This window comes from Bacillus jepli (assembly GCF_047238305.1).
Classification (GTDB): domain Bacteria; phylum Bacillota; class Bacilli; order Bacillales; family Bacillaceae_L; genus Ferdinandcohnia.
The window spans coordinates 1,730,144-1,787,814 of the sequence record NZ_JBDFMO010000001.1 but is presented as its reverse complement, the minus strand read 5'-3'; the positions used below and the strand labels follow the sequence as shown (position 1 = coordinate 1,787,814).

The window sequence follows — 57,671 nt, the reverse complement described above, 5'->3', positions numbered from 1 at the left end:
TGTTATTCCAGCATTTATTGTAACTTGGCTGGCGGGTTCTAAAGGAACTGGCGAATTATTATTATGGAGTCAAGTGGTCTTAAGCTTAGCACTCCCATTTGCCGTGATACCTTTAGTCTTATTTACAAGCGATAAAAAGAAAATGGGTGAGTTTGCGAACAAATTACCCGTAAAAATAGTAGCATGGGTATGTACTGGTATAATTGTTATATTGAATCTATTCTTAATTGGATATATTGTTGTTACAGGTCAAGACTTAGGATAAATGCATGAAGTAAGTAACCAATCCAACTGTATGACTTATTGTATTATAAAACTATATAATTTAAACTATTCACCTTCAATCAATATACAAACAAGAAGTAGCAAACCGTTAGAAAAAGATTGATCAAAATAACGGTTTGCTTTTTGTGAAAATATCATTTTTGATAAAGTTATAGCTATTCCATAACCTTCTTACGATAGTAAAATGCACATCCGTTCATTAAGTACATTCTTCACAGATTTGTAAACACCAATTCATTTTATATATAATAATTCGGTAATAATAAAATAAAACTTGTGTTGATTGTAAAATCTACACTTTTATTTCAGGAATATTATTTTGGTATCATTAATTCACATGAGTTATCATAATAATATTTTCTTTCCGACTCTTCCTGAAATACATCAACTTGAAATTTATTCCACCACATTCTTTTTAAATTAATTGAATTGTTAATGGATATATATAGGGTTCATCAGGCTCCGTCGTTTTTTTCCATTCTGTTATTTTGATAATTGGTAATTCCATGCCGTTATAAGTGGTAATATCGATAATACCCTTAACTTCAATCCACGTATCAATATCAATTGACGAACTTTCAGGCAACTCCGTTAAGAATCCGATAATACTTGCATCGGCTACACAGTGGGTGATTAGAAATCTTGAAATAACGAATTGTTCTTGTGTAAAACCCTCTTCTTTGTATACAAAACCTTTTAATTCAATCGTTCTTCCCTGATATTTTCTAAAATCCTTATGGATCTCTTCATAATAAGCATTAAATACATGATCATCCATTTTTACGGTTTGACTTTTTTCTAGGAGTTGGATGAGGTTATCGTATTCCTCCGTTTTCATGGGGGTGTGAATATCAAACTCAGGTATACTTACAATTTCCTCACCTGCATTCCCACTCCCCTCCTCTTGAACATTAGGTTTTTCCTTTTTATTTGTCTTCGGGTAGTTTGTTAGAATCTCCATCCCTCCTTTTTTACTTGCAATTGCTGCATCAAGTGTTTTAGGAGATAGGAAAAAACCGGTGAGAAGTGGAAATAAGATAATACTATATGAAACTAGCTTTTTTGCATTAAATTTTGTGTCCCCATGATCATGAGTACATGTGTGATCGCTACAATTATGGTTATGATGGTGATGTTCTTCCTTTGCTGTCCAAATTCGAGTTACCTGAATTAAAAATAAAATAAGAAATATGATAGACGCAAGTTGACTTAAGCCCTCATACTTTGGATTAATATATTTTGTAATTTCACCAGTGAAATGCATATTAAAAAGCATAACCGAAAACGCAAGCAGAATAAAAGCTCTAACAGCCTGTTGAAAATGAAATTTCATGTATTTTCCTCCCTATAAAAAGCTCTGTACCAACAGTAGAGTAACAAATATAACTGATGCTACCATTCCAAGCATGAACATAACAAATTTAAACCGGAACACACTCATCATGATCAACGTATTCTTCAAATCTAGCATCGGTCCAAAAATTAAAAATCCAAGGATGGAATGAGTTGGAAATAAATGACTAAAAGAAGCACCTATGAAAGCGTCAGCTTCTGAACACAAGGACAAAATGTAAGTCAGCCCCATCATAACAAGTAATGATGAAACAACCCCACTTCCTGTTTCTAGTAGTGCTCTAGCAGGCATAAAAGTTTGAACACTAGCTGCTAATAATGCTCCCACTATGAGATATTTTCCCATATCAAAAAACTCATCAATTGAATGTGTAAGGACCGCCCATAATTTATGACTAAAAGACTGTTTAGTAGATTCATCATTTGAAATTACGATACTCCCATTTCTAAATTGAGTACCCTTTACAAATATACTCACTAAAAAAGCAATAACTAAGGCAATGAAAAAACCTAACACCATTCTCAAAATTGCAATCTTAAAATCATTCCCGAATGCCATATAGGTCGATGCGATTACAATCGGATTAATTAAAGGTCCTGTTAGCATAAAGCCCATCGCAGCATATATAGGAACACCCTTTGATATAAGTCTCCGTACAATTGGTACAATGCCACACTCACATCCAGGAAACAATGAACCTATAACGCAACTCATGATCACAGCTAAAACTTTATTTTTGGGTATGCATTTACGAATATGCTCCTCGGTTACCACGATTTGAATAAGTCCTGCTATGAGAACTCCTACTAAAACGAATGGTAGAGCCTCTATTAAAATACTTAAAAATATCGTGTTTAGATTTAATAATGAATCAGGGATTGCAGTCGAAAAGGAGCCCCCTATGTCTGTGGTAAGTAAAAATAACACAAAAAGGATTATAATAACTCCTGTTATTTCAATAATGCTACTTCTAAAAATTCGTAACATGTGAAACCTCCCTTTATTACCTAACTGTTTTTTATTCAATGTAAATTAGAATGATTCCGTTTCATAATAAACAAACCTCCTACTATTGTAAATAATAGTTTGGAAATTTATTTTTTATTCCTATTCATTTTCGCTTGCAAAAATGAATGTTCTATTATATTATCGTTTAAGTAAAACGAAATCGTTACGATTTAAAAAGTGGAGGCTGAAAATGAATAGAATTCCTGTTACAGTTTTAAGTGGATACCTTGGTTCGGGAAAAACTACTTTACTAAACCATGTTTTACAAAACAGACAAGGACTACGTGTCGCTGTCATTGTTAACGACATGAGCGAAATCAACGTTGATGCAGCTTTAATTAAAAGTGGTGGGTTTTCTCGTACAGAAGAAAAATTAGTTGAAATGCAAAATGGTTGCATTTGTTGCACGCTCCGAGAGGATTTGATAATAGAAGTTGAACGCCTAGTAAATCAAGGAAATATTGATTACATACTGATTGAATCTTCCGGTATTAGTGAACCAATCCCAGTAGCTCAAACCTTCACATACTTTGACGAAGAACTCGGTATTGATTTATCAAGTTTTTGCAAATTAGACACAATGGTCACAGTAGTTGATGCAAGTCGTTTCTGGCATGACTTTTCTAGTGGTGAGACGCTCCTTGATCGAAAACAAGCAGTAAATGCTGGAGATAATCGAGATATTGTCGATTTATTAATTGATCAAATTGAATTTGCAAACATCATAATATTGAATAAAACTGACTTAATTAAACAAGAAGAAGTGGTTCAACTTAAAGCAATCATCGCCAAACTAAATCCAGAAGCAGAGGTCATTCTTTCAAGTTTTGGAAATGTCCCCCTTCAGAAGGTATTGAATACAGGACTGTTTGACTTTGAAACAGCCAGTGTGGGAGCTGGATGGATTAAAGAATTAAACGAAGAGCATACTCCTGAAACAGAGGAATATGGTATTTCATCATTTGTTTATAAAAGCAAAATTCCATTTCATCCTGAGAGACTTGCAGCTTGGTTATCGGATTGGCCTGCTGAGGTCGTTCGGGCCAAAGGTTTCATCTGGATTGCCTCAAGAAATAACGAGGCCATTTTATTATCTCAAGCTGGTCCCTCCCTTGCATTTCAATCTGTTGGAAATTGGATTGCATCTCTGCCAACAGTGGAAAGGGAATTTATTTTTGAAGAGGAACCAGAAGTTTTGGAGGATTGGGATCCACTCTTCGGCGACCGGAAAACAGAGTTAGTATTGATTGGAATTGATATGGAAAAAGAACAACTGATTGTGAGCTTGGATAAATGTTTATTATCAGACGAAGAAATGATGATGGACTGGAGTACCTTACCTGACCTATTTTAGCCTACACATAAAAATTGATATTTTTTTGGTTATAAAATCGGAATGATTACGATATATATAAACTATGCCGAATAAATCGGAATGGTTATGAATTGAGAGGAGAAATTATGAAGACAAAATACTTATTCGCATTATTACTTTTATTAACAAGCACTCTTTTATTTGGATGCACAGCCGAGAAGAAAACAAGCACAAACGAGGTCAATGATACGACCACCTCTTCTGAGCGCCTTAAAATTTTCACTACAGTTTTTCCATTACAGGACTTTACAGAAAAAATCGGTGGTGACCACGTAGAGGTTAAAAGTGTATTTCCGCTAGGAGCTGATGCTCATACATTTGAACCTACTGCAAAAACAATGGTAGAGATTGCCGAGGCAGATGCTCTTATTTATATTGGTGCGGGTGTGGAAGGTTTCATTGATGCTGCCAATAGTACATTACAAAAGGAAAAGGTACAACTGGTGAAGGCTACAGAAGGAATGGAGTTATCTAAAGTGCAAGATGAACATGATGAAGGAACTGAATCAGAAGATCATGACCATCATTCTGATTCGGATTCCGAAGGAAGCCACAGCCATGATGAGCATGATGAAGGAACTGAATCAGAAGATCATGACCATCATTCTGATTCAGATTCCGAAGAAAGCCACAGCCATGATGAGCATGATGAAGGAACTGAATCAGAAGATCATGACCATCATTCTGATTCGGATTCCGAAGAAAGCCACAGCCATGATGAGCATGATGAAGGAACTGAATCAGAAGATCATGACCATCATTCTGATTCGGATTCCGAAGAAAGCCACAGCCATGATGAGCATCAGGAAGGTGAGTCAGGTACGGAAGAGCATCACCATCACCATGGCGACGTTGACCCACACGTTTGGTTAGATCCAGTATTAGCAATAGAATTAGCCGAAAACGTACTTCATACACTTGAGGATTTAAAACCAGAGGCTAAGGAAGATTTCGAAAAAAACTTTAAAGAATTACGTGCTAACTTGCTAGAATTAGACCAAGAATTCCAGAATGTTATTGATCAGTCTTCAAAGAAAGAAATTTTAGTTTCGCATGCAGCTTACGGGTACTGGGAATCAAGATATGGCATTAAACAATTTAGTGTTTCCGGTTTATCACCAACAAATGAGCCGACTCAAAAGGCCTTAAAAAACACAATCATCACAGCCCAGGAACATAACATCAAGTTTGTGATATTTGATCAGAATTTAACATCCAAAATAGCGGAAATGGTAAAAAAGGAACTAAATGCGGAAGCCTTAACCCTTCACAACCTTGAATCCATTACAAAAGAAGATAAGAATAATGGTACTGATTACTTTAGTATAATGAGGCAAAATCTTGATACATTGAAAAAAGCTTTAAATTAATCCTAGAGCATAGGTCCTATGGGGCCTATGCTCTTTATATTATCAAAAGATTTAAAGTCTATTGAACGTACTAACTACTATTGCACAGTTAACATAGGAGAGAAATTTACTACTCCTAATACCTGCGTACCAATTAGATATCCAGTGAAGAAGCAACCGTAAAACGAGTTCCTTGCACTCCCTCACGCTTTTCATTTATTTTAATTGAGTTATTCTTCTTGTTTAACCTTGTTTAAATCATAATGCCTACTCCCTTTGCTAATTCATCAAGCCCTGTTGATAAGCATAGCTTGTTAGTTGAACGCGATTATCTAAATGAAGTTTGCTTAAGATGTTTTTTAGGTGACTTTTGACCGTATGTTCCGAGATAAACAGCGTATCTGAAATTTCTCGGTTTGATAATCCTTTGGCCACTAATTGGAGTACTTCTAATTCTCTACTAGACAGAGGGATTTTCTCTTTCGTTATGGCTTTGCTTTGCGGGAACTCTTTTAAAATTTGAAAGGCAATTTCTTTAGACATCGGGACTTCATCTAAGGCAAAAGCTCTTAAATGTTCACACCATGTTTCTGATTGAATGTTTTTTAATAAATAGCCTTGAGCTCCTTTCTTTAACGCATCAAATAAATCTGTGATATCATCTGATACAGTAATCATTACAATTTTCACATAGGGAAATTTGATTTTGATTCTTTTGGTTGCCTCTAGTCCGTCCATTACTGGCATTTGAATATCCATAAGAATAATATCAGGCATTAATTCTTCGGTAAGCTTAATGGCTTCTTCTCCATTCTTCCCTTCTCCGACAATCAGAAAGTCTTCATATTCTTCTAAGATTTCCCGTATTCCCTCTCTTGCATGTGCGTGATCATCAATAATTAGGATTCGAAAGGGTTGCATCTACTTGTCCTCCTTTTTTAACTCTATGATGGTTTCATGATTTATTCTCTTCATTGAAAATTCCCATTCCATATCTTTTGCTCTATCTTTAATAATTTGTAGCCCATAGCCCTTTCTAGACTGAATCGTTTCATTTGTGAATCCTATTCCTTGATCAATAATTTGACAAACCCAACAACTATCTATTTCTTTTGTGTGAATCCTTATTTGATTTGTCCTTGCGTGTTTAATCACATTAATAACAGCTTCTTTGATACAGGCAAATAACTCGTTTTTTTCTTTGGTTGACAAGGTATCCTCTTGAATTCCCCAGTCAAACTGAACATCCAACAAATGCTGATTTTTAAGCTCTGTAACATACTGATAAATCGTGTCTGTCCAACTAAACGGCACTTCATTTGGTATATATTTCAAGTTTGTAATCGCTTGTCGAGTATCTTCGTGAATATGCTGCAATGTTTGCTTGATTTTTTGAAAATCATCATCCTGTTCGAGACGATTCTTTCGTCCAAACTTATTCATTTTAATAGATAAGAGAAATAGCGATTGGGCAATTCCGTCATGGAGTTCTCTTGCTAACTTTTCTCTTTCAATAAGTGCTGCTTGCTTGGTCTTTTCCAATCTAAGTTGTTCTTGCATTCTTTCTAAAATCGAAAATAACCGCCGTAAAAACAATAGCGTCACGATAAACACTAAAATAGGAGAAAGAACATTCCCAAGATCCATTGAGATATAAGGTAAAAGAAACTCATGGCGGATGTATTCCCAAAAGGCAATCGTAAAAGTCGGAAGAATTAATATAAGCCATTTGATTTGTTTATACTTCAAGACTTCACCTTTTTTCTACAGGTATAATGTGTCTATATTTTATCATCTATTGAACGTTTTTAACATTTTTGCTTTCAAATCACTCTTTTGGGCTATTATTTAATAATTTTGTTGTGTTTTATAATGATTTAGAAGACAACTTCATACAATAATCATATTAAAAAAGGTACTAATCAATAGGAGGGTGAGGATACTTAAGTAATGAAAACTTTGAAAAGAGTAATATTTCTCCTCTTATTATCATTTTACATTCCATCTGTATCTGAAGCAGCAAGTACTTTACAGTTTAAAATCGATACAGCTTCAAAGGGAGATACGGTTGAAATAGAGGAAGGAGAATATGAGGAATCTGTGATCATCACCAAGCCTATTACCCTAGAAGGAAAGGATGAAGTGCTTCTTCGCTCTTGTGAAGCAGAGCCTGTTGTGACCCTCAGTGGTGAGGCAGTTACATTGAAAAATATTAAAGTGGAACACTGTGGAGCTGAAAAAGAGGATACTGCTATTTATGTTACTGGTTCCAAACATATTCTCGAGGAACTAGATATTGATACTAGACGCTTTGGTATTAGACTTGATAATGCGAATGGCGTTACTATCCGAGATAGCAAAATTAAAGGCAGCAAGCGTGGAAATGGGATTGATTTATGGAAATCAAACCGAAATCAGTTTGAAAATCTTTTGATAGACAACGTTTCTGACGGAATTTATTTAGAGCAAAGCAATGAGAATACATTATATCGAAACGATATCCAAAATTCCCGTTATGGCATGCATCTAATGTTTTCAAATGACAATGTTCTTAGTAAAAATGTGTCTACATCAAATTCAACGGGCGCGATGGTGATGGAATCAAAGAGGAACTCTGTTAATAATAATGCATTTTACTCAAATAAAAATAGTGTGAATGCACAAGGACTATTACTCTATTTGGCTTTTGACACTAAAGTGACTGGAAATGAATTTATTTCCAATCGGGTAGGTATTTATATCGAAGAAGCTGAAAATAACTGGATCAATTCTAATAAAATTATGGATAATTTTACTGGCGTACAGTTTCAAAAAGCTGCCGGTAATCAAATAGTGAGTAATACATTTGTTGGGAATGTCAATGATGCACAGGCAATAGAAAGCTCAAATAATGAAGTAAATGGTAACTATTGGGATGCTGCGAGCAAGATTGATGTAGATGGAAATGGTGTGAGTGAAATAAACTTTTCGGCTGACCCATATTTCCTTACACTAACAAATAATGTTCCAGAATATCGGTTATTTTTCCAAGCTCCGGGACTTATCTTATTACAAAATATGTTAAAAAGTCCACCTGAACAGCTGTTAACAGATTCAGCTCCTTTAATGGACATGACGATGACAGTCGAGAAAGAAACATCATCAATTTTTAGTTTATGGGTGATGAGTATAGTGATGATTTTAATTAGTTCTAGTCTTTTTATATTAGGGAGGAAAAGAAGTTGAAGAAAAAACTATTTTATTTAATTGGATTTATTGGATTTGTTTTGCTTATTGCAGCATGCGGTAATGACGAGGTTCAGCCAGTTGATATTAATGAAGAAACAGACACTTGTGAGGTCTGTAATATGGCTGTTGTTGACAATCAATATGCTACCCAGATTGTTTTAGAAAATGGTAAATCTATGGTTTTTGACGATGTGGGCTGTATGTACGAATGGATTGGTACCAATCCAAATGAAAAAATTGCTGCTGAATTTGTCCGTGATTACAATGATAAAGAATGGATATTGGTTGATGATGCCACTTATGTTTACAATCAATCAGTTAAAACGCCAATGGCGTATAATGTTATATCCTTTAAAGATAAAGCTTCCGCAGAGGAGTTTGTAACTGAAAATGAAGGAAGTACACTAATGACGACAGACGAGTTATCCGATCATGATTGGGAACAAAACCATGACATGATGCATGGACACGATAATGAGCACCATTCACATTCAGAATCTGAAGAAACTGATCATAGTGAGTCTCATTAATAGTATGAGGGCTAGTTCTATTTTTGGACTGGTCCTCATTTTATTAAACGGTAGATTATGGTTAGAAGTTTTACGCACAAGAATTTTCGAAAAGAGGAATGAAGATGTGGAATATTTGGCGCTCTGAACTGCGCATGACGGTGCGACAACGCTCCTATTATTCTTTTTTAGTCTTATGGGTTGCTGTATTGTCCCTCTTATTTTTATTACAAGCAAGTGCTCCTTCGTTAACCGGTTATACGAATATGACTGGGACGGTAGTTAATATAGCGTTATATATTATTCCTTTATTTATGTTAATCATTGGTTCTTTTTCAATTGCCAATGAAATGGAGAATGGTCAATGGCGGTTGTTAACCACTTATCCTTTGTTTTCACTGTCCTACATAGTAGGGAAAATAGGTGGTCAATTTACTGCTCAGGCAATCGTGTTCACGTTCAGTTATGGAATAAGCATAGTTATCGGTCTTGTGATTGGAAATAGTTTTTCAAGTGAATGGCTTTTGTCTATCTACTTTTTCTCGATTAGCTTGATTTTTTTCTTTCTTGTTCTTGGTATAACCGTAGGGTGTATCGTATCGACAAGGTGGCAAGCATTATCGGTTTCGGTCATTATTTGGTTTTTCCTCATCATGATCTGGCCGACGGCGTTAATTGGTATTTTAGGTTTAGTCCCTTACCCTTGGATCGCGCCTTTGATGAAATTTGGTTTATTTGTTAACCCTGCTGAATTCATTCGGGTGTCCTTTGTTTTATCACTCGATGGTGGTGCCGTTTTTGGACAAGCATATGATTCCCTTATGACCTTTTTAGGTTCTTCTTCAGGAATCTTCATCAATATAATATATTTCATTGGATTTTCGACATTAATGTTATTGTTTTCGATGAGCATGTTGGAATGGAGGAAAAGACGATGACAGGATTAAAAGTAGATGGCGTTTCGAGGCTTTATAAGAAAAAGACTGCGTTATACCCATGTTCTTTTGATGTAAAAGAAGGAACGTGCGTTGTATTATGCGGTGGAAATGGTGCCGGCAAAAGTACATTACTACAAATAATTGCAGGTATTCTCTCTCCATCAAGTGGTACAACTTCTATAAATGAGAGAGGAATTAAATTTGACCGTGAGAACTATTTAAAAGAAATTGGTTTCATGCCAGATGACTTTCATGCTCAGGAAATGATGACTGTTGAAGAATTTCTTCGTTTTTATGGTTCTTTGCGGAAAGTGAAAAGAGAGAGGATAAACGAAGTAATGGATTTAATCGGCCTTTTTGATAAGAAATCTGAATTAGTAAAAAGCTTATCTAAAGGCATGAGACAGCGCCTACTATTCGGTCAATCTATTTTAGCTAATCCAACTGTTTTGTTACTGGATGAACCAACAAATGGGTTGGATCCCTACTGGGTAAACCGGTTCGTTGAAATTCTTAATCAAATTAAAAAAAATGGTACAATCATTGTTTTTTCTACTCACATGATGGATGTAGCAGCCGAAACGGGCGACATCATCCTGTTTATGAAGCAAGGGAAAGTCATTCAAACCATTAAGAATGAATCCAAAATTGAAGAGATCACAATGAAATTGATGAAGCTTCATCGGCAATGAACTGGATGACATATTCCGAGTAGAGTTATCGTTTAAAAGATCAAGGTGGCCCGTTTCCTTATTATGAAGGATGCTATGTTCCTATCGAATATCACACAATTTGTTGTTTTGTTTAAGTTCTTCTAAACATATAGGGCATACTTTAGAATTTTGGCCATCATAGAATTATTAAACAATAAATCATTTAGAGAATCATATTTTTCCTCCGGGAAGTATCTCCTTAGCAAAAGAGAAACGTCATAAGCCGTTTCTCTTTTTAATCCATATTATTTTACTTCACACTTTTCCAGTAAATTATGAAATTCATTTCGAAGAATTATGAAATTCATTCCGATTAATTATGAAAAATTACATTTACACTGCTTTATGCTTCCATCTCTTTCCTTCGTTCACAAAAAGGATGCCAAGTTCATGGTGCTCACCTTCATATAAGGCGCGTTGCACGTATCGGACCTCACCGTTTATATCTAACACATCGAGCTTACATAGGGCTCGATTTTTTTGGAGTGCCGAGTAAAATTCTTGGACGGTTTTTACTTGAATGCCGTTGACCTTTGAAATCGTCTCGCCAATTTTGATTTGCATTTTTTCAGCTGGCGATTGTGGAATAATCCCGAGAACAAGCAAACCTTGGTTTCGTTGTGAAAATATCGATGGTTTCGATTCGTCCATGAAATAGTGCTTTAAATAAATGAGTTCACGTCCGGCTAATGCAAAACACGCTGCAATGATTGCTGCAACCGGAAACCAGATGCTCACAACTGCTAAAGCAGAAACGACAATGCCTAATAGGACAACGCGTTTTCCAACGACCGGAATACTTTGTGTAGGGAGCATGCTTTTTACCTTATGATAAAAACCAATTCCGAATGGTACTAAAATCAATGAGTATGCTTGTCCGGACACGGTGAATACCGGCCACCATTCATAATGTGTGGTGAGAGCTTCTCCTGGCATCAGTAAAAATACAGGTGCTAGCCACAACCTTTGCGAAATGTGAGTGCCGACCGGAAGCCCGCGTTTGCTTTTTAAAAGGTCTGGTGACGTGCCGAAATGACCTTTTTTCAGAATCAGTATGCCCTCCGCTAATAACAGGGCACCTAGTAAAATTGCAATTGATGGTAGACTTGTGTTGCCCATGTCGTCTAGCAATCTCGTAATATATTTATTTTCAACCGATAGATTCGAGAGCAAAATAATTCCGAAAAACGATACTCCTAAAATATATGCAGGAGAGAGTAAGCGTGTGTTGATTGGCAAACTGAGTAATAATGTGACGATTGCGATTAACACGATACTACCGAATGGAATCACAACACCCGCAGCGATGGTTAGGACGGAAATGAGTAATCCCGCAATCCAACCACCTGGAAGGAGTGATCTTAGGTCGTAGAATCCGTCTTCTACTCTTATATGAAATGAGCGCCGTTCACGTTTAACGCGGAAATAGCCTAGGAGCACGCAATATCCGGCAAAATAGTAAAACAATGGGTGCAGAAAGAATCGTCCAATTCCTTTTGCAAATTCAAGTAACCATGCTTCAATCAAACTTTTCACCACCTATGGATTTGACTTTATATGTAAAAATTTTCGTTCGATATACTAACTTTTATTGTACCAAATACTTGACGTAAAGCATACGTTGTTTTTATGGAAAAAGGAAGTTGGGGATTTGGAGTCGGGTATTTGGTTTTGTCCGACATACTGCCAAGTTTGGCCGATATATCAATTTTGCACCCATATCCTAGTTTAGTGCAAATGTTCGAGCGTTGACGCATATCAGCGTGTTCAGACGATATCCGCTAGTTAAGTAGCACATCCTCATAAGTTAGTCGACCTTCCGGATGACCGGAAGAAGGAAGACGTTAACGGGACCACAAGAACCGTCCCCGTGGCTTCAAAAAACACCTCTCCGGCATAGGAGAGGTGTTTTGAGGTTTTATTTTGTTATGACTTCCATTGCTTTTTTGAGTTGTTGGTCGTTCTTTTGGTCACGGATGGATTCGATGACTTTTGCTTCGATAGCGCCTGCTGTTTTTTCGTTGATTGTACCAGTTGCTTCTAGCTTATTTGCTTGTTGGAAGGCTTTTACTGCAATGACGGTTTCTCCACTGAAGTAGCCGTCCTCACGACCTGGGTCGAATCCTAATCCACTCAGCATGATTTGAGCATTCTTGATTTTTTCATTGTTCATGTTTTGTGTAAGCTCTTTTTCAAACTGAATTGGGTTCGCATAGAAGTATTCTGGTTGCTTCACCTCTACAGTTGGTTCGATTCCTTTTTGGTGAATCCAGTTTCCATCCGGTGTTAACCATTTAAACATCGTTAATTTTAGATTACTTCCGTCGCCCATGTCGCGAGCCTGTTGGACGGTTCCTTTACCAAATGTTTTTTCACCGACTAGATCGTAACCACCTGCTTCTTTTAACGCACCTGCTAAAATCTCTGACGCAGAAGCACTACCTCCATTTGTTAATACGACGATTGGGTAGTCCTTAGGTTTTTCAAGAGTCGAGAAGAAGCGCTGCTTTTCGCCGTTTCTATTTTCAATTTGAACATATGGCTTTTCTTTTGTAACAAGCTGTTTTAAAATTTCTTCAACACTTTCGAGGAGTCCACCTGGATTTCCACGAACATCGATTATCAGGCCTTCAATGCCTTTGTCCTCTAATTCATTTAGTCCCATAACAAAATCCTCTGCAGTATCATTTGCGAACGATGTGATTTCAATAAAACCCAGCTTTTTGTTGTTATATTCTTTTAAGTCTGTATATACAGTCTCAATTGGAATGGTGTCACGAGTTACTTTGACGTCCATTAAATCGGTTACACCCGGTCTCATGACTTGCAGGGTAACAACCGTTCCTTTTTCACCACGGATTTTTAAAACAGCCTCGTACAGATCAAGACCCTCGATGCTAGCTCCGTCAATCTTGATGATTTGGTCATTTGGCTTTAGCCCTGCTTTTTCAGCCGGTGAATCCTTGAATGGAGCGACTATTGTGACCTTGCCCTCCATCATGCTTACCTCTGCGCCAATTCCTTCAAATGATGATTCCAGTGATTCATTGAACTGGGCAGCAGTTTCTTCATCCATATATGCAGAATACGGGTCATTCAGCGTACTAACCATTCCCTGAATAGCGCCCTCTATTAATTGTTTTTCGTCAACCTTTTCAACATAGCTTGATAAGATCATGTTGTACGCTTGATCGATTTTAGATAAATTTTTTGTGTCCTCTTTAGAAGTGCCTTCTTTGTTTTGAGTTGGTTGCTGAACGAGTGGTTGTTCGTTTTGGTCAAGCAACTGAACCACTAAAAATGTAGCACTCGCCCCTAATAGTAAGGATAGTACCATATATAATGCGACAACTTTACGACTCACCTGTGTTCCTCCTCATCTCTAAATACAAATGCATACCGTTAATTTTTGTAGCTTTTATGTTCTTATTCATACATTCTCTCACATATGATAGTCAAAATGTCACGATTGGGATGTGCGACGGGTCTTTTTGACTATCTGGATCGAGTTGCAGGAAAAGGCACCACACATGCGTTAGTGCGATGCCTTTGTATAAAAATATGTACTGCTTGTACACTTTATGACAAAAATGAGGCTACGCCTCGATGTGCATGGGTAAAAAATTTCGTTCCTTTCTCATTATAAAAGTTTTTTTAGAGTGAAGTAAAGAAAAATGTAGTAACTGGTGGATATCCGCTGTATGATAGAGAAAATAATTTTGAGGAGTGATGGTGTTGGCGGATGAAATTCGTGAATTACAGACTGTCGATGAGTGGAAAATGGCATTTCCGGTTATGAAGCAATTGCGAACGCATTTGACGCTTGAGGAATTTGTGGCATTGGTTACGGAGATGCAACTTCAGGGGTATCGATTGTTTGCATTATTTGACGAGGAAGAGGTTGTGGCGGTTACTGGCGTCGCACAACAACTCAATCTTTATTACGGCAAGAATATGTATGTGTATGATTTGGTTACAGATGAGGCTGGGCGTTCAAAAGGCTATGGTGAAGCGCTTCTTTCCTATATACATGAGCTTGCTCGCGAATTAGGCTGTGGCAAGGTGGCTTTGACGTCTGGATTACAGCGAGTGGATGCGCATCGTTTTTACGAAGAAAAAATGGAGTATGAGCGGAAAAGTTATGCATTTGTGAAGGAGTTGTAGAAATGAAACGGGGATTTTGACCTCGTTTTTTGCTAAAAACAGTAATTCTGGATTAAAAACAGTGTTTTATAATTAAAACCAGTAATCCTTCAGTTAAAAACAGTATTTTGGGATTAACGACAGTAAATAACGAATCGTTTATGGTCGTTAGTGAGACTTCTATGGCTTTTAGCAAATTTCCATGCTTTTTTAACCCTACACAGCATCGGTCTGGAGTGACGGATGCTGTAATCTGCCTATTTGTTAACGAGTCAGCAGATTCCCCCGTGCCTAAGCCGTCATCTTGTGATCCCCCTCCTTCTATGCTTCCATGATGCCTTTTATCTCCTATAGTTAAATATCAACGTAATTATTTCCAATTGTTCATTTTCCTTTGTAATTGGAGAAAAATAGTAACTTTCGATTCTCTTTTTATTCTCAAATATAACATAAAACAATTCGTAATTGAAAATTAGTAGATTCCACTAAATAAAAATCCATTAGTAAAAAAGCATAATTATCGAACGAAATATCGGTATTACACGCATATTTGTCGTTGTTTTATATTGTGAAATAAATGATCTATTCATCGCACATTATAATAATTATAAAAAAGTATTGATTTTTATTTTATAGATGTTATTATAATATGCATATTCGAAAATACTCCCAAGAGGTGATCTAGCTGACTACTAATAAATTTACAACAAGTTGGGGAGCTCCAGTTGGAGATAACCAAAACTCAATCACAGCTGGTTCAAGAGGACCGGTACTAATCCAAGACGTACACCTTCTAGAAAAATTAGCGCATTTTAATAGAGAAAGTGTACCTGAACGTGTTGTTCACGCGAAAGGTAGTGGAGCACATGGTTATTTTGAAGTAACGAATGATGTATCAACATATACAAAAGCAAAGTTATTTAACGGAGTTGGCAAGCGTACTCCTCTATTTATCCGTTTCTCAACGGTTGCTGGGGAAAACGGCTCTGCTGATACAGCTCGCGACCCACGTGGTTTTGCGGTTAAATTTTATACGGAAGAAGGAAATTACGACATCGTTCACACCGATTTTCTTTATCCGCGATGCGATTAAGTTCCCTGATTTTATTCATACACAAAAGCGCCATCCCCAAACACACTTAAAAAACCCAACAGCAGTATGGGATTTCTGGTCTCATTCTCCTGAATCTTTACACCAAGTGACTTGGTTAATGGGGGATCGTGGAATTCCTGCAACATGGCGTCATATGAATGGATATGGAAGCCATACATTTAAGTGGACAAATGCGGATGGTGAAGGCGTTTGGATTAAGTACCATTTCCGTGCAGAACAAGGTGTGAAGTGCTTAACGAACGAGGTTGCGACAAAACTTGCTGGAGAAAATCCAGATTATCATACAGAGGATTTGTTCAATGCGATTGAAAAAGGGGACTTCCCTGCTTGGAAGCTTTACGTGCAAATCATGCCATTGGAAGATGCGAATACATACCGTTTCGATCCATTCGATGTCACGAAAGTATGGTCACAAAAAGACTATCCACTAATCGAAGTGGGCCGCATGGTATTAAATCGCAACCCTGAAAACTATTTTGCAGAGGTTGAACAAGCGACATTCTCTCCTGGAACTTTAGTACCTGGTGTCGATGTATCACCTGACAAAATGCTTCAAGGTCGTCTGTTTGCATACCACGATGCACATCGTTACCGCGTTGGTGCGAACCATCAATCATTACCAATCAACCGTGCAAGAGTGGACGTGAATAACTATCAACGTGACGGTCAAATGCGATTTGATAACAACGGTGGTAGTTCTGTATATTACGAGCCTAATAGTTTTAGTGGTCCAAAAGAAGCGCCAGAAGCGAAGCAGCACGCTTTCCCTGTTGAAGGTATTGCAGATAGTGTAGCTTACGATCAAGACGATCACTACACACAAGCTGGTAACCTTTACCGCTTAATGAGCGAGGAAGAACGTAGCCGTCTTGTTGATACAATAGTGGCATCTATGAAGCCAGTGGAATTAGAGGAAATCAAGCTTCGTCAGATCAGTCATTTCTACAAGGCTGACCCAGAGTACGGAAATCGTATCTCAGAAGGTTTAGGACTAAAAGTACCAGGTGAAGTTTTAGCAAAATAAGTTTCGTTTCATTTTATTCTCACATAGTATAGGTATCCGCTGCTCGGATACCTATTCTTTTAAAAATCAATAAAAGAGGTTGTTACTCATGCAAGAACTCATACCCTTTTTAAAAGAACGCGGATTACGCATTACGCCTCAACGAACATTAATCTTACAGACGATCCTTTCCTTAAAAGGTCATCCAACTGTGGAGGACATTCATCGTCAAATACCACATATTAGCCTTGCCACCATTTACAACAATGTCAAACTGTTTGTTTCACTACGGATTTTAAAAGAACTGCCATATGGCAACGGATTGAGCAAATATGAACTCGCCAATCAACCAAATCACTACCATATTTTATGTGAAGCATGTGGAGACATTATTGATTTTAATTACCCGACGCTTACTCAAATCGAGGATGTTGCGAACAAGCTAACCAAGTTTAAAATTCATTCACATCAAATGGAAGTGTACGGACTTTGTCAATCGTGTCAGAGAAAAGAAGGTGATTTTTAAGATGCCAAAACAAATCTGTCCAGTATGTAAAACGGAAATCAAAATCCTCAAACATAGCACAAGCTGCAAATGTGGGATGAAACTAAAGAAAACAAAAACCATTCTTGCGAGATAGAATGGATTCAAAGCGAAAAAAAGCACACCCAATATGGTGTGCTTTTGTTTATACTTTTAAGAACTTTCGAACGGACATTAAGCTTCCCCATACACCGATAAATGCACCGATTAGAAGCAGCAGCCCCGTTACTTGGAATGCAAATGGATTAAATGGCAATAGCTCTAAGAATGTTCCACTCAATTGTGGCTGAATCAAATCATATAAGAAATTATAGAATCCAAGAATGATCCCAATTGGAATGATGGAACCAAGAATTCCAAGGAACAAGCCCTCTAGGAAAAATGGCCAGCGAATAAACGCATTTGTTGCTCCAACTAGCTTCATGATCTCAATTTCTCTTTGTCTCGCAAAAATCGTAATTTTAATCGTATTTGAAATTAAGAACATGGCGGTGAAAAGAAGTCCAATGATTAGCCCGACTCCTACGTTACGTGAAACGCCAACGGTACTAAAAATCTTTTCGACCTTTCCTTTACCATAATTCACACTATAGACGTATTCCATTTTCTCAACCTGATCGGCGACCTTCATGATATCTTGTGGTTTCGTTGTTTTCACAATGAACACATCACGAAGTGGGTTACTTTGCTCGTATAAGGCGAAAACTTTTCCATCTTCACCAAAGCTTTCAATCATATCTTCAAGTTCTTGTTCTTTAGATGAAAATGTCACTTCTGCAACTTCAGGTATGTTTGAAATTTGCTCTTTTAAGGCATCCTGTTGTTCCTTCGTTGACGTTAAGTCCGTAAGTACACTGATACGAACGTCTTTTTCAAGTGAAGTCGCCATGCTGTTTAAGTTCATCATGATGACTAAAAATACACCTACAAGGAGTAGTGTGACGGTCACGGCGCTGACAGATGCGAATGTCATCCAGCCATTACGCCCGAGGTTTTTTGAACTTTCTCTAAAGTGACGGCGGAGTGTGTTAAGCTTCATAGCCGTAATCACCCCTTACTTCATCGCGCGCAATTTTTCCACTTTCAATCGCAATTACACGCTTTTTAACAGTATTCACAATTTCACGGTTGTGCGTTGCCATAATGATGGTCGTCCCACGGAAATTGATTTCTTCAAAAATATTCATGATTTCCCATGATGTTTCTGGGTCAAGGTTACCGGTAGGCTCGTCCGCAATGAGCGCACCTGGAGAATTTACAATGGATCGTGCAATCGACACACGTTGCTGTTCCCCACCAGACAATTCATCTGGTAAAAATCGTGCTTTATGCTTAAGACGAACAAGGTCAAGCACATCCATCACACGTTTCTTGATATTCTTTGGGTTTTCTTCAATTACTTCAAGTGCGAATGCTACGTTTTCGTATACAGTTAATCGCGGTAAAAGCTTGAAATCTTGAAACACGACCCCAATATTTCTCCGTAAAAGGGGAACCCTTTTTTCTTTTAATTTAGCAAGGTCGATGCCGTTTATGATGATTGATCCTTTTGTTGGCTTCTCTTCGCGGTACATCATTTTAATAAATGTCGATTTCCCCGCTCCACTCGGACCAACAACATACACGAATTCACCTTGATCGATTTTTACATTAATACCATTAACGGCCATAACGCCGTTCGGATACTTTTTATAGACGTCCTTCATTTCTATCATTACGAATCACCTATCATCGTTTTTTTATCATTCTTATTCTGGCAGTATGGCCCACCACTCATTTTGTTTGCTAGTTAGTAATCTATCAAATGAAAATAGAAGCGCTCATGTCTCTTTGAACATACTTGCGCCCCTTTTAATCTATGCAATTTGAAATTATAAGACAAAATCAACTATATTTCATTACATTTTTCATTATAACATCATTATTCGTCAAAAAACGACTAAAAATATTACATTTTCATTTCATGGTAGTTAAGATTGCGACGAAGATGGGTTCGAGTGGGGGTGTGTAAATATTGGTAGTAGGGGAGGTGGTAGGTTCTGGATGCTGATTTAATATTTTTTCTAAATTAAAAGCCTTCCGGTTCGCCCGGAAGGCCTACATACTAAATTACATTATTTTTTCTCTGCTAGCCATGCAGCAACTGCGTCTTTTTCGTCACCTTTGATGAGACCTTTTGGCATTGCGCCACGGCCATTTTCGATGATGCCCGCAATTTCGTCTTGAGAGTATTTAGCTCCGACTTGTTGAAGACTTGGGAAACTTCCAGCACCTGCTAGATCTTTACCATGGCATGAAGCACAATTGCCTTGGTAGACTTCCTCTGCATTTACGGCAGTAGCTCCGCCATTATCACCTGCTGGCTCGTTAGCTGCATTGTCGTCGTCCCCACCACCACATGCTGCTAGAGCAAATACAAGCGTAGTTCCTAGTAGAAATCCAAATAGCTTACGTTTCACAGAATTTACCCCCTGTAATAAATTTTTCCATTATACAATCCTTATTATACCCCTTTTACGCTCTTTTAAAACCCTCTCCTAATACCTCTGCAGCGTCCATAACGACGACAAATGCAGCTGTATCAATGCTTTGAACCACTTGTTTCAATTTTGTGAACTCTTTCTGGTCAACCACGCACATGAGCATTGGGCGCACATCGTCGGTGTACCCGCCGTATCCAGAGAGCTTCGTTACCCCTCTGTCCAATTTGTCAAAAATCTCCTGTCGTACTTCATCCTGATGGTTCGTAATAATGAGAGCCATTTTCGAATTACCTAGTCCAACCTGTACCAAATCAATCGTTTTACTTGTGACAAAAAGTCCAATCAGTGCATAAAGTCCACTCTCAATATCGAACACAATCGCAGCTGTTACAACAATCAGTCCATCAATAAAAGCGACGCATTTTCCAAGAGAGATACCTGTATACTTATGAACAATTTGAGCAGCAAGGTCTGTCCCACCTGTCGACGCATTGCCCCGGAATGTGATGCCAAGTCCCAAACCTATTCCGATCCCGCCAAATAACGCACCGAGCAATGGGTCAAGTGTTGCTGGTTCCAGATTTCTCGAAAGGTAAACAACAAATGGTAGAAAAAGAGTGCCAATTAATGTACGGGCACCATATACCTTTCCAAGAAAAATGACCCCTGCAATGAATAAAGGGATATTAAAAGCCCATTGAACATAAGCGGCTTCCCAACCTAAGAGGGAGTTCAGGATTGTACTAATCCCACTTACACCGCCAGATGCGACCTGGTTCGGTAACAAAAACAGATTGAAAGAAAGAGCCACCGTGGCTGAACCCAGTAGTATGTATATGTATTCCTTTACCTTTTGAAGTGTTGGATGTACTTCGTGCTGACGTTTTCTTCTATTCATGAAAATACCTCCGATTGCTAGCCTTTGGCAGTATATCATGGGTTCAAAACCAAGTAAACGCCAGCCAAATAACGTGGTAAAGCAACAAAATATACATCTACAGGATTAGTTTGTAACAAGATATGAATAATTATTACAAAAATGAATCTAGAACCGAAAAAAGGGCCGTCTCCAACCCTTTTTTCAGTGTGTGCTATTTACGAAAAGTCCAAATATCTGAAGTTGTACGGCCCGTGTATTTATCCTCGGCTACAGCGTACCATGAATAGGAACGACTTTTTTCTAACCCTTTCCATACTGTCTCCGCGATTTTTCCACTTTTCGCCTTGTCAGTGCCAATTACATGATCGGTGTAGACATTTACTGAAAAATAATCGGTTGCGACTCGTTTTGTTACTGGTGTTAAATCCATATCAATCACAAACTCATCTTTTTCAGGATACGCATCTGAGTTGTAGTAATTATAATCATCAAGATAAGGTGAATACGTATTAACCACAATGCGATTATTGTCTTGATCAAAATGTAACAGTCTCATGTAGCCTTGGCCACCCTCAGGTCCGGCCTGATAATCAGCAAGCATTTGTGTCACAGTACGGTCAGGAACTCCATCTCCGTTATCGTCAATTTCATCAACTAATGTTTGTGCCCCATGGTAATGACCACTCAACACCATCATCACATTTTTATTTGGAACAACGACTTCGTTATAGAGCTTGTCACCTAGCGGATGTCTAGTTCCTGTCGCAAGCAAGTATTCATGAAAATTTAATATCGCCTTGCGATCCGGGTGCGCTGCCAGCACATCATTCACCCACTGAATACCTTCATCCGTAATCCCCCAACCGAGGTACACCATAATATAATCATTACCACCGACTGAAATTAAATCATAATGACCGCGATTGTTTAAGTAGGAATCACCGTAATAAGGTTTATCCTTAAATCGATTTTCCCCAAAATATTTATAAAACTGGGAATAGTCATTACTCACTTGATCGACATCATGGTTTCCTGCCAGAACTCCGTATGGGATGTTGTTGTCATCAAGTACCTTCATCGCTTTATCGGCGTTCTTCCATTGATACTCCTGGTTTGATTTATTCACTAAATCACCTGTATGCAACACATATTTAATTTTGAGCTTTTCCTTCATCTCGGCAATCCATTCAGTTTGTCGATCAAAAATATATGGATAGCTCTCTGCGTAAAATTGCGTGTCTGACATCCAAATGAAGGTATAGTCATATTCATCTGGAGAGCTTGGAATTTCGTCTTGGACAATCACATTTATTTTTGACTCTCGTACAAAGGCACCCACGCCAACTTCACCGGAGAGTTCAAAATCCTCTTTACCCGCTACTTTGTAATCAATTAACGTCCATTTTTCTGTATGGTGGTTCCATGCATACATCGAAACTTTTCTGCCCTCAAGGGAGTTTCCTATCCATAAAAGCTCGACACGATCCTTTTCATCAAGTGACGCATCTACTGTGACGTCAAAGCGATGATAAGGAAATTGAGTATCCGAATCAGATACCAAATACTTGCCGTCTGCTTTTGAAACTAGCGAAGTGTCCTCAGACGTAAACGCCTTCTCCCCTTCAGGTATTATTTCTTTCGGCGGCTCAAAATCCCCTGCATTTTTAAAACCTTTCACACCTGAGTTTACATCGTATTGATACGCCTCATAAAAAGTGACATCTAATTTATCCTTCGTAGGATCCTTTACTTTCACCTGTAAAACAGGTTCGCCATCAACCTGAGCATTTACTTTAGGGGAGACCAGCTCTGGCTTCAATGGATTTTCATCAGCAACTTCAAAATGAAAAACCTCTTCTTTTTGATTCCCTACTTTGTCCGTTGCCACAACCTTAAGTTCATGTTTACCAGGCTCAAGCTTAGAGGACGCTGTTTCATACGGTACCTTAATTTCCTTGCCATCTAAGGTGACCGTTACTTGGTCAACCCCGGTAAGCTTATCCTTCACATCAACATCAATCGTAAAAGCACCCTTGTATTCTTTCTTTTTCAAATTCGTTTTAATATCAGGTGCGGTGTTGTCAACTAAAACCTCTGTGCTGACTTCTTCATCTGCATCCTGAACGAGGACCTTGTGCTTCTTATCTTTAACAGAAGTCGTATCCCACTGATAGGTTAGCGAATGTGCTTCCTCTTCGGTAATTGTAAACGTAAAATCAACGAATGGATTGTTGTCGTTCATTTTCAGGATACGTGTTGGGTCACTGTAGTTTGGGTCCTTGAGCACCCTTCCATCTGCAAGAACTAGACGTACATTTCGCAAATCATAGTCATCACGGTTTTCTGCGGAATCAAGATCAAATGGCGATGCCTTGTTACCGGAACGAACAGTTATCGTTGTGTCACCTACCGGAAGTCGTTCAGGCTCTATTGGAATGCTGAATGTTTTCCACTGTGTGAGCCAATCTTTATCCATGACGTATAAAACTTCTTCGCCCATCGTAACGGCGTTTTGGAAATACGTATTCAGCCCATTTACCTCAAACGCGAAATACGCCGTGTGTTCAAGGGACGGGTAGATGCCTTCCTTTACTTCCTTGCCATCAATCAACAGCTTCATTTTATCTGGCGTGTCTACTGCAGAAGTCGCCTTGATGATTTTTTCCCCACGAAGCATTTCCCCGTTTTTCAGATTGAGTCGTAGGCTTGAGTCATCAAGATCATTTGTAATGGTTACGTGATAGCTCTCACTTTTTACTTCATTTGTTCCATCGGACACGAGGAAGTAATAATCCACATACTTATGTCCAATTAAATCAGGTGAATAAATGGTGTGATGATAAAGGAGATCATCGTAATTCTCTTGTAAAATCGCTTCACTATATTCATCCTGATGGTCAATTTTATAATACAAACGGACAGATTTGACTTCCTTATCGTCAGTTATGTTTGCGACAATATCGATATTATCCTTCTGGTTCACCTCGGTGGTTTTCGTTAGATTGTCAATCGTTGGTGGGACAGTGTCTTCTTCCAATCGTACAGGCTGACTTGGGACTTGGAAGCCTTCAACCTGGCCTGGGGTCGCATCCAGGATGCCCACCTTTTTGGAAAGAGTGGATTTATCAGTTGGATAGAGATAGACGATTCCTTTATTCGTAAAGGTGTCATCTACGTTCGGCTCATCGTTGTAATAAGCGACCGAAATCTCTTTATGAGTGTTTGTTCCAATCACTAGTCCACGCATGCTGCCATTTGCCATACCGTCGCTATAAATACGAACGATATTCTTGTTTTCAACCAAATTGGAGCCATAGTTGGCGTTAAAATCAGAGACCGTTTTCTCACCGTTTTGCGTATTGATGATCCAAAAGACAAGCGTTTCCCCTACTGGAATCACCACATCCTCTGGGACGGACGGCCAGACAACATCGGTACCTGGGTCTGTTCCATATCTGTAGTACATTTTATAATTTTTAAAATCAATGTCTTCACTGCTGTTATTGTAGATTTCGATAAATTCATAGCCATCAGCTGACCCTACATTTGATGAATCGGGGACAAGCTCAGTTACAAGCAAATGAGGGATTTTTGAAAAATCAACTTCTGGCTGCACGACCTGAATTTTGTATTCTGCGGTTTTTTCTGTATTTACCCCATCACTTGCTTCGAGATAATAGATGATATCCTCAAATACATGGAAACTCGGAATTTCTGCTGAATAAGTTTCATTGTTTGGACTCATTGGTAGCGTCGTAAATTCATATGTGTCACCGATTTTGTAATAAAGCGTCACTGATGGGATAGCGATGTTATCTGTTACATTTGCCTCGATCTGAATTGGCGTCAGCGGCTTGCTATTAGTGACTGGTGTATGTGTAATCACAGGTGCTTCTGTGTCCTCAGGAACATCAGGAAGATTAACCGGAGTTTCTGGAACCTGTGCTTGCTGAATTTCACCTGGAGTTGGCTGTGCGAGCACTTGGTGCTTCACCATTTCCGTTCCTGAAGGTGGGTATTTATAGTCGACAACAGCCCCTGTGTTATCCGTTTCCCCTGCTAAATAGCTAGCAGAAATAATTTCAGTTCCTTGGTGATTTTTAATGACGATAGCACGGTTGCCGCCATTTGCAAATCCAGGAAAGACATCCGTAAACTGGACTACTTTTTCCTCTGGTAAATCCGTTCCAAAATTCGCGTTAAAATCAGCTAGAGTTTTATTTCCATTATTAAACCAAAATACGAATGTTTCTTGTGGTTCAATAGTTGTTGCCGGGATTTGAAAGAGCAAGTCTTTCCCTGTGTCGGTATAACGATATGTAAAGGTGAAATTTGTTAATGTTTGCGGTTGATTGGTGTTGTTGTAAAGCTCAAAATACTCGTAATAGTCGGTCCCAGCGCCCTTTGAGTTCGGCGAAATTTCAGTAATAAGAAGATGTGGAAGCTGATCCGTGTTCACTTCGGTTGGTTGAGGTGCTTCACCAGTTGGTGCTGGCGGAGTTTCCTCCTTGATTGTTGTGTTTTCTTGGGTTTGTGGTACTTTTTCAGTTGTTGTTGCGTCTTGAGTTGCTGGTGCCTCTTCGGTCGTTGTGTCTTCTTGGGTTTGTGGTACCTCTTCGGTTGGCGATTCGGTTTCAGGCTGTTCCTGGGTTGCTGGGTCTGTCTGGGTTTCAGGTTCTTCAATTGCCTTAGGTTCAGTCTGGTCGTCGGTCGGTTCTAGTGGAGGCGATTCCTCCCCAAGTTCCTCAGATTGTTGGTTCTGTGCCTCCAGTGCTGAATTAATTGACTGGTTTTCCTCCGCAAATACCATTTTCGGTCCTAATGCAAGACTTACATTGGACAATAAAATGGTAAGGGTGAAAATGACAATCAATCCTTTTTTCAGCTTGTTTCTCACTCGTTTCCCTAAAATCATCTCGCGTTCCTCCCGCAATTTTTGTCCTTCATGTAAATCTTATCTGTACTCTGTTAATAGCTTGTAAACTTAAGGTAAAAATTATAATAAAATTGGAAGGAATAGGAATTAAGGCTCGCATTAAGTTACATTACTAGTTCCTATTTACTAATAAAAAAAGACGACTGTAAAAGTCATCTTTGGTTTGGGGATATGATTTTATACCTCAACCGAAGCAGCCACTGCTCCAACGGCATCTAGCATTTCGTGCCATTCCTCGTATGTATTTAATTTGATGTGGACTGGCTTTTTGGCATCTTCCACGTATTCAACGATCCACATTCCTTGTGTTGAAGGTAAAAAGAAAACAATATTTGCGAGCAGAAAATCTCCCTCTATGTTGGGAATCTCAAAGTGTGAAATATTATAAAGTGACCATTCGTGTTCCTCCAGGTCTTCGATGAAGGAATTGAAGCTCTGTTCTTCTGGTGGTGTGAATTTTGCTTTTTTCCGGACCTTCGCTGTCTTTGACTGATCACTCAACCAATCAAAAGCTTGGTCAGTGAGGAAGAATTCGTGATTTTCTGCTAGTTGATTGCCTGAGTTGTCAAATGCGTAAAAATCCTTTATGACCGTCGGAATTTCCTCATTTGATAATAAGGCGAATTCATGCATGATGTCTTCTGCAATAACATGGGCAAGCCAAATATCTTCTTCAAAATGGTGGATCATTAAAACACTTCGTCCAGAGAGGTTCGAGCAACGAATCATCCATTTGGATTCTACATATTGCTTAATAAAAATTTGCATCTCATCGCTTAAGGGGTGTTCATCTTCCCCAGATTTATCTGGGTCCCAAAGCGATTTGATTACCAACTGGTGGATAGTTGATTCCATGATGGCATCCCACTCCGCAGGTGACTTTTCCCCGTAGGATGCTTCTGCGATTCCTTTCGCCACAGCCGGATAACCGCAAACTGTAACCAATAAAGCTATTTCCTCCGTTGTACATGTTAACGCATGATTCATTTTGGTACCTCCTTTGGTTTTGAAGATGTGGTGTGCTTTTTTCGGAGCCGTTTGTGTTTTCGTACCTTCACTCTTCTGGTTATGTCCGTACGAGGGGACAATTAATGTCTTTGTTTACCCTCATTCCAATGGTTGCTTGACTGTGAGGGTACGATTAACGCTTTTTCATACACTCACTTCTGCAGGGGCTTGACTGTGAGGGTACGATTAACTCCTTTTCATACACTCACTCCTGCGGTTGCTTGAATGCGAGGGTGCGATTAACGCTTTTTCATACACTCGCTCCTGCGGGTGCTTGACTGTGAGGGTACGATTAACGCTTTTTCATACACTCACTCCTGCGGTTGCTTGAATGCGAGGGTACGATTAACGCCTTTTCATACCCTCGCTCCTTCGGTTGCTTGACTGTGAGGGAATGATTACTGTTTTTTCTTACCATCGTTCTTCTGGTTGCCTTCCAGTGAGGGCACGATTAGCACTTTTCACATATTCAACTACAAAAATATCGCATGTAATAACGCCTTGATAATGTAGTAGATAATCATGAATACGATTCCCATGCCTAGTGTGATGACTAGCATGAGTAGTTTCCTAACAATCCATGAGTATTTACTTAGTTTTGTATAAATAAATGGACCTAACCCAAAAATAAATAGAGTGACAAAAGTAAAGAATTTGAGAAATGGATTATTTGTATTTCTAAAAATACCTAATTCTACGTAGTCGACCATAACACTGCCTAGTAAAAGGGTAACTAGGCTGATAGTAAATTGAAGTGCGAACCATGCAGCGAGAACAAGCGTGATTGTGTCAATTATTTCTGTAACATTATTCATATTTTTTCATCCTATCAATATTAAATTAATTAAACCAACTTTTAACTGAGTTGAAAACTGATTTCCCAACGTTTTCGATTGCGCCACCAATTTTTTGACCAACATCTTTAATTTGATCACCAAATTTAGTGCTGGCAACTCCCCCTAAAAGACCGCCAATCGCACCACCGACAACAATGCCTACTGGGCCGCCAAAGCTACCAATCATCGCACCAACCTTAGCACCACCTGCAATTGCAATTACGTCTGTACCAACGCCTGCACTGAATCTACCTATTTTTTCTCCTACCGATAAATTAGCATTTTTCGGATCAACAAACTCTGTGGCATTAGCCCCTACAGAGACAAGTCCTCCTAGAAATGGAATACGTTTCGCGACAGCCGTAAATCCTCGTGTTTTCGCGACGTTTTGTGCCACTTCTTTTGAACCTATCGTAATCCTTTTATGAAAACGCCCCATTAGTGTTGTTCCTTGCATGGCTGCATTCACGTTTTTTGAAAACCCTGCAGCATGCTTTATCAAGGCAGCTGGTCCCCTATAGGAACTTATAAAAGAATGGGCTAACTTTGAAACTGGATTTGTAGGTGTTGACCGTGAAAAGTCGTGAATAAATCTTGCAATCTTTGAGCTATACCCTGTTCGACTCGTCCATGAAGGCTTTGCGGTTACCGTGAATTTATATTGTCCGCGAAATCTTTGCCCTACAGTTGGTTTACCGCCTACATAGTTAATTTTTAAATTTCGCATTAAGAAAGTTGAAGTTGCTACAGACAATACTTGGGAGCCAACTAAGGCGATGTCCCCGGCACTTAGCCCGTCATTAATCGTTTTAAAATAGGACAGTACTTTATGCACAAGTGCTGATGGGTTATTGTTTTTTGATTTTGTCGACTCGGCCTTTTTCCCACCTGTTTCCGGAATTGCCGGCTTCATATTGCGAACAGCTTCCATCGTCATAAATGCTCCATTTAAGTAACGTTCTGTCGACGAATAACGCGTCACTGCTAGATTTAAAAAGGACTCTATTCTTTTTACTTTTGTTTCTAATTGATCGATTGATCGACTTGCTTCAGTTAGTTGCGACCGTGCAGAAGTCCTGGCCAAAATGCGATAATCAATGGAGTTTTGGACAGAAGACACGCCTCCCTTAATCGAGGACAGTTTTGAAGCAATGGACCCTAATTGAGGGCTCATTCCCATTACTTGATTAGGTTTAATCGTGATTCTAGTCAAAACTACACCTCCTTTGATTCTACCAAACTATTTTTTCTAAAACAGGCATCCGCCAAACAGCGAATGCCTACATCTTTGTTACATATCCTTCTCATCTCTTCTGCGGATGATACTGCGGCGGAGGGCGACAGCACCTGCTGCTGCAGCACCGACAATTCCGACCATCGTGCCCGCAAATAACGTTTTATTTTCATAGAACTTGACGAGTACGCTTTTTTCAACGATTTCGAATTCAACGATTTCATTATTCTCGTTTCCTGCGTCGTCAAAAGCTAACACTTCAACTTTGTATTTATTGATATCAGAAAGTGTAACAGTAACCACTTTTGTACCGTTTACCTCTTTTACATCGCCATTGAAGAGTTCTCCATTGATTTTCACAGACTTAAGTGAATCGCTTGGGTTATCAAGGCTAATAGAAAGGGTCACTGGGTCCCGATATGTTTCGTTTTTCTTCACACCCTCGAAATTCACTTTCGGTGGCGTTTTATCAATAATAAACTCCACACTTAGTTGCTGAATATTGCCTGCTTTATCCTTCACCTCGAAGAAGAGCACGTGCTTTCCTTCTTCCTCAATTGGGTCGCCTAAGTTATAAGGCTGACCATTTAAGGTTTGTGAAATGATATCATACGCATTTAAATCCTCGATTAACAACTCCGGAAGCAAGCTTTCCTTGAAATACTTATCTGAAATAGCTTCCTTAAATTTGATGACTGGAGCTGTTTTATCAATTGTAAATACGATTGTTCGAGATGATACATTGTTTGCCAAGTCATAAATCTCAGCTTTTAAAATGTAATCTCCCTCATCACTTAACTGCAGCCCGTTTACAAATGGACGGCCATTTAAGGTAACTCTCGTACGACTTGTGTCTAGATAGCGATCTGAATAAGTAACAGTCGGCATTTGATTCTTGTTGAAGAACCCATCGATTACCCCTGTAATATTCAGTGTCGGCTTTGTCGTATCAAGGATAAAACTAATATCGATCGTTGATTCGTTTCCTGCCTTATCTCGTGCCAGAACACTGAATTTGTACGTCATTTCAAGTGAAGCCGTTGGAATTCGGCCTGTCACATTTGTCCCATTCATCGTTACGGAAACAATAGTGTCGTCAGCTTGGTCAAGCGCAAACTCAGGTGTGAATACTTCATTAATATATTCGCCATCCTTAATCACACGGCTTTGACCTTTAAACTTCGGTGTGATGACTGGTGCTGTTTTATCGATTGTAAAAGCAATCTGGTTGGTGAACTGGTTGCCCGCTTTGTCAATCGCTTCAACGTTGATGACATAGTCACCTTCCTGGCTAAAATTATGGCTGAGTCGTGCTGTCTGATTCGCTACCGCAAATCCACCCGCATTGTAGCCTCTACCATTTCGCGTCACTGTAATCCGATTCACATCAAGGTTCACATCACGAATTGCTACACTAACTGGTTTATCGACATTATAATGTGCTGCATTTTCAACACCGGTAATTTCGATTGTCGGCTTCGTTGTATCAATTGTAAATGTCTTGTTCGCAGCAATTGGACCGTTACCCGCTTTATCCTCTGCGCTAATCGCGACTGTGTACAAGCCATCATCATTAAAATTGTAGCCTAGGCTTGAAAGCTTATTGTTGTTTTGCCATGTTCCGATGTTAAATACCTTGCCATCCTTTGTTACAGAAAGAACAACATAGTTAGTACCAAAATTCAACTCATCAACAGAAACGGTTACCCGCTTGCCAGTTGGGTTAAAGGACTGATGATCGACACCGTCAATTTTTACAACCGGATTGGTTTTGTCGATGATGAACGCAATTTCGTCATGTGTTGTTTTGTTGCCTGATTTGTCAGTTGCATTGAAGTATAGGACATAGCTGCCTTCTTCTTTGAAGGCATGCTTTAAGCTAGCTTTTGTTCTAGACTGTTCTGGTGTGCCAACATTATAAGCCTTGCCGTTCTTTGTCACACGTATTGAAGTTTGATCGATGTTTGCATCGGTTACTTCAAATGAAGCTTGTTTGTCGACATTATAATTCGTCATGTGCTCGACGCCTGTGATTTTTAGAGCAGGAGAGCTTTTGTCAATTGTGATTTTCTTTTCCTGTGGCTCCGCAATGTTTCCTGCAGCATCTTTTGCAGATACCTTAATCACATAGTCGCCGTCGTTGTTGAATGGAATCTCTACACTCGATTCAACACCTTGGTTTTTCCACTCATAAGGTTTATCGTTTACTGTGATTTCAACGTGATTGTTTTTAAAATTCAACTCATTCACCTTAATGGCGGCCGTTTGATTTTTATCGTAATACTTTCCATCTTCTACTTTTTCAATTGAGATTTTCGGTTTTTCGTTATCCACTGTGAATTTGTGTTTTTTCTCAACTGCTTTATTACCAGCAAAGTCTTCAGAGCGAACAATCACTTCATATTCACCATCGTCTGGGAAGCTTTGTTTGAACTGGTAGCCTGCTTTTGTTTTGTTCCACTTCGCATCCTTAACAGGTTTGTCATTTATAAGTACTTCATTTTTCGTTTCGTCAAAATGAAGGTCATTGATGTCAATGATAAGCTCGTTATTTTTTTGGACAAAACCTTCGTTCGGGATGTTACCGCTGATTACAATCTTAGGTTCTTGACGGTCTATCGTAAACCTGAGATCCTCTTTACTAACAGCACCAAAGTAGTCTTTTGCCTCTACTTCAACTGAATAAACGCCTTCGTCATCTAAAGTAATCGTTAATTCTTGTGTAATTAACCATTTGATTTTCTCAACCCAACCATTGGTTGGAACCTCAACCGGTGTTTCTCCGTTTTTCACTGTGATTTCAGGAACAAATGGTGTGTAATCATCAACAGTAACAGTTAGGCTCACTTTATTGTCTTTAAAATACTTTCCATCTTCAATGGAGTACTTAATCGCAGGGCCAGTTTTATCAACTGTGAATTTTCTCGTTTCTGTTTTAACGTTTCCTGCCTTATCCGTTGAAACAACCTGTAGTTCGTAAACACCTTCTTGGGTGAACTTGTGGTTTGTTGTCGCCATTTGCCCGTCAAGAACAAATGGGTCAATTTTATATGATTCACCATTGTACTTCACGGTCGCAGTTGACTCACCCATGTTTATATCTGTTACCGTAATGGTAACATTACGATCATCACTGTATCTTCCATTTTGACCGATGTTCGTAAATTCGATTTCCGGTGGAGTTTGATCAATTGTAAAGCTGACTTGTTTTTCTGCCGCTACATTTCCTGCCTCGTCCGTTGACTTTAGTTTTACTACATAATCACCATTTTTGGTAAAGACGTGCTCTGCCTCCGCGATTCGATTCTTCTGTTTCTTGAATTCGATTCCTTCAGTTGAGTAGTCCGTATTATCCTTTGTAATCGTCAGTTCAATATTGTCTAAGTCAATATTCCAATCCTCAACCCTAAACAATACCGGTTTTTCTTCATCATTGTAAAACTCACCTTCGTTTACACCTTCGATGTAGAGGTCAGGTGCTGTTTTGTCAATTATAAAAGATTTCTGATTGAAGTCAGCTTTATTTCCAGCTTTGTCGAAGTAGTCTACGTTGACAATATATTCTCCTTCTTCTGTAAAACTATGAGGTTGATGTGCGTCTTCCCCTTTGTATGTCATAGTTTTATTATCTTTCGTTACCGTTAACACTGTTTTACTATTGTCTAAATTTTTATCAGTAGCACTAATGGCTAATTCGATAGCTCCATTATACTTTTTACCATCTGTAATGCCTGTTACAGACACTTGTGGTTTAGTTTTGTCGATTGTAAAATTGATAGACTTTGTCTCCGCAATGTTCCCTAACAAATCGGTTGAGTCAAGAGTTACAGTATATGCTCCGTCCTCTGTAAATGTATGACTTGCTCCTCCACCTAACAAGTTTTCAATGAAATCTATCACTTTGCTATATAGGATACCATCCTTGGTTACTTTTAAAATGGTACTCTTAATATCGAAAGTTAAATCTTTGACTGAAAAATCAACCTTTACATCTTTATTATAGTAGGCATTATCGCTCACTCCGCCGATACTTAATTCAGGAATACTTTGGTCAATTTTAAAGTTTTTAGTTTCACTGGCAGTGTTTCCAGCTTTATCTGTATACGTTGCGACTGCTTCATATAATCCTTCTTTATCAAACGAATGCTCATTATTAAGTGCTTCAGAACCTTTGACTTTTAAAACCTCTGTACCGTCCCTTGTCACTCTTAGTTCTGTTTGACTTGGATTAGGATTTGTATCAGATGCAATTATCTTGATTTTTTGAGATCCATCGTAAATTCCGTTATCTTCTACACCATCAATTGAAACTGTAGGATTTTCGGTATCTATCACAAACTGTTGCGGGGTAAATGAATGTTCCCCTTTTCTGTCTACAATATAGACTTTAATACTATGTGAACCCTCATCTGTAATCTCAAGAGAAGCAGTTTTACCTTTATAGCTAAATGGTGTTTGCTGACCATCTCCACGATCAAAGTATGCTTCACGAATTTTGATATCATTATTAATCGTGATTGTAACTTTTTGATTATAAAAGCCAGGAGTAGCTGTTTCTGTAATACTTAATCTTGGGTCTTCTTTATATAATCCAAAGGTTGCTCGATTCTCTGTAGAATTCCCTACATCATCAATTGCCGTAACAGTAATTACGTAATCACCAATGTCCGTTAACTTGACATCGTTTGATATTGCAGCATTTTCTTTATAATCCCATTTCACATCAACCTTTTTCTCTTTACCATCTAATGTAGCTATTACATTTTTCGATTCAATTTCCTCTTCGGAACCTTCTATTTTCCATCTAACAATAGCTTCATTTTCAAAAACGGCGTCTGTTTCGAGTGACTGGTATTTTCCATCCTTTTTCGTCTCAGCTACCACGGTTAACGGAGTTACATCCCTTTCTATCGTAAAATCTGTGTTGGCTTCTGTAGGAATTCCCCATGCGTTACCAGAAAAGTTAATTGTAAGAGCAAGATTTCCATCTACATTGGTAAATTCAGCTGGAATAAGGAAATCCACTAAATACTTTCCTTTTTCTTCTGGTGAACTTTCGGAGTAATTAATACCACCTATTGCTGTTCCATTATAAGTAGCAACTATATTAAAGGGTCTAGTAATTGTTGTTTCCTCAAGCTTATTTTCTTCAGTTAATTTTTTTATATAATCCGCATAATCTTCCTTTAAATCCAAAGTAAACTCGATATTACTAGAGTTCGTTTTCCAGGTTGGTTTACTCACTTGGTCCGCTATATTCCATGTTTTGCTTTCAAAAGTTACGATTCGCTCCGGTGGTGCGTCCGAAGAAAAAACTGTTAAATTCAAAAATAACACCGACAGCACCAACACAATCGCAATCGGGATCCAGAAGACCGATTTGTTTTTTCGGTAGCTTTTTGAGATCATTGCTATCACTTTACTACGCTCCTTTTTTATCAAATGCGCCTTGGCGTATTTGCGCCCAGATTTTTTTGAGCTTGCTCGAAAAGTTTCCTTTGAAAATCTGAGGCATCCGCCGGAGGCTTAACTTTATTCAGTCGGATTTTGAACCCCGAATGAATTGTATACCCTTTTTTGCATTCATCCTCTTGGAGAAGTAGAAGACTTCTGCTGAATAAAGTTAATGACTTTATTTGTATGAATAATCATCACGTCCACTTCAATTGCGAAATCGGATTCTTCCTCTGGTTCTGTGAGGATGGCTGTTTCGCCATCACCTTCAAGGAGAATCGAGGTTTCGGCATTATCCACTAGCAATGTTGTCTCATCGTCATCCTGTAAAAGGGCCGTTTCCTCTGATAAAAGCGAGGTTTCCTCCAATAGTGACGTCTCCTCTGCCGAATTTCTTTCTACCAGCAATGCCGTGGATGCGATGTTTGTTTCCTCTAGCAAAGAGGTTGGCTCGAGTTCCTGGCTCATGAGGGCTGTGTCCTCTATCGATGCCGCAACTGGAACCTCCTTTTTCCGAAGCTTGATTTCACTTGTTGTTTTCTTCGTTTCCTGACCTTCAAGGGATATGCGGTCGTTTTTCTTCTTTTTCTTAAATCGATTTCCTGTAATGTCCGCAAAAACTTGAGAGATTTGTAGTTTCATATAGACGATGATCGAGATGATGAGCGTAACTAACGCGCCCGCTAATCCCCCATAAAACATGATTTGATATTCCAAACGAGAGCCTCCCCCTTTCATTACCGGGACATGGGACGATGTACCTGTCCCTGTGTCCCACTATGTGATATTTAAATTCGCCATGCGTCTTGCAAGCTTTTTATAGGCTTCATTGTCTTTAGCACCTTCAAGTGAGCCTGCTTTATCAAAGACTTCCTTCGCCTTGCTGTAGTTTCGCTGGTCTTCCTGTTTGCCTTGCTCAATATCAAGCAACAGATTGCCAAGCTTTACATACGCGTTCAGGCTTTTCGGATACTCTTTAATGATTTCTTCAAATTTCTCAACTGCTTGAGAATGCTCTCTCATCTCCTGATAAATGACGCCGATATTGACCATTACTTCTTCCCTGTTCGGCACATTCAATTCGAGCAGTGTGTTGTAGTGCTCAATCGCCTGCTCGAAATCGTCACGGGCAGCAACCTGATCCCCCGAATTTACACCTCGACTATAAAAAGCCTGGGCAAGCTTTTGCTCAAATTCAATTTCGTATTTGAGCTGCAGTTGCTCGTCTGGAGCCAACTCGAGAACTCTCTGCGCTTTTTGCACGACTGTAATCGACTTTGTATTGGCATCCGCGATTTGTCCCTTATACGAAATGTAAATATTCGCAAGTGAATTATAGTTATCTACCTTTTTGGCGTTGTTTGGGAGATTGTCGTTATACGACTCAAACTCCAAGAGATTCGTAGAGAACTGATCATAATCAATATTCATCCCGCCCAATGTTGTCGCAAGCGTCATATAATAAGTCGCGTCCGGTATCTCTTTTTCATTCACCTGTTTAAAATACTTCAGTGCCACAGGATAATCTCGTTTCCGGTCAAAATACGTCATCCCTAGTTTAAAAAGAACTTCACTGTTTTTATGAATATTCCCGTATTCGTCTTTCACATAGGACTCAATCTTTGACAGGCCGGTGTCCACTTCATTTCGATTGATATAGACGTCGAGCAGATTGTTGTAGGCCGATGCGCGTCCCTTGTCAACCTTGATTGCTTTTTCTAGCAACTTAATTGCCTCGGTATCATCACCTTCAATTAACGCAATGCTAGATTCATTGACAAGCCCCATGTAATCCTGGAATTGCTCATTTTTCATACCTTGATAGCCCATTACAGAAGTCGTTGAAAAACCAAGACACAAGACGGCTGGTATTAAAAAGAGATAGAGTCGCTTCATCATTTTTTTTCGGTAACCAGCAGTGAGCTTGTTGATGTTTTCGAGATCATATAGAAGCTCTTCACATGTCTGGTACCGATTCTCTGGTTCAGCCTGGGTGCATTTTAAAATAATATGTTCGAGCCCTTCCGGTAAAGTTGGGTCCCATTGACGTATTGGCCGTACCTCATACGGCGGGTCTGCAAGACTTTTTCCAGTGATAAGCTGGTACAGTGTCAAGCCCAAGCTATAAATATCGGTTCGGGCATCGGTGCGTTTTCCAGAAAGTTGTTCGGGTGCGGCATAGGTTTTCGTACCGAGATTGGTGGTATCTGTCAGGCTTTCATCCTTAAATTCACGTGCAATCCCGAAGTCTATCAGCTTGATTTTTCCTTCCGGTGTGAGCATGATGTTATCTGGTTTCATATCGCGGTAAATAATCGGATGCGGTTTTCTCGTATGTAAATAGTGAAGCACCTCAGCTAGTTGCTTCGCCCAGTTAATCACTAGCTTTGCGGAAATCACTTTTTCCCGCTTCAGCTTTTGCTTGAGCGATTCACCTTCGACATAGTCCATCACGACATAAATGTCGCCCTCCGATTCGATGATGTCGTAAATCTTTGGAAGCGCGCCGTGATCGAGTTTTTTCAGCATATTCGCCTCGACAACTAAGCTATTGATGAGAAGCTCATTGTTGCTATTGTCGCGTTTGCGGATATCCTTGACGACGAGAGATTTGTTCAGCCGGTTGTCCATCGCCAAATAGACGATACTCATCCCACCGCGCCCAATTTCCTTCAATATTTCGTATCTATCATCTATAAAACTTCCGATTTTAATCAACGTAATTCCTCCAAAATTGAAAAGCGCAAGGCGCCCGTCTATCGGCGACAAGCATAAGACGAGCGCTGACAGAAGGTGCATTTTACCTTCCGAAGCGATTGGCTTAGACCAGAGAGCCGATGGCGCCTGAAGCTAGACTTGGATAACTATATCTGAATTCAAATCTTCAAGTCACCGAAATATGGCCCTTCACACGACATGCGCAAGAACGATAGAGATGTTATCTACCTCTTTTCGTTCTTTTACGGCATCGACTAGTTTAATTGCCTTGTATTTTAATTGCTTTTCATTTAAAAATGGGTTTGGTCGTAGTTCTTCGAGTAGCTCCGCATCTGAGATTTTGTGGTAAAAACCATCTGTACAAAGCAAGAACACGGTTCCTGGCTCGGTCTCACCGGTCAGGATGACAACCTCAAGTTCTTTTGTTGCACCCACACATTGTAAAAGCACATTGCGTCTTGGGTCCTCTAAGGCTTGCTCAGGTGTAATGTTTCCGCGCTCCACCTCACGTGCTACTAAGGTTTGGTCATTCGTTAGCCTTGTCACCTGTTCCTGAATTTGATAAGCGCGGCTGTCGCCAATATGTACGATATAGTAACGTGAATGAATAATGAGAAGTGCCGTCACCGTTGTTCCAACTTGGGCATTTGTTTCATCCCCGTACTCTAGGATTTTTTCATTTTGTTCCGTGATGCAGGCTTCGAGTGCTTCGCGGATGTCCTCATCTTGTTGATCCGAGTGAAGCAGGTCTGGTAGCTCCATTTCGAACCAATCGGAGAGACCCCGAACGACCGTGGCACTCGCCAATTCCCCGTGTGAAAGCCCACCCATTCCATCGCAGACCACGAACATCCCGACATACCCATTTGGTGTTTTGGCCGTCTTCACGAGCAAGCCATCTTGATTTATTTTTTTCTTAATTCCAACATCCGTGTGGTAAGCATGTATAAACGCCACATTTTTCACCTCAATTATGAAATGCGTAAGCGCCTTGCTCAGCCCCGACAAGCACAAGACAGGCCAGCCAGAAGGTTGCTCTTTAACCTTCTTGACGGAATGGGTTGTGACCTCGAGGGGCTTGGCGCTGAAGCTAGACAATAATAATTTAAAAGAGCCTAAATTCAAATTCCTCGTTTGCAAGCTTGATTTTATCCTCATGCTTGATTTTCACCTTATTTTTCGGCACAAGCTTGATGCCATTTACATAACTGCCGTTTCGCGATTCCTTGTCGACGATAAAGTATTCTCCGTTTTCGGTAATCAACTCTGCGTGCACGCGCCCAACTACTTTATTTTTTGATGTATAATCCGTTTGTTGTGGGTCACGCCCGATCTTAAACACTTTCTTCGACACCATGATTTTTTCTTGAGTGGCTGTAAGGAGGAATGGGCTCTGCTGATGGAAACTCGTGCCAACACCAAGTGCTGTTGTTCCTTCTTCCTCCTCTGGTTCCTTGTAAGCAGTAAGGACAGTTGTGCCCTCTTCCTCCTCGGGCTCATCTGTGTCAAATGAAATTGGGCTACCAACATTCGGCTTAATGTTAATGGAGGTTCCACCGGCTAACACGGAATTTCCTTCACCAAGCTCGGTACGCGTGATTCGCTTGTACTGAACCTCTTCCTCAATCTCCAGCTTTTGACTTTTCTTTTTATCAGACCTTTTACTGCTGTATTCGGATGTAAGGACACCATTTTCTTCAGATGCCTTAATTTCACTACCAGGGCTATAGTAATTGGGTGTCCTAGGTTCCTCATCCTGGATCGGCAGTTTAGTAAAACTTTGAGGTGAAGCCGGCTTGTTCACCAACAGCTCATGCAGCTTTTGTTGAAGCGCATATAGATTGATTTCCTCTGATGTCGCAAAATAATTATGTAGTCGCACAAAAAAGGTGAGGTCATCATTTTCATCATAGGAGTGGGAGTGTAAGAAGTTGGTGAAGAATTCCCGGATTGATACCTTTTCAAAAATATTATTTTTAATTGGCATGTACAGTAGAATTAATCTGTTTGAAAAATTATCAATGAAGATGTAGTTCTCATCAAAAACAAAGTTGTTCACATTCAACCCAAGTCGCTCGGCGTCTATTATTGTTTCGACAATGTTGGTAAAAAATGAGTGGAGCTGCTCTTTGCTGAGTTGGTTCGTTGAGCTTTGTGCAAGCGTTGCTTCAGACACCAGGTCATAGCGAAAGTACGCCTCATCTCCCTTGTTAATCACGACACAAGGCAAAAGCCCTGGAACCTTGTTGTTTTTTAGCTTATCGGCTTCTGTAAAATCAACACGGATTTCAGATGGCACCTTGTAAAAGATGAATTTCGAAACACCATAATTTTCAATATGTAAATCAACATGTTTGATCATTTCTTGCACTCCCATTTTTAAAAGTGAGTGAGGACAACCGGCGAGGCCAATTGCCCTCCTCATGGATTATTTAAATGCGCTAGCGTTATTGTTAATTGCTGTTTCAGCTGCGTTGTAGTTTGTAACTGTGTTGTCTAGGAATTTTGCGTAGCTATCAATGACTTGACGATACTCCTCGAAGCGTGGAGCCAATGCATTGAAATTTCCGCGAATTGTATTAGAAGCATCAGAGTTCCATGTAGCGGCTAAGCCGTTCATTTCCTTTTTGATGTCTTCTAATGCCGTAGAAAGCTGTTGGTTTAGGTTACGGATTTGGCCAGCGGTTTTACTAACCTCGCCAAGGGAAATTTTGATTCCATCAACTGCCATGGTGGCACCTCCTTTTTTGATAGTTTAGTAGGTATCGAGATTAGTTTGTTAAGCGACGTGCTTGGTTTACTACTTCGTTTTGTGTTTCACGGTATGTTTTTGCGCTTAGCTTTAAGAATTCAGAGTATTGTCTCATCAAGTTCGTCATTTTTTGGAAGTCATCCATGAAGCCCTTGATTTGAGAAACATATGCCATATTATCAGTACCTTGCCATGCTGCGCCCATGCCTTCAACCTCTGTGTAAAGAGCCTTGTAAAGTCTCTCATAGTCAGCAGATTGTTGGTCAATGCGAGTAGCTGAAGTTTCTAATTTCGCTGGATCAACTGTAATTGAACGTGCCATTGTGGTTTCACCTCCTTTACGTTAAATATGTATGAGTTAACTCGGTTTTGGGCCGAGAGAACTTTGGATTCGTGTTGGTGCACGGTTTTGGGTCCGTGCTTGGGTGTAGCGGTATACCTGGTTTGCCTTTCGGGTTTGGTGGTATACCTTTGGGTCTGGTTGCGGTATATCACTCCTGCGATTCTGCCCCCCCGGTATACCGATAACTAGGTTTGCGGTATACCATGATTGAGTTTTAAGCTTGTTGATATACCGATAACTAAGGATAACTAAGTTTGCGGTATACCACGACTGCGATTCCGGGCATCTGATATACCGATAACTGAGTTTGCGGTTTACCACGCCTGAGATTCTGGACCCCCGATATACCGATAACCGAGTTTGCGGTATATCACGCATAAGATTCTGGATATTCTATATACCGATAACCAAGTTTGCGGTATATCATTCTGTATAAATCAGCCCTTTGATAGACCGCTAACCTGCTTTCATTTCTTTTTTTAAAAAAGGACTATCTAAAAAGGTTTTCAGGTCGGGAATTCGTACCCATTTCTCGTGTTACAAACTCGAATTGGTACGATTAACGTCTTTGCGTTACCCTTTTCTCCAAACTTCTGCCAATCGGGCACGATTATCCTCTTTGCGTTACCTTTTTCACCTAAAGCGAAAGCAATCAGGAACAAAATCCTCAGATTCGTTCCCTTTCTCAAAAAACGCCCCGCCAAATCGGAACAATTTTTCTAGCTTGCTAGTCTCCGAAGCTTCAAAACTTAAATCCTCCTCAGGTTATAGCCGACTCTTCGGTATTTGTCAGCTGCACTTTGAAGGCTGGATGCACTTTTGGTTGAGCCAATCCCCTTAAATTCTCGATTTAGACCATTCGAAATTTCATCGAGTTCACGAGAGATCGCATTGATTTCTGAAATAATGCTATTAATCTTCCGGCGCACATGAGGCTTCATGGGGGTACCTCCTTTAGTTTTCTCCTATTGTATAATCCTTGCCTTCCCGACTAGCTTGGTTTCGTTCGACTCTAGCAATCGGGCTGCGGTATTTAGGTAGTTAATGTTTTGATTGAGCCTGTATGAAAAGGAAGTCAGAATATCTGCGCTTAAAACATGACGAATATCTAATAGGTCAACCTCCCAATAGAGGGAGTCAATCCTATCGTTAAGCAGGCTGACTCGCCTTTTTACTGCTTCTAGCCTTTGCGCGTAGTAGTAAAGCCTGTCGACATTTACTTTTAAGTAAGGTTCAACCGGGAAGTAGCCACCTAGCTTTGCGACTACTTTTACAAAAAGCATTGCGGCTTTCGTTGCTACGTTCGATAAAAATTGGTTAATTTCATCCTTGACCTGTTGAGATAATTCTTTTATCTTTGCAATAAATTTTGTTGCTTGGTCTTTAACCCAGTGAACTGCTTTCTCAAGTCCTCTTTTGGCTGCCTCTAGGATATATAAAGTGGCATCACGAATCGCCGCTGCCGCTCTATACGCCAACACTTTTGGATGAAGTGAAACTGCTAGAAAAATAGCTCCAGCAACTGGATTTGCAATATTCCTGACTAATGATGCACCCTCAGATGCATGTTTAAAGTCTCCCTTGTGTGTAAAATCGACACTATCCAAGCCATGGGCATACAAAGGGTCACTATCCTCTGTATTGACAGCAACAGTTTTATCAACATATGGAGCATAACCAAGAGAAGAAACAACATCCCCTTCATGTACAATAAAAGTATTTCGATCCCTTAAAGCGTCTCGTTGCGCCTGTGTAAGAGTCCAATAATATAAAGGGGCCCCATTCACAACGTAAGAGGTCAATTTTTCATCTTCGAGATTATGGACAAGTACATACTCAGCAAGATTTCCTCCCTTAGAGTGTCCAAATACATACTGTTGACCTTCTAGACCTTTAATGTATGTTGAATAAAATTCATTTGCTTCTCTTTGCTGTTGAATCGTAATTCCGATACCGGCCTCCACATTTGACACCCAGTCAGTTGCTAAATCACCAATTCCAGCCATTTCACTACCTCTAAATAATGCGGTACCATTGCCCTCTTTATCAGTTAGAGCGTATCCAACAAACCCTGAGTTTGAATCCCCGTTTGAATTGTTGCCCCCGTTAGGATTGTTGTTTTGGTACCCACTTAATGTTATTTCGTGTAGAGATGATTTTTTATTATCATCCATATATTCAATTATCAGGTCATAGGTCTTTTTCGAATCTTTACTTAACGCATCCCTATCTATTCCATAAACTATTTCATTTAAGGTAAACGATTTATTTCCACTTGGACGATATTCTTGAGGTATATCCATGTACGATAACTGCAATAAGATATATTTTTCATTTTCAGTTATGTTATTAAGAGACATCCCAATCACTCCCCAAAGGATTCGTAATTCTCAATAACGTTTTCGGGTCCTTCTAAAATCATGCTTGGCTCGACATTAGGGCTAGGGTTCTCAGGATCTAAACGAAAATCTACGTTAACCTCACCATAAACTTTTGCATCTAAATTCGACCAAGGAATATTGTTGATATAAGCTGTATTAATATATTCATCAATGTCTTCTGATTCATCTACAAATCCTACTGAAAGAACATATTGCTTAGTATCTAAACCTTTTAACAAATTAAACACATTATAAATACCTTGACTGTACTGGTTCACATCTGGTTGGCCAGAGGTTTTTATACCAGCAATAATGCTTACACCAACATTTTTACCAGTTTTAAGAATTTCTTCTACTGACTGGTTCTTAAGACTCTCATCATTTCCTGTATTGCGTAAAATGACTTTGAAACGAGTCTCAGGTGGAAATTCGCTAGCAATTTGGTCTTCTACCTTTTTTTGTAGTTCGTTTGCCCACTTAGCAGGTAAATAAAGATCCACGTATTCGTCTCCGTCCTCCTGAATAGTAAACACGATTTCCGGTTCACCTTTAGGATGAACAGTAATTAGGTCGCCACCATACAAATCTTCAAAAAGCTTACTTCCTTCTTTAGACCACATGACCTCAAATTCTTTCCCATACTTCTCTTCTAAATATTGAATTGCTTTCTCCTCTGTTCCTGCACTACTTGAACTCATACACCCTGTTCCTCCTATTATGAGAATGAATAGAAGAAGGAATAAGACTACCCTCTTTTGTACCCTCATTTGGCACCTTCCTTACTTTAAAGACTTTGATTGCTTATAAAAAATGTCTGTTGCCACTTGGTTGATTTTGCTGCCCTGGTCCAATTCCAACCTACACCAGCATCAATTTCTTCCCATTTAAAAATCCTAATTCTTCCACCGTTTGGTTGATGTCAAAGATCGTGCCGGTTTCGCGGTCGCAGACGACTGTGGTGTCGGTTGCGACGAAGTAGCCGCCCGAGAGCTCTGTCATGGTGTTTGCGAGTAAAAATGTGACTTCATAGAGCTTGCTTTGGACCGGGATGAAGACGTCATAGGAAACGCCTGCGGCTGGAATAAACACCTCGACCAGCACTTTATCCATGGTAAACCGCCTCCTCTTCACGAGACTTCGAACCCGTCAAAAGTTTGACTAACTTTGGTTTTCCTTTTGTTAGCACATATCCGAAGTCCTCTGGAATTTCTTGATACATGCTGTTTGTGACTTTTGAAACTTTCATTAAATATTGATCGGTAATGCCGTTTCCGACCCAGATTCCATCGCTTAACGAAACCTGCTTTTTAAACCAAGGCTCGAATGCGAATGAGTTCAAGGAATCGGCGCGGTCGGAGATGACCATAAATACATTGAGGCCATCAATACGTTCTAAAAATACCTTCAGCTTATCCTGACCATCCTCTGATAACAGCATCATCAAGTCGTTGAAGGAATGGATGATACAGTAAATCGGTTCGAATTCTGGTGGTGTTGCGCCTTCTTCAAGCGCATCCTTCGTTGTGTTATTACGGAACACCAATGTGTTAAACAGGTAAACAATGGTCTCCTCAAGTTCGGCCGCATTTGACACATGCTTTCCTCCGACTCGGATAAGCTCCTCATTCGGGTCGAGTACCACGACTTCATTTTTCTCATTGGCACGAACGATTTCAGAGATTCCCTGCATCACACCTTCGCATGCTTCACTACTACTTGCCAACACAAGATTCACAAAGTATTGACCGAAATCGAAGTAGGTAACAGCAAGCGAATCTTTTTCAACCCCAACAGGTAGTTTATGAGACTTGTTGTAACGAATTTCATCATGCAGATACTCGATATCGACTTTTTCCGGCAAGACAGGAATTCGCTTCGCAGCACTCTTTCCCCAACTGTCACGCAAACGACGACAGTAATCGGTGATGTATTGGTACATGTCATGGACACCCTCGGTAATAAGAGCAACTTGGAACTCATACACACCGTCAGCCTTGAAAATGCCTCGCCCCTTATGTTTCGATGGGAAGACACCATCGACATTTCCGAGAACCGCCGAATATTCGGACGTGTCATTAAGCTGGAGCACATATAGTTGCTTGAAGTTTTGCATTAAGCGGTAGCGAATTGCACCCGTATGGGCAGCTGTAACGATAAAATAGATCCCGTACTTTGTTCCTTCACGAGTGAGGTACGAAATGGTCTCCTCGTGTGCCTCATACATTTCAGAAAACGCTGCATAATTGTGAATCACAATCACAATTGATGGCAGGCCATCATCTGATAAACGGTTATATGTCTGCAAGTCTCCACCATAATTAGACAATTGCTTTTTACGTCTCTCAATCTCGCTATTCATCATTTTAAAGAGATTATCAATCTTCTCACTGTCATGGGATAAAAGAACATCCCCGACATGTGGCGCTTCACGGAACCAGCTTAACGTTTCCGAGCTAAAATCTAGTAAATATGCATTTAGCTCATTAGGCGTATGAGATTCCATGAGTGAGTACATGATGGACGCAACAAATGTGGTTTTCCCGCTTCCTGCTACTCCATAGATGATAGTATTGCCATCCTGCGTGATTGGTAGTCTCATCACATTTTGGCGCTGGTTCGCCGGATCATCGTATTCCCCAATCACAGGGTTCAATTCAAAGCGATTCGTTGTTGCTTCAGGATATTTTTCAACTAATTGATCTAAATAAATCTTCGCAGGTATCGGATCCAGCCATAGCTGCTTCACCGTGATATTTTCCTGTTTTGCTAGACTTTCTAAGTACTTGGTTACTTCATCAATTTGTTTCGGTGGATTTTTCACCATTGTTCTTCTATCGATCTTCGCACTCTTGATGACGCGACCTAAATGGTCAATGACGCTTATGCTTTCATCAACATGTTTTTCCACTTTTTCAGCTGGATAATACGGTGCCCCTCCCCATGCCGATTGACCAAGCTCAAACAATTCGTTATAGCCAACCTGTAGGTAAAAACGGCCGGTTTGTGAAAGCTCAGCAGCATCTGGTCGCTTGATGACCTCCATACTATCTGCTTTTTCCTGTACTTTCAGACTGATTCTAAATTTCGAGTTACTCCAAATCTGATCGTCTACGACACCAGACGGTTTCTGTGTGGCTAAAATCAAATGGACACCTAAGCTTCGTCCGATACGAGCCGCACTCACCAGTTGTTCCATGAACTCTGGCTGTTGGGTTTTAAGCTCGGCGAACTCATCTGAAATCATAAACAAATGCTGGAGCGGCTCTGAAACTTGCCCCTCGCGATACAGCTTTTGGTATTTATAAATGTCAATATTACTTACGTTCATCCGTCGACTCGTCTCACTAAAAATCGACTGACGACGCTTTAGCTCACTTTGAATCGAAATCAACGAGCGCTTTACGGCTGCTCCATCAAGGTTTGTAATCGTTCCAGCAAGATGCGGCAGATTTAAAAAGGCATTCGCCATTCCGCCACCCTTGTAGTCGATTAATATAAACGCAACCTCATCCGGGTGATAGTTTACGGCAAGTGACAAAATAAATGTCATGATGAACTCAGACTTACCAGACCCTGTCATACCTGCAATTAGCCCGTGTGGACCATGGTATTTTTCATGAAGGTCTAGCTTGAACAACTCACCCATCGTGTCGACCCCAATCGGCGTTTCAATTGATAGAACCGGGTTGTTTTCCTTCCAGCGAGTCAGTGCGTTTAAGTGCTCAATTTTACTAACCCCAAACATTTCAAGGAACGTAATCATATCTGGTAGTGTGTATGCCTCAACAGAAGATGCAAGCTGGATATTGGCTAAGCGAATTGCAACCTCCTCGGCATCATCTCGCTCGTAAAATTCGGCATCAAACGCTGTGTACGAACCAGAAATATCGTCCTTGTCGTAAATCTTCGCCATGTCGTCTGCAAGCTCGACAACCATCGTACATTCCTTCGGTAAATTCTTGAGTTCATCATACAGAGTGACAAGGCTAATCCCGATGTTCTTTTTCTCCTCTAAAAGGAGGTTGAACATCTCGGACCTTGATGCGAGTGACTTGCTCATCGAGAAAATCAAATAATGCTGGTCCTGGTCTTTCAATTGCTCCTCGTCCATTGCCGCGCGATTTGCGATTTCTTTTTCAAAATAAGCAGAAAGCTCCTTCACCTCGGTCGCATCTGTTGCGATAAAGCGAATCTGCATGCCTTCATCCCAGACATGTGGGAGCCATTTTGTAAACTTCCAGTACTCTTCTTCATCCTTATCGTAAAGGAACACAAGCTTGAGCTCGTCATAGCTATGTAAGGCTGTTAATTGAAAAATAAGTCCCTTCACAAAATCCTGTACACGACTACGGCGCCCAATTACACCACTGACAAATTCCTCAACAAAACTTAAGGTCACAGGCACCTGTTTTAAAATGTGGGGTGCTTCCACCATTTTATAAAGCTCATCCTGGAGATTGTCGTCCTCCAGTGTGAATTTTTTCTCAGGGTACTTGAGCTCTGCATTTAACGGGAGATCCCCAATGCCAAGGCGAACCTTAAGAAAATCATCTTGCCCAATCGCGCGCTCCCAGAGATTTCTTTTTCGCATCGTAATCCGGGAGATGAGATTTTGCAGAGCCACATGGTTCTCATGAAGTATTTCACTTTGACGGACACATTCGTCTTCAATCACTTGTGCCATGTCTTCAATGTATTTTGAGTATTTTTCCTGGCGCTTGCCTTCAAGCTTAATCCGTTGCTTTTTCTCATGACGCTTCATTAAAATCGGCCAAAGCACCGTTCCAATCAACATACTGAGCGACATCATTAGTGTCGGCATCGCGTACATGATGTCACCACCTCGTGCCATCACATTGTTAAGCGTGAAAAGTCCGGTGAAAAGCGAGGCCATCCCCATGGTAATCGAAGGTCCGAGGATGTACATCAACGGAGTCTCATCAATATTTGGCTTTGATGGCGGCGGATCAATCCTGATTTCCGTCCTCTTTATGTCCCGCTTAAACCGTGGCGAGCGATAAAACAGGTCGTCATTTTTTTCTTCCGTTTCAAAGTCGTCGAGAGGCTCCTCGTCCTCAATAACTGGCTTTTGCACCTCAAACGGACGAAAGGCATTGCGATCCAAAAATACCAATTGATGTGGGTTATTCAATGAAAGTAATTTGCCATTGTAGATAATTTTCAGCCCCATGATGTAAATGACATCACCGTTCGATAGTACTTTTTCCTTCACACGCTCTCCGTTGACATACGTTCCGTTCGAGCTATTGTTGTCACGGATAATTGCATGACCCTGTGCATCGTACTGAATCACACAATGGGAGCTGGAGACGAGCTTATTCGAAAACCGGATGTGGCTGTCATTGCCACGACCAATGCGAATGCTGCTTCCCGTCACCTCGTGCTTTGTATACTCATTTCGATCACTTGTCGGTGGCTCTACATATAAAAGCGCTGATGCATCATGATTGCGGGAAATCGTGTACGTTTTAAATGGCTCAATTTCTTGTTTGACAAGGATCTCCTGCTTGTCATTCATCAGAAACGCAGATTTGTTGGACTTCAAAAACCATTTTCCGTCCTCCGCCTCAATCGCCATCATATTCGCTGCTTTTCCGTGCGCATCCTCAGACGTTAAAATATAACGCCCTGTCACACGCTCTGGCAGCACAAATGTAAAAGCCTTTTCCCGATCAAATAGAGTTAATATCAAAGCAAATCTCTCCCTTTTAAGTGTTTAAAAGGATGACGGAATTCATCGACTTTTAAACGACTTCCTTTCAAACCTTTGGGGTCGTCCCTTTTTCCTTTTTTTCTTCGTAACACTTCTAAAATATTAAATTTCCACCAAAACACTGCAGATAACATCCCAAGAATAAGGATGAAGTAACCTACACTATCATCAAATGTACGCCTGCCGGTTATGAAAATAAGCAAATAAATGATAAATATAAAACAAGTGAGAGTTAACAATCCATTCAAAAAATACATCCCTGGATAAGAGATGGGGTACTTACTCATCCATTTTAAAATCCAAAAGTTTAATAGAAGTAAAATGATGAGGATAATAAGTCCGCTCGTAATGTTTCCAGCATAAATCCTTTCTAAGGCCGAAATATAGAAAATCATAACAAAAAACAAGGATATGTATTGAATAAACTTTACGATGAAATTCAAGGCTTGAAACCGCCTCTCACGGAGAATTTATTGTTCGTTTTCCCTTAATTTTTTATTAAAACATATTGATGTAACACAGAAAAAAAAACAGATTAGCTCTATTCTTCGAAGTTGCGATTTCCAGTGGCATTTTTAAACGAAGGAATAACAAAGCTTACCCGAAGAAAGGCTGTATTAGCATCTGGACTCAACTTGTCATAGGCAACATCCTCTATCAGATCAATATCCTTGTGGTTATCGTTTCGTAACATATTGATCCTTCCAGCTTTTCGAACCTACCAGCCTATTAATAATAGCGTGGATATGGTCCATTCATTTCAGCTCTTTTTCGTGCTTCCTCTTCAGCCTTCCTTCTAGCCTCTGCTGCTGCACGAGCAGCTGCCTCTTCTTCGCGTTTGATTTGGTTTGCAACCGAGATGATGTCTGGTGCGACTGAATCAAGCTTTGAGGCAATCTGATTAAGCTCACGATTGATCTCCGCGATTGCTTGATTGATATATTGGACCTCTGTCGCCTGCCAGGCTGAGTTGATATTTCCTTTAAACCCATTTAAAGAGCTTTTAAGATTACGAAGTTGTGAGGCATAGTTGCGGAGTTGGTTGGCTTGTGAAATGGCAGCAGAAACATTAATTCCCATAAAGATCACCTGCTTATCGTAAATAAGTTTTATATAGTGGAATGCCCATTTACAGGGCAAAAATTACATATTTCGTTCACATTTTTTCCAAATATATACTAAAAATTACCCGATATTTAGGTTTAGGTCAATTTATCCTGAATATTCCGATAATATTAGATTTCATACGAAAGACCTGTTTTATCTACATTTTTCTACAATTTGTTGGCTGCACCGGACTCGCTTACTACCTAAGGTGTACTAGTCCACTAGTACCTTTGGCAAATCCACGAAACAAAAGAATGTTGATAAACCTCGACATATTATCTCGAACTCAAGCATCTTGAAGCACTTTATTACATTTAGTAGGAAAATAGTCCTTTTATCATTAATCCTTGTAACATAAATGTAACTTGACAAAGACAAGAGGATTTTTTGTTATTGGAAGCATTTTCATCTCGTAAGAAATGAAAAATCAGTTATACAGAAAATTAGTAATAGATTTGTAAAAGAGAGTCCAGTTTTTGTCATTTAGGCGTTTTTAGTGTAAATTGGGCCAAGATGGCACGAGATGGACAATGAGAGGATTGGACTATGGTTTCACGGATTTTCGTGGTCACTTTGGGGATTATTGTACTCTTTCTTTCCTATTAAATAGGATGGAAAAAACCTAGCCGTGGGGACTAGGTTTTTCGCATCACTAATTTTGTGGTGATGAATATCTTTTTCGCGATTTGTCTTCCGGCGATCCGCTCGAGGATCGTGTCGACTGCGGTTTCGCCCATGACTTCGGTATGGACCTTCACCGTTGACAGCGGTGGAAAGACGTATTTTGATACACTGATGTCATTGACGCCGATGAGGCTCACACGGTTTGGCACGTCGATTTTTTCTTCATTTAGCGCGCGTAATGCACCAATAGCGATTAGGTCATTGGCAGCGAAGAAGGCAGTTGGAAGCGCGTCTCCTTTTTCTTCGATCGCTTGCTTCATCAACTTGTAGCCATCATCAACCGTGAAGTTACCAATATACAGGTTTCTTTCATCTAATAGATTCGCTTCGTTGAGATATGTTTTGAACGTTTTTTCTCGGATTTCTTCGATTTCCGAAGAGTGGTCTTTGTACTCCTCACGACCACCTAAATAACCGATATTCGTATGACCACTTTGAATAAAATGCTCCAGCACCGTTCGCGTTGCTTTTTCAAAATCAATCACAACTGCATCATAGACATCTTCGTCAGGGTTTGAATCGACGAACACGAGATGTTCGGCCATTTTTGATAGTTCATTGACTTGAGTGGAGCTGAACTTACCAACCGCGATAATTCCCTGAAGATCCTCCTGCTTCATGCTCTCAATGCTATTATAAAAATTGACCACCTGGATGCCTTGCTGTTCACAGCGCTGCTCGATTCCAAGCCGGATCGACATATAATAAAGGTCATTGAGCTCCTCTTTTTCCGTGTACCAAAGGAGAATCCCAATCCGTGCAGAAGAAGATTTTTTGGAAGAACGTTTTTTATATGACAGCGCCTCTGCAATCTCAAATATTCTCTTCTTCGTGTCGTCGCTGACGGATAAGCTGGCGTCATAATTGAGCACCCTTGATACTGTCGCAATCGAGACACCTGCTTTTTCTGCGATATCTTTAATCGTCGCCATGGTTCACCTTCTTTCTAGGGTATTGTTGAATTTGCACATTGCAGTGTGGTGGGAGTAATGAGTATTCCGTGACAGGATTTGCGTTGGTTTCATCGGATATGCGTCGATGTCATGATATTTGCGTCAAAAACACAACATTTTCGACAGTTCCAACGGATTTGCGTCCCAAAAGTAATATTTGCGTCGGAAATACATTTTTTTGCGTCTTTCTCACCAGATTTGCGTCTACTCCACGTTTTTTGCGTCTAACAAATCCATTTTGGATTTGGGGACCAAGAGAACCATCCCTGTGGTCCCGGAGCCAGAAGAACCGTCCCTCTGGTCCCTATTTTGCTAAGAAAGTATATTTTGTTTCCCAGTGGTATTGTTCGCCTTTTTTAATTACAACGGATGGGAAGTTTGGGTGATGGATGGCGTCTGGTAGTCCTTGTGTTTCTAGACATATTCCAAGATACGGTCTGGCCTTTACCTCTCTAATTTCGAAATCACCTTTTAAGTGATTGCTTGTGTAAACAACAACAGCTGGTTGGTTTGTTTCAACAATCAAAGTTCTTCCAGATGTTTCATCGGTTAACTGGATTTCTTGATTTTGATTACTCGTTAAGAGAAACGGATGATCATATCCATTTCCAGCCAAAATGTTTTGTGGGTTGTCCGCATTTGTCCCATCCACAATCTTTCTGCCATTTTGGAAATCAAATGGAGTTCCTTTTACATCAATCATGTTTCCGGTTGGAAGCAATTCATTATTTAACTCTAAGAAACGATCACTTTTTAATTTTAATTCCTGTTGTAAAATATCATCCTTGATATTGCCTGAAAGATTAAAATACGTATGATTTGTAAGATTTAAAATCGTATTTTTATCTGAAACTGCCGACATGGTTATCTTGAATTCGTTTTTGTTGTTTAAAAGATATCTTACTTTTGTGGTAACTGTCCCAGGATACCCGCCTTCGCCATCTTGACGAACATAAGTGAACTCTACACCTACTTCATCCAACTCCTCAATCATTGTTGCATCCCAAATGAAATTACTAAAGCCCTTTGCACCACCATGTAAATGGTTGTTATTTTCGTTTTTCTCAAGATTATATACAGTTCCTTCGAGTTCAAACTGACCTGCCTTAATTCTTCCCGAAATCGGGCCTACTATTGCCCCGAAATAAGGAGAATGTTGTAGGTAGTCCTCAATCTTATCAAAACCAAGGACAACATTCTCAAGATTTCCGTTCTTATCAGGGGTGAGCATATCAGTTATAATGCATCCGTAATTAATACAACGAAAGGACATCCCCTGGTTATTTTCAATAGTAAATGCGTGAATCGGTTGATTCTCTAATTCACCAAAAATATCTGTCGTAATCTTCATCTACTCACCCTCGATTTTATTTGTTCTTAAAATACTCTATAAATCTCTTAAACGCTGCTTGACCCGCTTCATCGCGCTTATACACACCAGCATCTTCAAGAACCTGCATGAATTTTTTACCGACTTCACGCTTCACAAGCTCGTGAACGTTTTCTTTTGTTGGCATATACGCCTTAAGCTCGTCCGCCCATTCCTGGTGAATTGGGTTGACCGAGTTTGCTTCACCAATTACGTAATTTTCGACTTCTTGTAGCTCGGTTTTGAGTCGAGCCGGAAGCACCGCTAATCCCATTACCTCGATGAGACCGATGTTTTCCTTTTTAATATGATGCACATCAGCATGTGGATGAAAAATGCCGAGTGGATGCTCGTCGTTAGTGCGGTTGTTGCGCAGCACAAGATCAAGTTCGTATTTTCCGTTTCGTTTCCGAGCGATTGGTGTAATCGTATTATGTGGCGTATTCCCAGTGAATGCGATAATATCGACTTCAGGGTCGCTATACTGACGCCACGCTTGTAAAATATGGTCTCCTGCTTCAACCAACGATTCCATGTCACTACTTCTTAAACGAAGAACAGACATCGGCCATTTTACCGTTGAAAATTCGACGTTGTCATAACGGTTCCACGTAAATTTCAACTCATCTTCAGCTTTTGCCATCGCGAATTCGTAATTTCCACCTTGGTAGTGATCATGGGTTAAAATGGAGCCCCCAACAATTGGGATATCCGCGTTAGACCCAAGGAAGTAGTGCGGAAATTTCTCAACAAAATCAAGTAATCTTGCATATGTGTCCTTGCTGATTACCATATCTCGATGGTCCTCGCAAAGCACGATGCAATGCTCATTATAGTACACATATGGCGAGTACTGGAGATACCAATTTTCGCCCTCAAGCGGAACCGGGACGATGCGGTGGTTGGAGCGAGCCGGATGCCCGATGCGACCGGCATAGCCTTCATTTTCCACACAAAGTAAGCACTTGGGATACTTCTCACCAGTCGTTTTTGCCTCTTTTTCAAGCGCAATCTGCTTTGGATCCTTTTCCGGCTTTGACAGATTGATCGTGATATCTAACTCGCCGTACTTTGTTTCCACCTTATATTCAATGTTTTTTTCAATTCGCTTCATTTGAATGTAATTGCTATTTTTACATAACTCATAAAAATAGTTCGTCGCTTCTGCCGGGTCTTTTTCATGAAGTTCATAAAAATGACGTGTCACCGCGGACGGAAGTGGAATCATCGTGTTCATGATTTTGCTCGCGAGAATTTCTTTTGCATCAAAATAATCCTCGATTACTCCATTTTCACACGCATACTCTACTAAATCTTCTACCAAAGTTGGAATGTCTTTTTCAGGTGATACATGTTCGGTTGGCACGAAGTCATCGAGACCCAGCAAAGAAAGCACCTGGTTGCGAACATAAATTTTATCTTCTTTTTCAATCAGTCCGACTTTGATCGCTCGCTCTGTTAGCTGTTGTACGCTTCCGTAAATGTTCATGTTGATCCCCTCAGCTTTCATACCCATTTGGGTGGTTTACATGCCAGTTCCACGCATCCTTAATGATTTCATTGATCGATGTACGTTTTGGCCCCCAACCAAGTACCTCTTTCGCTTTTCCGGATGAAGCGATAAGAATGCTTGGATCACCCGCACGGCGCTCCCCGATTTTGACAGGAATATCACGTTGTGTAACCTCTTTTGCAGCTTCAACCATTTCTTTTACAGAGAAGCCACTATTGCTTCCAAGGTTAAAATAATTGCTCTCGCCACCATTTTGAAGATATTTCAATGCTAAAATATGTGCGTTAATTAAATCCTCGACATGGATGTAGTCACGGATGCATGTGCCGTCTGGAGTGTCATAGTCCTCACCAAAGATCGTGATGAACTCTCGAGTTCCAAGAGCTGCTTGTAAAATGACCGGGATTAAGTGTGTTTCAGGGTCATGATCTTCACCGATTTCACCAGTTGCACGCGCGCCAGCCACATTGAAATAACGCAGTGACACGAACTTGATGTCATGCGCCATCTCAGACCATTTCATCATTTTTTCCATCGCAAGCTTTGTTTCGCCGTACGTGTTTGTTGGAACTGTCGGCATGTCCTCCGTAATCGGCACCTTCTTCGGCTCACCATAGGTTGCTGCTGTTGATGAAAAGACAATGTATTTCACGTTGTTGTTCTTCATTGTTTCAAGCACAATCTGGGTTCCATACACATTATTATCGTAGTATTTTAATGGGTCTACCATCGATTCACCAACAAGTGAATTTGCCGCAAAATGAATCACCGCGTCAATGTTTTCTTTTTCAAAAACAGATTGTAAAAAGGCACGGTCACGAATATCCCCTTGGTAAAACTTCGCCTTCGGATGAACCGCCTCTTTGTGGCCCGTTTGAATATTGTCGACAACTACCACGTCTTCTTTCGCGTCAATTAACTGATAAACGGCATGTGAACCGATATAACCTGCTCCACCTAAAACTAAAATACTCATAGTAAAATCGCTCCTTTTGTTGGGGCACTTGTTTCCCTCTTATAATTCTTTCGCGCCATCGCCGATGCTTACTTCATAGAAGGAAGCTGGGTAGCCGATGGTTTCTTCGTAGATTTTTCCGATGTTTTCGATGATTTGTTGTGCTTTGTCTTTCTCGACAAGGGCAATCGCACAGCCACCGAAGCCAGCACCCGTCATGCGAGCACCCAGTACTCCATTTTGCGCCCATGCAGCTTCAGCTAAAGTATCAAGCTCTTTGCCAGTTACTTCATAATCATCACGCAATGATGTATGTGATGCGTTGAGTAAGCGACCAAATTCTGTTAAGTCGCCGGCTTTGAGTGCTTTTAACGCATCAAGAGTTCTTTCATTTTCGTAAACTGCATGTTTCGCACGCTTTTGTAATGTTTCATTTTCAATTAGATGCTTGTGTTGTTCAAATTGGTCGCTGGTGATATTCCCGAGCGCTTGAACATCAAGTTCTTTTTGAAGTTGGTCAAGTGCCTGTTCACACTCACTGCGACGTTCATTGTATTTGGAATCGGCAAGCTCACGACGTTTGTTCGTGTTCATGATTAAAATGAGATGCTTGTCGAGTTCCAGTGGTGCGTATTCATACTTTAATGTATCACAATCTAGTAAAATTCCTGCGTTCTTTTTACCCATTCCGATTGCAAATTGGTCCATAATGCCACTGTTGACACCAATGAACTTATTTTCCACAAATTGGCCAATTTTTACAAGCTCCACGCGATCAATTTCAAGATCGAATAGTTTTTCAAACATCACTCCTGATACGAGTTCGATGGATGCTGACGAAGAAAGACCCGCACCATTTGGGATATTCCCGTAAAAAAGGACGTCTACACCAGTTGGGATGTCGTAGCCTTTTTCTTTGAGGTAACGAAGCATGCCCTTCGGATAATTCGCCCAGTCATGAGATTTGTTGTAGTCAAGATTGTTGAGGTCAAACTCGATTACCCCAAGGTCTTCAAAGTTCATTGAGTACATTCTGATTTTGTTGTCTGCGCGCTTTCTAGCGAGCGCATATGTTCCTTTTGTGATGGATGCTGGGAACACATGACCACCGTTGTAATCGGTATGCTCGCCAATGAGGTTAATTCGCCCAGGCGCGAAGAAGCTTCTGTAATCGTTTTCGTTAAAAATTGCAGTGAATTTATCTGATAGTTGCTTTAGATCCATGATGGTTGCCTCCAATACACTGGTTTATATCTTATATTATAGACGGACAGGTAAAAAAAGTCTATTATTTTTAGTTAAATTTTACTTAAAAATAGTACTTGCGTATGCCACGTAAAATCAAAAATAATGCCAAACAAAAAAGAGCAGGAATCCTTTCCCACCCTAATTATTTCATTTTAATTTTTCCTTACAGAATCCTTTAATCCATTAGTTTTTTTAAAAGATAATTGATTACCTGTGTCGCAATCGGATGTGACCCGTAGTTGTCTATGAGTTTCCATGTTGTTGTTGTTAAAATACCTTTTGCGTTTCTTTGTACTAGTAGTGAACCACCCGCTTGGCCAATCCATCCTTGAAAGTATCCAGACACAATCTGGCTTGTTTCTGTAATATTTTCATTTCCGAACATGTAGACAACACGTCCCATTGTCCCACCTAATTTATTGTAATTGCTGAATGGAATGATATATTCTGGGAATAGATTTTCAAATTCCCAACCCATTTCGTAATTAAGAGGTATTGAATCAAAATAAGCTTTGTCTACATAATTAAAGGATGATGTACGATCCCAACTTTCACCTTGGGCTAGCTGGCGAAAGGTAAATTGCCCCTTCTCAAGAAGACGGTCTCCATCCTCTGCTAAGAACAATACTCTTCCACCTAAACGGTAGTACTCTAGTACATCTTTATCTAAGAATGAAGTAATAACAACCTCTGCATTTTCAAAGCAGTCAGCGATTTTCATTCCATTTGATCCCAAACGTGATACAAACCCTTCAGCCATTTTGTATGGGAATACAGCCTGTTCCGGAGCTTTGTCAACCGGCGAAATCGTTAATTCCTCGTCATTCTTCGCAACAACTATATTATCGATTTGTAAGTTAACTTTGATCGTAACAGCTTCTGAACGATCAAGATGAGGAGTTGTAAAATGAACCACATTCGGTAATTTCACAAAAGACTTTCTACCTTCGTCTATTTCAATCAAACCTGATAGATCGGTATTTGTGATTTCCCACCTAAGGACTCCCTTTAATTCTTTCAAATCATGATTTGAAAGAATTATATCCCAAGATTGTTCGCTTCCGCACCACAGATTTCTTTCTATTCCATCGAGCATAACAACAAGACTGCCATTGAAATCTCCTGCGTGCTCAAAACCTTCCTTCATGTCTCTTGTGTAAGTCAACCAACCATTAGTTTCCCATTCCACATCGGTGAATTCTGTAATCACATATCCATTGATTTCCTGACGTTTCCGCATTTCCTCAATAAGATTCTTTACTGAACGATACATTCTACGTTGGGAATAATGTGATAGATTTTCAAAATCGCCAAATATCCGATCCAGTTTGTATTTATCAAACTTTTCAAATGCGTTTAGAGGTCTTTTAAAATCCTTTTTATGAGTATCATCACCTAGATTTTCAAACCATGATGGCTTACCTTGATAATAATCTATTAATTGTTGGACACTTGGTAGTCCCCATACACCAAATTCCGAAACGATGATCGGTTCTCCATTTGATTCATATCCTTTTACA

General features: G+C 39.9%; 43 protein-coding genes and 1 pseudogene (2 of these 44 running past the window's edge). 10 read left to right on the top strand and 34 right to left on the bottom strand.

Going from position 1 to position 57,671, the window contains the following annotated elements; translation table 11 throughout:
- Positions 1-265: the end of an Nramp family divalent metal transporter gene (locus tag ABC371_RS08715; protein WP_412896438.1), read on the top strand. It extends 1,094 nt beyond the left edge of the window; the window shows 265 of its 1,359 coding nt (coding positions 1,095-1,359); the start codon falls outside the window, past its left edge; it ends in the stop codon at positions 263-265.
- 435 nt (positions 266-700) lie between these two features.
- Here ABC371_RS08715 and ABC371_RS08710 read toward each other — a convergent pair whose 3' ends face one another.
- Positions 701-1,618, bottom strand: coding sequence for a TIGR03943 family putative permease subunit (locus ABC371_RS08710; protein ID WP_412896437.1), 918 nt, complete (start codon positions 1,616-1,618; stop codon positions 701-703).
- 12 nt (positions 1,619-1,630) lie between these two features.
- Complete coding sequence (locus tag ABC371_RS08705) at positions 1,631-2,626, bottom strand: permease (protein ID WP_412896436.1); 996 nt, start codon at positions 2,624-2,626, stop codon at positions 1,631-1,633.
- A 211-nt stretch (positions 2,627-2,837) separates the two neighbouring features.
- On the opposite strand from ABC371_RS08705, the gene ABC371_RS08700 reads away from it, so the two are divergent.
- Positions 2,838-4,001 (top strand): GTP-binding protein, encoded by a 1,164-nt coding sequence (locus ABC371_RS08700; protein ID WP_412896435.1) that lies wholly within the window; start codon positions 2,838-2,840, stop codon positions 3,999-4,001.
- A 107-nt stretch (positions 4,002-4,108) separates the two neighbouring features.
- Positions 4,109-5,392, top strand: a complete 1,284-nt coding sequence (locus tag ABC371_RS08695; protein WP_412896434.1) for a metal ABC transporter solute-binding protein, Zn/Mn family — start codon at positions 4,109-4,111, stop codon at positions 5,390-5,392.
- A 258-nt stretch (positions 5,393-5,650) separates the two neighbouring features.
- On the opposite strand, the gene ABC371_RS08690 is transcribed toward ABC371_RS08695, so the two are convergent.
- Positions 5,651-6,292: a response regulator gene (locus ABC371_RS08690; protein ID WP_412896433.1), complete on the bottom strand. Its 642-nt coding sequence runs from the start codon at positions 6,290-6,292 to the stop codon at positions 5,651-5,653.
- A complete protein-coding gene (locus tag ABC371_RS08685) occupies positions 6,293-7,120 on the bottom strand; it encodes a sensor histidine kinase (RefSeq protein WP_412896432.1) in 828 nt (275 codons plus the stop codon). It abuts the gene before it with no gap.
- Between the two features lie 201 nt (positions 7,121-7,321).
- Between ABC371_RS08685 and ABC371_RS08680 the strand changes: the two genes are divergently transcribed.
- The 4 genes from ABC371_RS08680 to ABC371_RS08665 all read left to right on the top strand — a co-directional run bounded on the left by ABC371_RS08680 (position 7,322) and on the right by ABC371_RS08665 (position 10,738).
- Positions 7,322-8,596 carry a right-handed parallel beta-helix repeat-containing protein gene (locus ABC371_RS08680; RefSeq protein ID WP_412896431.1) on the top strand — a complete coding sequence of 425 codons (1,275 nt, stop codon included), beginning with the start codon at positions 7,322-7,324 and terminating at the stop codon, positions 8,594-8,596.
- Positions 8,593-9,129, top strand: a complete 537-nt coding sequence (locus ABC371_RS08675; RefSeq protein ID WP_412896430.1) for a nitrous oxide reductase accessory protein NosL — start codon at positions 8,593-8,595, stop codon at positions 9,127-9,129. The genes ABC371_RS08680 and ABC371_RS08675 overlap by 4 nt, the downstream gene beginning before the upstream one ends.
- 104 nt (positions 9,130-9,233) lie before the next feature.
- Positions 9,234-10,046 carry an ABC transporter permease gene (locus ABC371_RS08670; protein ID WP_412896429.1) on the top strand — a complete coding sequence of 271 codons (813 nt, stop codon included), beginning with the start codon at positions 9,234-9,236 and terminating at the stop codon, positions 10,044-10,046.
- Positions 10,043-10,738 (top strand): ABC transporter ATP-binding protein, encoded by a 696-nt coding sequence (locus ABC371_RS08665; RefSeq protein ID WP_412896428.1) that lies wholly within the window; start codon positions 10,043-10,045, stop codon positions 10,736-10,738. The genes ABC371_RS08670 and ABC371_RS08665 overlap by 4 nt, the downstream gene beginning before the upstream one ends.
- Positions 10,739-11,092: 354 nt before the next feature.
- Here the strand turns inward: ABC371_RS08665 and ABC371_RS08660 are convergent, their stop codons facing one another.
- The gene (locus ABC371_RS08660) at positions 11,093-12,295 is read right to left on the bottom strand and encodes a PDZ domain-containing protein (RefSeq protein WP_412896427.1); all 1,203 of its coding nucleotides are present in this window, start codon (positions 12,293-12,295) and stop codon (positions 11,093-11,095) included.
- Positions 12,296-12,677: 382 nt separating this feature from the next.
- Positions 12,678-14,123: a S41 family peptidase gene (locus tag ABC371_RS08655; RefSeq protein WP_412896426.1), complete on the bottom strand. Its 1,446-nt coding sequence runs from the start codon at positions 14,121-14,123 to the stop codon at positions 12,678-12,680.
- Between the two features lie 365 nt (positions 14,124-14,488).
- Here ABC371_RS08655 and ABC371_RS08650 point away from each other — a divergent pair, with 365 nt between their 5' ends.
- The 3 genes and pseudogenes from ABC371_RS08650 to ABC371_RS08640 all read left to right on the top strand — a co-directional run bounded on the left by ABC371_RS08650 (position 14,489) and on the right by ABC371_RS08640 (position 17,545).
- Positions 14,489-14,923: a GNAT family N-acetyltransferase gene (locus ABC371_RS08650; protein ID WP_412896425.1), complete on the top strand. Its 435-nt coding sequence runs from the start codon at positions 14,489-14,491 to the stop codon at positions 14,921-14,923.
- A gap of 664 nt (positions 14,924-15,587) precedes the next feature.
- Positions 15,588-17,040, top strand: a pseudogene (katA, locus tag ABC371_RS08645) (catalase KatA).
- A gap of 88 nt (positions 17,041-17,128) precedes the next feature.
- Positions 17,129-17,545, top strand: a complete 417-nt coding sequence (locus ABC371_RS08640) for a Fur family transcriptional regulator (RefSeq protein ID WP_412896424.1) — start codon at positions 17,129-17,131, stop codon at positions 17,543-17,545.
- A gap of 163 nt (positions 17,546-17,708) precedes the next feature.
- On the opposite strand, the gene ftsX is transcribed toward ABC371_RS08640, so the two are convergent.
- The 28 genes from ftsX to ABC371_RS08500 all read right to left on the bottom strand — a co-directional run.
- Positions 17,709-18,602 carry a permease-like cell division protein FtsX gene (gene ftsX, locus ABC371_RS08635; protein ID WP_412896423.1) on the bottom strand — a complete coding sequence of 298 codons (894 nt, stop codon included), beginning with the start codon at positions 18,600-18,602 and terminating at the stop codon, positions 17,709-17,711.
- Complete coding sequence (gene ftsE, locus ABC371_RS08630) at positions 18,592-19,278, bottom strand: cell division ATP-binding protein FtsE (protein ID WP_412896422.1); 687 nt, start codon at positions 19,276-19,278, stop codon at positions 18,592-18,594. Before ftsE ends, ftsX begins: the two co-directional genes overlap by 11 nt.
- Before the next feature lie 399 nt (positions 19,279-19,677).
- The gene (cccB, locus tag ABC371_RS08625) at positions 19,678-20,022 is read right to left on the bottom strand and encodes a cytochrome c551 (protein WP_412896421.1); all 345 of its coding nucleotides are present in this window, start codon (positions 20,020-20,022) and stop codon (positions 19,678-19,680) included.
- A gap of 55 nt (positions 20,023-20,077) precedes the next feature.
- Entirely contained in the window at positions 20,078-20,944 is an 867-nt protein-coding gene (locus ABC371_RS08620; RefSeq protein ID WP_412896420.1) for a YitT family protein, read from the bottom strand.
- A gap of 193 nt (positions 20,945-21,137) precedes the next feature.
- Positions 21,138-25,841: a lamin tail domain-containing metallophosphoesterase family protein gene (locus tag ABC371_RS08615; RefSeq protein ID WP_412896419.1), complete on the bottom strand. Its 4,704-nt coding sequence runs from the start codon at positions 25,839-25,841 to the stop codon at positions 21,138-21,140.
- Between the two features lie 198 nt (positions 25,842-26,039).
- Entirely contained in the window at positions 26,040-26,849 is an 810-nt protein-coding gene (locus tag ABC371_RS08610; protein WP_412896418.1) for a hypothetical protein, read from the bottom strand.
- A gap of 494 nt (positions 26,850-27,343) precedes the next feature.
- The gene (locus ABC371_RS08605) at positions 27,344-27,685 is read right to left on the bottom strand and encodes a hypothetical protein (RefSeq protein ID WP_412896417.1); all 342 of its coding nucleotides are present in this window, start codon (positions 27,683-27,685) and stop codon (positions 27,344-27,346) included.
- A 25-nt stretch (positions 27,686-27,710) separates the two neighbouring features.
- Complete coding sequence (locus ABC371_RS08600; RefSeq protein WP_412896416.1) at positions 27,711-28,919, bottom strand: hypothetical protein; 1,209 nt, start codon at positions 28,917-28,919, stop codon at positions 27,711-27,713.
- A 78-nt stretch (positions 28,920-28,997) separates the two neighbouring features.
- Positions 28,998-34,349: an Ig-like domain-containing protein gene (locus ABC371_RS08595; protein ID WP_412899303.1), complete on the bottom strand. Its 5,352-nt coding sequence runs from the start codon at positions 34,347-34,349 to the stop codon at positions 28,998-29,000.
- Positions 34,350-34,523: 174 nt separating this feature from the next.
- Entirely contained in the window at positions 34,524-35,111 is a 588-nt protein-coding gene (locus ABC371_RS08590) for a hypothetical protein (protein ID WP_412896415.1), read from the bottom strand.
- A 60-nt stretch (positions 35,112-35,171) separates the two neighbouring features.
- Positions 35,172-37,112 (bottom strand): protein kinase domain-containing protein, encoded by a 1,941-nt coding sequence (locus ABC371_RS08585; RefSeq protein ID WP_412896414.1) that lies wholly within the window; start codon positions 37,110-37,112, stop codon positions 35,172-35,174.
- 189 nt (positions 37,113-37,301) lie between these two features.
- Entirely contained in the window at positions 37,302-38,069 is a 768-nt protein-coding gene (locus ABC371_RS08580; protein ID WP_412896413.1) for a PP2C family protein-serine/threonine phosphatase, read from the bottom strand.
- Between the two features lie 148 nt (positions 38,070-38,217).
- Positions 38,218-39,474 carry a DUF6382 and FHA domain-containing protein gene (locus tag ABC371_RS08575; RefSeq protein WP_412896412.1) on the bottom strand — a complete coding sequence of 419 codons (1,257 nt, stop codon included), beginning with the start codon at positions 39,472-39,474 and terminating at the stop codon, positions 38,218-38,220.
- Positions 39,475-39,540: 66 nt separating this feature from the next.
- On the bottom strand, positions 39,541-39,843 hold the full coding sequence (locus ABC371_RS08570; protein WP_116353248.1) for a pore-forming ESAT-6 family protein: 303 nt from the start codon (positions 39,841-39,843) through the stop codon (positions 39,541-39,543).
- A gap of 40 nt (positions 39,844-39,883) precedes the next feature.
- Entirely contained in the window at positions 39,884-40,186 is a 303-nt protein-coding gene (locus ABC371_RS08565) for a WXG100 family type VII secretion target (RefSeq protein ID WP_116353249.1), read from the bottom strand.
- A gap of 770 nt (positions 40,187-40,956) precedes the next feature.
- The gene (locus ABC371_RS08560) at positions 40,957-41,148 is read right to left on the bottom strand and encodes a hypothetical protein (protein ID WP_136379701.1); all 192 of its coding nucleotides are present in this window, start codon (positions 41,146-41,148) and stop codon (positions 40,957-40,959) included.
- A 24-nt stretch (positions 41,149-41,172) separates the two neighbouring features.
- A complete protein-coding gene (locus ABC371_RS08555; RefSeq protein ID WP_412896411.1) occupies positions 41,173-42,567 on the bottom strand; it encodes an Mbeg1-like protein in 1,395 nt (464 codons plus the stop codon).
- A 5-nt stretch (positions 42,568-42,572) separates the two neighbouring features.
- Positions 42,573-43,286: a hypothetical protein gene (locus ABC371_RS08550; RefSeq protein WP_412896410.1), complete on the bottom strand. Its 714-nt coding sequence runs from the start codon at positions 43,284-43,286 to the stop codon at positions 42,573-42,575.
- Positions 43,287-43,446: 160 nt separating this feature from the next.
- Positions 43,447-43,698, bottom strand: a complete 252-nt coding sequence (locus ABC371_RS08545; RefSeq protein WP_412896409.1) for a methyltransferase — start codon at positions 43,696-43,698, stop codon at positions 43,447-43,449.
- Positions 43,691-48,301, bottom strand: a complete 4,611-nt coding sequence (essC, locus tag ABC371_RS08540; RefSeq protein ID WP_412896408.1) for a type VII secretion protein EssC — start codon at positions 48,299-48,301, stop codon at positions 43,691-43,693. The genes ABC371_RS08545 and essC overlap by 8 nt, the downstream gene beginning before the upstream one ends.
- 562 nt (positions 48,302-48,863) lie before the next feature.
- Positions 48,864-49,016 carry a hypothetical protein gene (locus tag ABC371_RS08535; protein WP_412896407.1) on the bottom strand — a complete coding sequence of 51 codons (153 nt, stop codon included), beginning with the start codon at positions 49,014-49,016 and terminating at the stop codon, positions 48,864-48,866.
- A 35-nt stretch (positions 49,017-49,051) separates the two neighbouring features.
- On the bottom strand, positions 49,052-49,402 hold the full coding sequence (locus ABC371_RS08530; protein WP_412896406.1) for a kinetochore Spc7 family protein: 351 nt from the start codon (positions 49,400-49,402) through the stop codon (positions 49,052-49,054).
- A gap of 662 nt (positions 49,403-50,064) precedes the next feature.
- Positions 50,065-51,045 carry a LacI family DNA-binding transcriptional regulator gene (locus ABC371_RS08525; protein WP_412896405.1) on the bottom strand — a complete coding sequence of 327 codons (981 nt, stop codon included), beginning with the start codon at positions 51,043-51,045 and terminating at the stop codon, positions 50,065-50,067.
- A 325-nt stretch (positions 51,046-51,370) separates the two neighbouring features.
- Complete coding sequence (locus tag ABC371_RS08520) at positions 51,371-52,417, bottom strand: aldose epimerase family protein (RefSeq protein ID WP_412896404.1); 1,047 nt, start codon at positions 52,415-52,417, stop codon at positions 51,371-51,373.
- A gap of 16 nt (positions 52,418-52,433) precedes the next feature.
- A complete protein-coding gene (gene galT, locus ABC371_RS08515; RefSeq protein WP_412896403.1) occupies positions 52,434-53,924 on the bottom strand; it encodes a UDP-glucose--hexose-1-phosphate uridylyltransferase in 1,491 nt (496 codons plus the stop codon).
- 10 nt (positions 53,925-53,934) lie between these two features.
- Positions 53,935-54,924, bottom strand: coding sequence for a UDP-glucose 4-epimerase GalE (gene galE, locus ABC371_RS08510; protein ID WP_412896402.1), 990 nt, complete (start codon positions 54,922-54,924; stop codon positions 53,935-53,937).
- A 39-nt stretch (positions 54,925-54,963) separates the two neighbouring features.
- Positions 54,964-56,127: a galactokinase gene (locus ABC371_RS08505; protein ID WP_412896401.1), complete on the bottom strand. Its 1,164-nt coding sequence runs from the start codon at positions 56,125-56,127 to the stop codon at positions 54,964-54,966.
- A 199-nt stretch (positions 56,128-56,326) separates the two neighbouring features.
- Positions 56,327-57,671: the final stretch of a glycoside hydrolase family 2 protein gene (locus ABC371_RS08500; RefSeq protein WP_412896400.1), read on the bottom strand. The gene runs 1,382 nt beyond the window's last position; the window shows 1,345 of its 2,727 coding nt (coding positions 1,383-2,727); the start codon falls outside the window, past its right edge; it ends in the stop codon at positions 56,327-56,329.

Coding starts and splice junctions, on each gene's coding strand:
- ABC371_RS08550 (WP_412896410.1), bottom strand. CDS start 43,286: ATGAGTTCAAGTAGTGCAGGAACAGAGGAGAAAGCAATTCAATATTTA.
- ABC371_RS08695 (WP_412896434.1), top strand. CDS start 4,109: ATGAAGACAAAATACTTATTCGCATTATTACTTTTATTAACAAGCACT.
- ABC371_RS08650 (WP_412896425.1), top strand. CDS start 14,489: ATGGTGTTGGCGGATGAAATTCGTGAATTACAGACTGTCGATGAGTGG.
- ABC371_RS08700 (WP_412896435.1), top strand. CDS start 2,838: ATGAATAGAATTCCTGTTACAGTTTTAAGTGGATACCTTGGTTCGGGA.
- ABC371_RS08505 (WP_412896401.1), bottom strand. CDS start 56,127: ATGGATCTAAAGCAACTATCAGATAAATTCACTGCAATTTTTAACGAA.
- galE (WP_412896402.1), bottom strand. CDS start 54,924: ATGAGTATTTTAGTTTTAGGTGGAGCAGGTTATATCGGTTCACATGCC.
- ABC371_RS08710 (WP_412896437.1), bottom strand. CDS start 1,618: ATGAAATTTCATTTTCAACAGGCTGTTAGAGCTTTTATTCTGCTTGCG.
- ftsE (WP_412896422.1), bottom strand. CDS start 19,278: ATGATAGAAATGAAGGACGTCTATAAAAAGTATCCGAACGGCGTTATG.
- galT (WP_412896403.1), bottom strand. CDS start 53,924: ATGAACATTTACGGAAGCGTACAACAGCTAACAGAGCGAGCGATCAAA.
- ABC371_RS08530 (WP_412896406.1), bottom strand. CDS start 49,402: ATGGGAATTAATGTTTCTGCTGCCATTTCACAAGCCAACCAACTCCGC.
- ABC371_RS08615 (WP_412896419.1), bottom strand. CDS start 25,841: ATGATTTTAGGGAAACGAGTGAGAAACAAGCTGAAAAAAGGATTGATT.
- ABC371_RS08620 (WP_412896420.1), bottom strand. CDS start 20,944: ATGAATAGAAGAAAACGTCAGCACGAAGTACATCCAACACTTCAAAAG.
- ABC371_RS08565 (WP_116353249.1), bottom strand. CDS start 40,186: ATGGCACGTTCAATTACAGTTGATCCAGCGAAATTAGAAACTTCAGCT.
- ABC371_RS08680 (WP_412896431.1), top strand. CDS start 7,322: ATGAAAACTTTGAAAAGAGTAATATTTCTCCTCTTATTATCATTTTAC.
- ABC371_RS08560 (WP_136379701.1), bottom strand. CDS start 41,148: ATGAAGCCTCATGTGCGCCGGAAGATTAATAGCATTATTTCAGAAATC.
- ABC371_RS08690 (WP_412896433.1), bottom strand. CDS start 6,292: ATGCAACCCTTTCGAATCCTAATTATTGATGATCACGCACATGCAAGA.
- ABC371_RS08520 (WP_412896404.1), bottom strand. CDS start 52,417: ATGAAGATTACGACAGATATTTTTGGTGAATTAGAGAATCAACCGATT.
- ftsX (WP_412896423.1), bottom strand. CDS start 18,602: ATGAAGCTTAACACACTCCGCCGTCACTTTAGAGAAAGTTCAAAAAAC.
- ABC371_RS08705 (WP_412896436.1), bottom strand. CDS start 2,626: ATGTTACGAATTTTTAGAAGTAGCATTATTGAAATAACAGGAGTTATT.
- ABC371_RS08545 (WP_412896409.1), bottom strand. CDS start 43,698: ATGGATAAAGTGCTGGTCGAGGTGTTTATTCCAGCCGCAGGCGTTTCC.
- ABC371_RS08595 (WP_412899303.1), bottom strand. CDS start 34,349: ATGATCTCAAAAAGCTACCGAAAAAACAAATCGGTCTTCTGGATCCCG.
- ABC371_RS08610 (WP_412896418.1), bottom strand. CDS start 26,849: ATGAATCATGCGTTAACATGTACAACGGAGGAAATAGCTTTATTGGTT.
- ABC371_RS08570 (WP_116353248.1), bottom strand. CDS start 39,843: ATGGCAGTTGATGGAATCAAAATTTCCCTTGGCGAGGTTAGTAAAACC.
- ABC371_RS08525 (WP_412896405.1), bottom strand. CDS start 51,045: ATGGCGACGATTAAAGATATCGCAGAAAAAGCAGGTGTCTCGATTGCG.
- ABC371_RS08665 (WP_412896428.1), top strand. CDS start 10,043: ATGACAGGATTAAAAGTAGATGGCGTTTCGAGGCTTTATAAGAAAAAG.
- ABC371_RS08605 (WP_412896417.1), bottom strand. CDS start 27,685: ATGAATAATGTTACAGAAATAATTGACACAATCACGCTTGTTCTCGCT.
- ABC371_RS08535 (WP_412896407.1), bottom strand. CDS start 49,016: ATGTTACGAAACGATAACCACAAGGATATTGATCTGATAGAGGATGTT.
- ABC371_RS08670 (WP_412896429.1), top strand. CDS start 9,234: ATGTGGAATATTTGGCGCTCTGAACTGCGCATGACGGTGCGACAACGC.
- ABC371_RS08575 (WP_412896412.1), bottom strand. CDS start 39,474: ATGATCAAACATGTTGATTTACATATTGAAAATTATGGTGTTTCGAAA.
- ABC371_RS08640 (WP_412896424.1), top strand. CDS start 17,129: ATGCAAGAACTCATACCCTTTTTAAAAGAACGCGGATTACGCATTACG.
- ABC371_RS08555 (WP_412896411.1), bottom strand. CDS start 42,567: ATGTCTCTTAATAACATAACTGAAAATGAAAAATATATCTTATTGCAG.